The 57,671-nt window shown below is 43.6% G+C and carries 51 protein-coding genes (1 of these 51 cut by a window edge); 40 read left to right on the top strand and 11 right to left on the bottom strand.

Features of this window, described 5'->3' with window-relative positions; all coding sequences use genetic code 11:
- On the top strand, positions 1 to 506 hold a 506-nt coding region (locus AC3WTJ_RS17600), incomplete at its 5' end, for a BclA C-terminal domain-containing protein (RefSeq protein ID WP_492522886.1).
- Positions 507 to 701: 195 nt separating this feature from the next.
- Here AC3WTJ_RS17600 and AC3WTJ_RS17605 read toward each other — a convergent pair.
- Positions 702 to 1,181 (bottom strand): heme-degrading domain-containing protein, encoded by a 480-nt coding sequence (locus AC3WTJ_RS17605; protein WP_492522887.1) that lies wholly within the window; start codon positions 1,179 to 1,181, stop codon positions 702 to 704.
- Positions 1,182 to 1,357: 176 nt separating this feature from the next.
- On the opposite strand from AC3WTJ_RS17605, the gene AC3WTJ_RS17610 reads away from it, so the two are divergent.
- The 4 genes from AC3WTJ_RS17610 (at position 1,358) to AC3WTJ_RS17625 (ending at position 3,861) form a co-directional block, all read left to right on the top strand.
- Positions 1,358 to 1,993, top strand: a complete 636-nt coding sequence (locus tag AC3WTJ_RS17610) for a 2OG-Fe(II) oxygenase (RefSeq protein WP_492522888.1) — start codon at positions 1,358 to 1,360, stop codon at positions 1,991 to 1,993.
- Positions 1,994 to 2,181: 188 nt separating this feature from the next.
- Positions 2,182 to 2,736, top strand: a complete 555-nt coding sequence (locus tag AC3WTJ_RS17615) for a nucleoside/nucleotide kinase family protein (protein ID WP_492522889.1) — start codon at positions 2,182 to 2,184, stop codon at positions 2,734 to 2,736.
- Between the two features lie 64 nt (positions 2,737 to 2,800).
- A complete protein-coding gene (locus tag AC3WTJ_RS17620) occupies positions 2,801 to 3,256 on the top strand; it encodes a DinB family protein (protein ID WP_492522890.1) in 456 nt (151 codons plus the stop codon).
- Positions 3,257 to 3,273: 17 nt separating this feature from the next.
- A complete protein-coding gene (locus tag AC3WTJ_RS17625; protein WP_492522891.1) occupies positions 3,274 to 3,861 on the top strand; it encodes a GNAT family N-acetyltransferase in 588 nt (195 codons plus the stop codon).
- An 86-nt stretch (positions 3,862 to 3,947) separates the two neighbouring features.
- Here AC3WTJ_RS17625 and AC3WTJ_RS17630 read toward each other — a convergent pair whose 3' ends face one another.
- Together AC3WTJ_RS17630 and AC3WTJ_RS17635 are read right to left on the bottom strand one after the other, a co-directional pair.
- Positions 3,948 to 5,234, bottom strand: a complete 1,287-nt coding sequence (locus AC3WTJ_RS17630; protein ID WP_492522892.1) for a galactokinase — start codon at positions 5,232 to 5,234, stop codon at positions 3,948 to 3,950.
- Between the two features lie 123 nt (positions 5,235 to 5,357).
- A complete protein-coding gene (locus AC3WTJ_RS17635) occupies positions 5,358 to 6,815 on the bottom strand; it encodes a flagellar hook assembly protein FlgD (RefSeq protein ID WP_492522893.1) in 1,458 nt (485 codons plus the stop codon).
- A 260-nt stretch (positions 6,816 to 7,075) separates the two neighbouring features.
- Between AC3WTJ_RS17635 and AC3WTJ_RS17640 the strand changes: the two genes are divergently transcribed.
- From AC3WTJ_RS17640 to AC3WTJ_RS17650, 3 genes are all read left to right on the top strand, one after another.
- The gene (locus AC3WTJ_RS17640; RefSeq protein ID WP_492522894.1) at positions 7,076 to 8,146 is read left to right on the top strand and encodes an NPCBM/NEW2 domain-containing protein; all 1,071 of its coding nucleotides are present in this window, start codon (positions 7,076 to 7,078) and stop codon (positions 8,144 to 8,146) included.
- Positions 8,147 to 8,367: 221 nt separating this feature from the next.
- A complete protein-coding gene (locus AC3WTJ_RS17645; protein WP_492522895.1) occupies positions 8,368 to 8,820 on the top strand; it encodes a VOC family protein in 453 nt (150 codons plus the stop codon).
- Between the two features lie 116 nt (positions 8,821 to 8,936).
- Positions 8,937 to 10,790 carry an S-layer homology domain-containing protein gene (locus AC3WTJ_RS17650; protein ID WP_492522896.1) on the top strand — a complete coding sequence of 618 codons (1,854 nt, stop codon included), beginning with the start codon at positions 8,937 to 8,939 and terminating at the stop codon, positions 10,788 to 10,790.
- 50 nt (positions 10,791 to 10,840) lie between these two features.
- Here AC3WTJ_RS17650 and AC3WTJ_RS17655 read toward each other — a convergent pair whose 3' ends face one another.
- Complete coding sequence (locus AC3WTJ_RS17655; RefSeq protein ID WP_492522897.1) at positions 10,841 to 11,254, bottom strand: MerR family transcriptional regulator; 414 nt, start codon at positions 11,252 to 11,254, stop codon at positions 10,841 to 10,843.
- Positions 11,255 to 11,350: 96 nt separating this feature from the next.
- On the opposite strand from AC3WTJ_RS17655, the gene AC3WTJ_RS17660 reads away from it, so the two are divergent.
- From AC3WTJ_RS17660 to ilvD, 5 genes are all read left to right on the top strand, one after another.
- The gene (locus AC3WTJ_RS17660; protein WP_492522898.1) at positions 11,351 to 12,181 is read left to right on the top strand and encodes an SDR family oxidoreductase; all 831 of its coding nucleotides are present in this window, start codon (positions 11,351 to 11,353) and stop codon (positions 12,179 to 12,181) included.
- Positions 12,182 to 12,395: 214 nt separating this feature from the next.
- Positions 12,396 to 14,081: a hypothetical protein gene (locus tag AC3WTJ_RS17665; protein ID WP_492522899.1), complete on the top strand. Its 1,686-nt coding sequence runs from the start codon at positions 12,396 to 12,398 to the stop codon at positions 14,079 to 14,081.
- A gap of 350 nt (positions 14,082 to 14,431) precedes the next feature.
- Positions 14,432 to 16,060: a P-loop domain-containing protein gene (locus tag AC3WTJ_RS17670; RefSeq protein ID WP_492522900.1), complete on the top strand. Its 1,629-nt coding sequence runs from the start codon at positions 14,432 to 14,434 to the stop codon at positions 16,058 to 16,060.
- A gap of 156 nt (positions 16,061 to 16,216) precedes the next feature.
- Positions 16,217 to 16,888, top strand: a complete 672-nt coding sequence (locus tag AC3WTJ_RS17675) for a GntR family transcriptional regulator (RefSeq protein ID WP_492522901.1) — start codon at positions 16,217 to 16,219, stop codon at positions 16,886 to 16,888.
- Positions 16,889 to 16,902: 14 nt separating this feature from the next.
- Positions 16,903 to 18,585, top strand: coding sequence for a dihydroxy-acid dehydratase (ilvD, locus tag AC3WTJ_RS17680; RefSeq protein WP_492522902.1), 1,683 nt, complete (start codon positions 16,903 to 16,905; stop codon positions 18,583 to 18,585).
- A gap of 50 nt (positions 18,586 to 18,635) precedes the next feature.
- On the opposite strand, the gene AC3WTJ_RS17685 is transcribed toward ilvD, so the two are convergent.
- Both AC3WTJ_RS17685 and AC3WTJ_RS17690 read right to left on the bottom strand, forming a co-directional pair.
- A complete protein-coding gene (locus AC3WTJ_RS17685) occupies positions 18,636 to 19,112 on the bottom strand; it encodes a GyrI-like domain-containing protein (RefSeq protein WP_157320383.1) in 477 nt (158 codons plus the stop codon).
- A 77-nt stretch (positions 19,113 to 19,189) separates the two neighbouring features.
- Complete coding sequence (locus AC3WTJ_RS17690) at positions 19,190 to 19,669, bottom strand: hypothetical protein (protein WP_492522903.1); 480 nt, start codon at positions 19,667 to 19,669, stop codon at positions 19,190 to 19,192.
- A gap of 145 nt (positions 19,670 to 19,814) precedes the next feature.
- On the opposite strand from AC3WTJ_RS17690, the gene AC3WTJ_RS17695 reads away from it, so the two are divergent.
- Positions 19,815 to 20,783: a helix-turn-helix transcriptional regulator gene (locus tag AC3WTJ_RS17695; protein WP_492522904.1), complete on the top strand. Its 969-nt coding sequence runs from the start codon at positions 19,815 to 19,817 to the stop codon at positions 20,781 to 20,783.
- Between the two features lie 244 nt (positions 20,784 to 21,027).
- Positions 21,028 to 21,981 (top strand): phosphotransferase enzyme family protein, encoded by a 954-nt coding sequence (locus tag AC3WTJ_RS17700; protein WP_492522905.1) that lies wholly within the window; start codon positions 21,028 to 21,030, stop codon positions 21,979 to 21,981.
- A gap of 42 nt (positions 21,982 to 22,023) precedes the next feature.
- Here AC3WTJ_RS17700 and AC3WTJ_RS17705 read toward each other — a convergent pair whose 3' ends face one another.
- A complete protein-coding gene (locus AC3WTJ_RS17705; RefSeq protein WP_492522906.1) occupies positions 22,024 to 23,004 on the bottom strand; it encodes a hypothetical protein in 981 nt (326 codons plus the stop codon).
- Between the two features lie 178 nt (positions 23,005 to 23,182).
- Between AC3WTJ_RS17705 and AC3WTJ_RS17710 the strand changes: the two genes are divergently transcribed.
- The 18 genes from AC3WTJ_RS17710 (at position 23,183) to AC3WTJ_RS17795 (ending at position 44,159) form a co-directional block, all read left to right on the top strand.
- Positions 23,183 to 23,743, top strand: a complete 561-nt coding sequence (locus AC3WTJ_RS17710; RefSeq protein WP_492522907.1) for an SF0329 family protein — start codon at positions 23,183 to 23,185, stop codon at positions 23,741 to 23,743.
- Positions 23,744 to 23,973: 230 nt separating this feature from the next.
- Positions 23,974 to 25,734, top strand: coding sequence for an ABC transporter ATP-binding protein (locus tag AC3WTJ_RS17715; protein ID WP_492522908.1), 1,761 nt, complete (start codon positions 23,974 to 23,976; stop codon positions 25,732 to 25,734).
- The gene (locus AC3WTJ_RS17720) at positions 25,731 to 27,596 is read left to right on the top strand and encodes an ABC transporter ATP-binding protein (RefSeq protein ID WP_492522909.1); all 1,866 of its coding nucleotides are present in this window, start codon (positions 25,731 to 25,733) and stop codon (positions 27,594 to 27,596) included. The genes AC3WTJ_RS17715 and AC3WTJ_RS17720 overlap by 4 nt, the downstream gene beginning before the upstream one ends.
- 207 nt (positions 27,597 to 27,803) lie before the next feature.
- Positions 27,804 to 28,682 carry an NAD-dependent epimerase/dehydratase family protein gene (locus tag AC3WTJ_RS17725; protein ID WP_492522910.1) on the top strand — a complete coding sequence of 293 codons (879 nt, stop codon included), beginning with the start codon at positions 27,804 to 27,806 and terminating at the stop codon, positions 28,680 to 28,682.
- 159 nt (positions 28,683 to 28,841) lie between these two features.
- Entirely contained in the window at positions 28,842 to 29,186 is a 345-nt protein-coding gene (locus AC3WTJ_RS17730; RefSeq protein ID WP_492522911.1) for an NUDIX hydrolase, read from the top strand.
- Positions 29,187 to 29,641: 455 nt separating this feature from the next.
- On the top strand, positions 29,642 to 30,451 hold the full coding sequence (locus tag AC3WTJ_RS17735) for a hypothetical protein (RefSeq protein WP_492522912.1): 810 nt from the start codon (positions 29,642 to 29,644) through the stop codon (positions 30,449 to 30,451).
- Positions 30,452 to 30,521: 70 nt separating this feature from the next.
- Positions 30,522 to 31,646 (top strand): hypothetical protein, encoded by a 1,125-nt coding sequence (locus AC3WTJ_RS17740; protein WP_492522913.1) that lies wholly within the window; start codon positions 30,522 to 30,524, stop codon positions 31,644 to 31,646.
- A 142-nt stretch (positions 31,647 to 31,788) separates the two neighbouring features.
- Positions 31,789 to 32,499 carry an MOSC domain-containing protein gene (locus AC3WTJ_RS17745; protein ID WP_492522914.1) on the top strand — a complete coding sequence of 237 codons (711 nt, stop codon included), beginning with the start codon at positions 31,789 to 31,791 and terminating at the stop codon, positions 32,497 to 32,499.
- Positions 32,500 to 32,835: 336 nt separating this feature from the next.
- Complete coding sequence (locus AC3WTJ_RS17750) at positions 32,836 to 33,483, top strand: ParB N-terminal domain-containing protein (RefSeq protein ID WP_492522915.1); 648 nt, start codon at positions 32,836 to 32,838, stop codon at positions 33,481 to 33,483.
- Between the two features lie 190 nt (positions 33,484 to 33,673).
- A complete protein-coding gene (locus AC3WTJ_RS17755; RefSeq protein WP_492522916.1) occupies positions 33,674 to 35,605 on the top strand; it encodes a fructose-1,6-bisphosphatase in 1,932 nt (643 codons plus the stop codon).
- A 120-nt stretch (positions 35,606 to 35,725) separates the two neighbouring features.
- Positions 35,726 to 36,022, top strand: coding sequence for a phasin family protein (locus AC3WTJ_RS17760; protein WP_492522917.1), 297 nt, complete (start codon positions 35,726 to 35,728; stop codon positions 36,020 to 36,022).
- Positions 36,023 to 36,028: 6 nt separating this feature from the next.
- Positions 36,029 to 37,705, top strand: a complete 1,677-nt coding sequence (locus AC3WTJ_RS17765; RefSeq protein WP_492522918.1) for an ABC1 kinase family protein — start codon at positions 36,029 to 36,031, stop codon at positions 37,703 to 37,705.
- Between the two features lie 442 nt (positions 37,706 to 38,147).
- Positions 38,148 to 40,061: a threonine--tRNA ligase gene (thrS, locus tag AC3WTJ_RS17770; RefSeq protein WP_492522919.1), complete on the top strand. Its 1,914-nt coding sequence runs from the start codon at positions 38,148 to 38,150 to the stop codon at positions 40,059 to 40,061.
- A 128-nt stretch (positions 40,062 to 40,189) separates the two neighbouring features.
- On the top strand, positions 40,190 to 40,432 hold the full coding sequence (locus AC3WTJ_RS17775; protein ID WP_492522920.1) for a hypothetical protein: 243 nt from the start codon (positions 40,190 to 40,192) through the stop codon (positions 40,430 to 40,432).
- A 51-nt stretch (positions 40,433 to 40,483) separates the two neighbouring features.
- On the top strand, positions 40,484 to 40,948 hold the full coding sequence (locus AC3WTJ_RS17780; protein WP_157320328.1) for a DUF8821 family protein: 465 nt from the start codon (positions 40,484 to 40,486) through the stop codon (positions 40,946 to 40,948).
- A 128-nt stretch (positions 40,949 to 41,076) separates the two neighbouring features.
- On the top strand, positions 41,077 to 41,748 hold the full coding sequence (locus AC3WTJ_RS17785; protein ID WP_492522921.1) for a response regulator transcription factor: 672 nt from the start codon (positions 41,077 to 41,079) through the stop codon (positions 41,746 to 41,748).
- Positions 41,736 to 42,641 (top strand): sensor histidine kinase, encoded by a 906-nt coding sequence (locus AC3WTJ_RS17790; protein ID WP_492522922.1) that lies wholly within the window; start codon positions 41,736 to 41,738, stop codon positions 42,639 to 42,641. Before AC3WTJ_RS17785 ends, AC3WTJ_RS17790 begins: the two co-directional genes overlap by 13 nt.
- 57 nt (positions 42,642 to 42,698) lie before the next feature.
- The gene (locus AC3WTJ_RS17795; protein ID WP_492522923.1) at positions 42,699 to 44,159 is read left to right on the top strand and encodes a serine hydrolase domain-containing protein; all 1,461 of its coding nucleotides are present in this window, start codon (positions 42,699 to 42,701) and stop codon (positions 44,157 to 44,159) included.
- A 92-nt stretch (positions 44,160 to 44,251) separates the two neighbouring features.
- On the opposite strand, the gene AC3WTJ_RS17800 is transcribed toward AC3WTJ_RS17795, so the two are convergent.
- From AC3WTJ_RS17800 to AC3WTJ_RS17815, 4 genes are all read right to left on the bottom strand, one after another.
- Positions 44,252 to 45,625: a sulfatase family protein gene (locus AC3WTJ_RS17800; RefSeq protein WP_492522924.1), complete on the bottom strand. Its 1,374-nt coding sequence runs from the start codon at positions 45,623 to 45,625 to the stop codon at positions 44,252 to 44,254.
- 18 nt (positions 45,626 to 45,643) lie between these two features.
- The gene (locus AC3WTJ_RS17805) at positions 45,644 to 46,537 is read right to left on the bottom strand and encodes a carbohydrate ABC transporter permease (protein ID WP_492522925.1); all 894 of its coding nucleotides are present in this window, start codon (positions 46,535 to 46,537) and stop codon (positions 45,644 to 45,646) included.
- 1 nt (position 46,538) lies between these two features.
- Complete coding sequence (locus AC3WTJ_RS17810; RefSeq protein ID WP_492523270.1) at positions 46,539 to 47,420, bottom strand: carbohydrate ABC transporter permease; 882 nt, start codon at positions 47,418 to 47,420, stop codon at positions 46,539 to 46,541.
- Between the two features lie 88 nt (positions 47,421 to 47,508).
- Positions 47,509 to 48,867, bottom strand: a complete 1,359-nt coding sequence (locus AC3WTJ_RS17815; protein WP_492522926.1) for an ABC transporter substrate-binding protein — start codon at positions 48,865 to 48,867, stop codon at positions 47,509 to 47,511.
- A gap of 222 nt (positions 48,868 to 49,089) precedes the next feature.
- Between AC3WTJ_RS17815 and AC3WTJ_RS17820 the strand changes: the two genes are divergently transcribed.
- The 7 genes from AC3WTJ_RS17820 to AC3WTJ_RS17850 all read left to right on the top strand — a co-directional run.
- Positions 49,090 to 49,848, top strand: coding sequence for a response regulator transcription factor (locus tag AC3WTJ_RS17820; RefSeq protein ID WP_492522927.1), 759 nt, complete (start codon positions 49,090 to 49,092; stop codon positions 49,846 to 49,848).
- Positions 49,775 to 51,631: a sensor histidine kinase gene (locus AC3WTJ_RS17825; RefSeq protein WP_492522928.1), complete on the top strand. Its 1,857-nt coding sequence runs from the start codon at positions 49,775 to 49,777 to the stop codon at positions 51,629 to 51,631. The genes AC3WTJ_RS17820 and AC3WTJ_RS17825 overlap by 74 nt, the downstream gene beginning before the upstream one ends.
- A gap of 179 nt (positions 51,632 to 51,810) precedes the next feature.
- Positions 51,811 to 52,743, top strand: coding sequence for a carbohydrate ABC transporter permease (locus AC3WTJ_RS17830; protein ID WP_492522929.1), 933 nt, complete (start codon positions 51,811 to 51,813; stop codon positions 52,741 to 52,743).
- Positions 52,744 to 52,759: 16 nt separating this feature from the next.
- On the top strand, positions 52,760 to 53,596 hold the full coding sequence (locus tag AC3WTJ_RS17835) for a carbohydrate ABC transporter permease (protein WP_492522930.1): 837 nt from the start codon (positions 52,760 to 52,762) through the stop codon (positions 53,594 to 53,596).
- Between the two features lie 118 nt (positions 53,597 to 53,714).
- A complete protein-coding gene (locus tag AC3WTJ_RS17840; RefSeq protein WP_492522931.1) occupies positions 53,715 to 55,055 on the top strand; it encodes an ABC transporter substrate-binding protein in 1,341 nt (446 codons plus the stop codon).
- Positions 55,056 to 55,155: 100 nt separating this feature from the next.
- Positions 55,156 to 56,904 carry a sensor histidine kinase gene (locus tag AC3WTJ_RS17845; protein ID WP_492522932.1) on the top strand — a complete coding sequence of 583 codons (1,749 nt, stop codon included), beginning with the start codon at positions 55,156 to 55,158 and terminating at the stop codon, positions 56,902 to 56,904.
- Positions 56,905 to 56,908: 4 nt separating this feature from the next.
- A protein-coding gene (locus AC3WTJ_RS17850; RefSeq protein ID WP_492522933.1) for a response regulator transcription factor crosses the window boundary here: on the top strand, positions 56,909 to 57,671 show its 5' portion. It continues 821 nt past the right edge of the window; the window shows 763 of its 1,584 coding nt (coding positions 1-763); the start codon lies at positions 56,909 to 56,911; the stop codon falls past the right edge of the window.

The raw sequence follows: 57,671 nt of genomic DNA on the forward strand, positions 1-57,671 counted from the left end.
GTGCTACAGGAGCAACAGGAGTTGACGGTGTAACCGGAGCAACGGGCGCAGCAGGAACAAACGGTGCGACAGGAGCAACTGGTGCAACAGGTACGGCTTTCACGAACATTAACAGCTTTGCCGCCAATACGTCCGGCTCCGTAATTGCCGTTGTTCTCGGCGGAACTAACGTTCCACTCCCCAACAATCAACTGCTTAATGGCGGCATTACTGTCAACGGGTTAAACGATACGTTTACGGTGCCGTCAAACGGAGACTATATGATTTCGTATCAAGTAAATGTAACCGCCGCTTTGTTAGTCAGCACACGATTGCTTATTAATGGAACACCATCTACTCCTTCCATTATTTCACCAGTAATCTCTATATCAGAGTTTAATAACATGGTCATACTGAATCTAACTGCAGGTAGCACGATCACACTCCAATTATTCGGATTACTCGGTGCCGCGACGCTGCTTAGTGGAGCTGCCGGCGCTGCTCTAACCATCATTAAAGTCTCTTAATTTCGAGTCACTTAGATGCTTTCCAAACAATTATTAATTAGACTTAATGTAACTTTCAAGGCTCTTTCGGTTCCCTATGGGAAAACGGTAGAGCCATTTTTCATTTCGAAAAGGCCAATCTGCTATGGCAAATTGACCTTGTATTTTTTTAAACCTTTTAGCTGAAGCTTTTTCAAGTTCAACCTTTTCCTAGTATTATTTCCCCAAAAGAAATTCCTTTAATACAGAAGTAATCATGTTGTGATCTTCTTCACCAGGTAGCCCTGATACCGAAATTGTGCCTACAATGCCTTCATCCTTCAAAATTAATGGAAAAGCGCCGCCCTCAGCTTTGTAATCATTCGGATTGAGGCCGGAGGCTTCCACCGTTGAAGCGGTCGATTTCAATAATACGTGCATATAATAGGAACTATGCCCAAAATGATTAACGACGTTATTTTTCCATGTCACCCATTCGTCGTTATTAGAAGAAGTGCCGACCATTCTGCTATAAAATAACAGCTCATTGTTCTTACGAATATTGACGACAATTGCTTTATTCTCTTTCATTGCCTTTTCTATAATCCTGTTCCCAACCCTGTAAGCAGTCTCATTCGTAAAGACGGAAAACTGGAGATCTGTTTCTTCCTGTAGTAAAGTCCTTAATAAATCGTCGTATTTATCCAGAGTGAGCACATCCTTTTCAAATAAATTAGTATTTCCTGCTTGATATTATACACGCAAATGATGCTTTTAAACTAGAAGTAATACGGAATTTAAAAGAGTAATAGGAACTTCGTTTGTTCTAAAAAAAGGCGCAATAGAATAATTTTATAGAATAAGAGGAACTTCTGATAATGGAGGTTGCAGCGATGGCAATGATAGAACAGACGATTTTCAGTTCAATTGGAAACAAAATTATTACAAAGGATAAAGAGATTCCTATTGTCGCTAGAATGGATGAACCGCTTATTTTAATCTTGGATAATGTATTAAGCTACTCAGAGTGTGATGCTTTGATAGACTTAGCTAATAATCGAATGCAACGAGCTAAAATCGGCAAGTCTCACGTAGTAAGCAATTTTAGAACTAGCAGCAACATGTTTTTTGAGGAAAGCGAAAATGAAATGGTTCAAAAAATTGAGACCAGAATTTCTGAACTCATGCACATCCCGTTATCACATGCAGAACCGCTGCAAATTTTACATTATAAATTAGGGGAACAGTATCATCCTCATTTCGACTATTTTACATCCGAAAATGTTGCTAACAACCGGATCAGTACATTGGTGATATATTTAAACGACGTAGAAAAAGGCGGTGAAACGCACTTTCCTTCGCTTCGATTTTCAGTAACGCCGAAAAAAGGCAGTGCTGTCTATTTTGAATATTTTTATAACGATAATCTCTTAAATGAACTAACCTTACATGCAGGAAAACCCGTAGAAATCGGGGATAAATGGGTAGCGACCCAGTGGATGAGAAGACAAAGATATCGCAATATTTAAAAAAAGTGGAGTTTGCAGCGATGCAGCTCCTTTTTTAATTGTGGTACGTTACCTTGTGAAGAGTGGAATGCTTTTAATACAAACCTACTATTTATTGGGCAGTAGTTTAGCCTAGAAGTTTCTCACTTGTCATCATAAATTTTGGTATAATTTAGTAATGATAGCAGAATGCCTTTTGGAGGTCCATCTTGAGTGTAAAACCTTATGTCATTTCAATTGCTGCTGTATCAGGAGGTGGGAAAACCACCGTTACCAATCATTTGCTAGGCAAATTGAATAATTCAAAAGCATTGTATTTTGATGAATATGATTTTAAAGATTGCCCTGAAGACATTTGTGATTGGGTTAGTAGAGGTGCAAATTATAACGAATGGAATCTGGCCCCCTTAATTAAAGACATCCAAGAATATCTTAAGAATGAATCGCTTGCATATATCCTTTTGGATTATCCATTTGCATATTTGAATGATGCTACTGGTGGATACATTGATTTAACAGTATTTATTGATACACCATTAGATATTGCGATGGCGAGAAGGATTTTACGAGAACAAAGTGAGAACTTGGTTTATGATTTGAATAGTGACTTAAACAACTACCTAGTCCGTGGAAGAGATGCTTACTTAGAAATGCAAAAAAACGTAAAACCAAATTCTGACATTGAAATTAGCGGATTATTACCTGTCGATCTAATTGTTGATCAATTAATTAAAGAATTAAGACACAGAGGATTGCAAGTATAGGGCGTTGCACTAACGGAGACGAAATGGTTCAAATAATCAGTAAAACAAACAGGAGGAAACAAATATGAAGACTATTAGGTGCATGATGGATCATCTGTATTGGGCGGACGAACGTATTTTGAACGCTCTCGAGGAGAGTGAGGTGAAGAATAAGGAGTTGTTGAAGCTGGTTCGGCACGTCGCGGTCGCGGAACGCGTCTGGCTGTCTCGATTGCAAGGCAAGGGTACCGCGCAATATACGTTATGGGAGGAAGCAGAAGACCTGAATGCGATCCGCACGATGTTTGAAGAAAACGCCGAGCAATATCGTGTCTATTTGGAAGAACTAGAGGAGTCCATGTTGGATGAGATGATCGACTATGCGAACCAGAGCGGGGTTCCGTTCCGAACGTCCATCCGGGACATTTTGTTACAAGTCCTTTTACATGGACAATACCATCGGGGACAAATCAACCGGGCACTTCGGATCGAATCAGTAGATCCTGCCCAAGTCGATTACATCACGTTTGCAAGACTTTAACAGCTTCTAATACTGGGGTGAAGCCATTGAGCGAAAGCAATATCTTTACTATTAATTGTAAGGATGTCTATCTTAGAGAGTACACACTTGATGATCTCGATCAATTTCATTCTTTAACATGGCAACCTGAAATACATGAATATTTGCCTGGTTGGAACGTATCTAAAGAGCAACGGAAAAAATGGTTAATGGATTATGAAATACCCGGAAACAAACAGTTTCTAAATGCTGTATCTAAAGGTGAAGGGATCGGCGAACTTCGTCTTCGATTGGGGATCATATTGAAAGAATCAGGAGATTTTATAGGATGGTGTTGTACAGGAATTAAAGAGGAATTACCAGCACCAAACCGAGAAATTATGTTTGCAATCTCCAAAGAGCATAGAGGTAAAGGATACACGATGCAAGCTACAAATGGATTAGTCAAGTATTTATTTGAGAAGACGGACGTTGAGATGCTCAATGCAATAGCTCTTTTACGAAACGTAGCATCAAATAGATTGATACAAAAATGTGGATTTAATTTTCAAAGTGTTATTGAAATAGATTACGAGAGTTATAATTACTATAAGCTTGGTAAAAGTGAGTGGAAAGCTACGGTTTAATTCATTTAAGTAGTGCCGAACGATAATCATTGCAAGCTCCCCTTACTTATAAGGGAAGCTTGCAATTGACTATTTTGCCGTCAAACCTACAAAAGTGAATTCAAGCAAACCGCTCCGATTTCACGTACGCCGATTTTGAACAGTTCCGTCCCAGTCGTACGCCCGATTAGCTCCTTATATTCCGCTATCGCTGCATGTGGCAAAACGGCGAGAATGACTCCGGCGAAACCACCTCCGTGTACTCGGCAGGCACCATCGCCTAACCGGTCGATGAAACGCTCAGTAATGGCGAGTGTAAGGGCAATCCCTTGTTCACGTGATACGGATTCTTGGTAGATGTTCTGCAGCCATTTCCACGAAGAGTTACCTGAAGCAGTAATATACTTCAGCACATTCTGCCATTCGCCCGCCTTAATTGCCTCAACCTGCCGCCCGACACGGTCATTTTCATCCAGATAATGGAGGACTCGCAGCACCGCTCGATCTCCGGCAGTTTCGCGGAGTTCCGCGAGCCGGCCATAGATCATCTCTGCCGTCAAATCGCGGCATACCTCTACGCCAAAGGCTTGTGCCACCGCCCGCATCTCGTTGGGAATTGATGCATAATCCTTCGTTAGATCAGCATGATTACCGCCGGTGCTAACGATGACAAGGCTGTAACCTGCGGCTTCAAAGGTACCTGGAACACGCTCGATCTGAGGTTCTGCCGGATTTTTGAAGTCGATTGTGATCATGCCGCCGTGTGAACAGGCCATCTGATCTAACATGCCAGAGGGCTTGTTCCAATAAAGATTTTCAGCATACTTGCCAATTCGCGACATCATGACCGCATCCAGATCTCCGTTATTATAAAACGTACTTAAAATTTGGCAGATCAGAATTTCGAAAGAGGCAGAGGAGCTGAGTCCTGACGCTGGAAGCACATTGCTGCTGATGCTAGCATTAAACCCGCCAATTCGATACCCGTGCTGCTGGAAACCGTGTGCAATACCGCGGATCAAAGCAGCCGTCCCACCCTCGCCTGACTTAGGTTCTAGATCATCCAGATGGATGACGGACATGCCTGGATATCCTTCGGAAATGACCGAAATAATTCCGGTGTCTACGGCTGACGCAGCCGCAATCGTATCTAACTGGATACTAGCGGCCAGCACCTTTCCATTGTTATGATCTGTATGATTACCGCCTATCTCTGTACGACCCGGAGCACTGAAGTATTTCAACGACTCCGTTTCTCCATATTGCGCTTGGTATCCTTTGATACACTTCCGGTACCTGTCAATTTGTCTCTCTCGTTCTTCGCTCCCATACATTTGGTCCAAGAGCTGTTGTGTCTGAAGAGAATTAAAAAACTGCTCGAATTGATTGTTCATCTTGAAGGTTCCTCCTGGTTCTAACTGTTTAAGTAATAATTATCATACCCATTGTACCGAAAGACAGCGCTCTCAGATAGATATTTATGAAAGAAATCAAACATCTTATTAAAATTCTTCATCTCACTGGGCGCTGATTCTCAATGGAAAGCTTGTAAGCATCGCACTCTCGGCGTCTTCGCGCTGAAGCGTGCCCTTTTCGCCATCTTTTGTATAGCTGATGCTCATCGGCAATTTGATTTCAACGGAATATTCGCCAAAAGGAACTTGCTTCCCGGCGGAATCTTTCTGGTCCCAGAGAAAGTCTAGCGAATGTATTTCGCCACTTGCCAATCTTGCATCCAGAGAATCGATTTGACCGGACCAAACTAACGTCAACGATCCATCTATCGTGTTCCGGCGGGAGATATCGATTTTGAACGAAGTCGTAGGCTGCAGCGTAAGAGATTCCTCACTGACATTTCGAATTGTGAATTGAATACCGACATTTTTTCCATAAGGTTGAAAAGCTTCGCTAGAAATATTGCCGGCCTCATTCTTAACAAGAACCATCAAATCAAATGGATAATTTCGCACCCCGGACCCGAGTTCGGTCATCATTTTAGAGGAATTGACTACTGTAATCGGTGTTACCTCTACTTTGGTCGGGGGAACGTAAGCATCGGGATCCTGGTCCTGCTTGACAGCGTATACCCACGAATCGCCGAGCCAAGAGCTGTGAATATGATACCAGCCGCTACCATGTTCGAAAGAGTTAATCGTCTGAGGAGCAAGAGAGCCAAGTACGCGGGCCGCTTTATTCGGATGTTCGAAAACAAGCGCTGTTTCGTCTAATCTAAGGGTCGTTTCTTCGCTGCGCAAATCTGCAGGATACCCGATTTTCGGGTTTACCCAGTGAGGGCCATCCCAAGTATCCACATAGTACCAATCGTTCCATACGATTTTCGATGTGAACCACTGAGGGGCAAGCCAGCCTGCCACATGACTACCGGCGTCCGGCGAATCGAACATCGGTGAAATCGTCGTTAATTCAAACGACATGCCTGAGCTGTTCGCACCATACGTTTGCACGTCATCAATGATGGGGTGCTGTGGACGCATCCACCGATAACCCAACCAGGTTTGGATCAAATAATTGCCATCAACACCATATAGGACGCGCAGCAGTTGAGGAGAAACGGACCCCACGCTCCGAGAGCCAGGAGTTAGGTCATTATAGAAGCTCTCCTTCTCGGTTAGCAGGATATGTTGATAGAAGTCTTCCCGAAACTCGGGGTTTTGCAGGTGGACCCAGCGATCACCGTCGGATGTCTGAATTTCGAACCAGACAGCCTCATGATTTTGAATCAGTTTACGATCCCAGCCCGGCTCCGCTCCATCGACCTTCACAACTTGAGGTGAGGCGGAATATAGCTGCTGACCTTCGATTGAATCATACACAGGCGTAAGTTGTTCGTTTAAAACGAGTTCGATAGGTAAAGTAAGCAGTACGGAGTTCGAATCAGCGGCATGCACGCCTTTGTTGAAGATCATTCCGCTAAGCAGGATTGCGGATAGCAAGGTAAGTGTTTGTTTTCGCATACAAGGTTTCCTCCAATGCTCTTCAGAGTCGAATTACAGGATATATACATTAACGCATATAGGGATAAAATGTTTCGGCAATGTATTGCCATTGGTTGTATATAGTTATTACTCTTATTTGGTATACTGTGAATGGAAATATAGAGTGCGTAGCTATAGAACATGTACAATTTCTCATTATTTCAAAAGAGAGAGGGGGACGTAATTTGGAAAACAAACTAACTCCTAGACAACAAAAATGACAAGAAGAACGTGAAATTATGGACGAATATCACAAATTGGTAACTGAACAAGCATTGGAACCCTTGTACCAATCTTTTTTGGAACTGAAATTGGGCCGTTTAACAAATGATGATATTAGAGAAAATCAGCGACTAAAATGGGGGCTTATTAGAAACATGAAGAAAATTGCAATATCTGCATTGTTAATCTCGACGCTTGGACTTGGTGTCTGCATGGGAGGATATGCTGCAACGAACATTCAGCAAATTCAGGCATTTCTTAATCATGATATTAAATTCACCTTAAATGGAAATGCATGGTCACCAACAGATTCTGACGGTAAGGCCATAAGCCCGATTATTTACGAAGGCTCCACTTATGTTCCTTTGCGCGCAGTAGGTGAAGCGGCCGGGCTTTCGGTGGATTGGGAAAATGCTAGTAATACGATCATTTTACAAAATGGCAAGGCAGTAGCGAACTTACCGGATGGTAATCCTTATAAAAATACTCCTACTCTTCCACCTATTACAACAGGACCTACAATAGCTAATGATCTAGAGACAACCTATTCTACCTTTAATATACATACAAATACCAAAACGGCTGAATATAACGCTGAAATGGATGAGGCTGCACGAGAAGGTGCTATCTATCTAACAGAGTTAAAATATTTGAAAATCGTAGGTTCTAATGTTCTTAAGCGTGTTAGGATAGATGCAAGTTCTGTGGATAGTGAAGTCTACCCCTTGAAAAAGGAAGGAAAACAGTATGCTCATGGCATCGGTGCGACATTGGATGAACGACATCCACGCCAGTCCATTACTTATGATTTATCTGGCAATTATAAGACATTTGCCTTCAATTATACCTTTGATGATAGAAGTAGTACTTTGACCCGTCCTGCTAAAATTAATGTATATGGTGATGGCAAGTTGCTGGCATCCAAGACTGATTTTTTAGTGAATAATGGGAAATTGCCCTATGAAATCATGGATATTAGTGGAGTAAAGCAACTTCAAATCGATTTTGAACTAATCCTATATGAGGGAAAAGATAATAGTTACGTATCCACACTTGCGATCTATAAACCTAAGCTTTTCAAAAGTTAAGGTGCTAAAACTTGTAGATAGAAAAGCCAAAATGCAAAAAACGCATCACTCGATAAGGGAGGATGCGTTTTTTCTTTGTCGGTAAAAGAGGAGAATAGACTCCTCTAACGGGACAAGTTCAGTTGCTTCCTGAATCTGTTATTTGGAAGGAAATAGAAATTTTTGATAGAATAAATATGCAGTTGTTAAGCAAATAAATTTATACATACAAGGAGATAACCATGGCGAAAAGCAAATTACTAAGAATGGACAATGTCGGCATCGTTGTAGAATCACTTGATGACGCAATTTCTTTCTTCGAGGAGATTGGCTTGAAGCTCGAAGGCCGAGCTACAGTCGAAGGGGAATGGGCTGGTCGAGTGACAGGACTGGGTTCACAGTGTGTAGAGATTGCTATGATGATTACGCCAGATGGCCACAGCCGAATCGAACTTTCGCGATTTCTCACCCCACCTACGATTTCAGATCACCGAACTGCTCCAGTAAATGCCCTCGGTTATCTACGCGTTATGTTCGCCGTTGAAGACCTTGAGGAAGTTGTATCCAGACTAGTCACTAAACATGGTGCTCAGCTTGTTGGTGAAGTGGTTCAATACGGGAACTCGTATCGGCTCTGCTACATTCGTGGAAATGATGGACTTCTAATCGGTTTGGCGGAACAACTCAAAAATTAGAAAAAATCTCTCGGGAAATTCAAACGCACCCTCTCATAATTATCCACCCTGCCGAATTCATTTGATTGATCATTAGTTATCATGAATCATATCAATGATAAGGGAGAGGGAACGGGATGTTGCATTCGAAAAAGGTAGTCGCAGCAGGACTTGTACTCGTCATGATGCTAGGCAGTGGCACGGCAGCAATGGCAGAAGGCTATAACAATAACAAAAACAAAGGCAAACACGAAGATGACCGGAAAGGCAATAACAAGATTGAACTGCATTTGACGTTCAACGATTTGAAAAATTCGGAGTGGGCGATGCGTTATATTGCCAGCCTTGCTTCCAAGCGGGTGTTTGAAGGCTATGACGACGGCACATTTAAGCCGCAAAACACGGTATCCCGCATCGAGGCCATCACAGCAGCTGTTCGTTTAATGGGGCTGCGCGATCAGGCGGAATCGCCGGCTAAGATGAGTACGAAGCTGAATTTTAAGGATGCTAATCAAATTCCTGCATGGGCTGTCGGCTACGTTGCCGTCGCACTGGAGAATGACCTGTTCTCTGAAAGCGATGACATGGTCAACCCGCAAAAAGTCAGTGACCGGCTGTGGGCAACAACACTGCTTGTGAAAGCGTTGAAGCTGGACGCCGATGCCAAAGCCAAGATGAATACGGTGCTGCCGTTTACTGACGCTAAGCAAATCCCTGCAGGATCAGTTGGTTATGTCGCTGTCGCGCGGGAGCGGGGGCTTGTCGATGGCTTTGAAGACAATACCTTCAAACCGAACCAACCGGTAACACGTGCACAACTAGCCGCGCTATTGGATCGTGTTGGTGGGCAGCTGCCGGATCAGGACAATAACTCATTAACAGGCACAGTGAATGCAGCTGTAACTGGCAGCACACTGAACCTTACGCGTTCGGGCAGCACGTATTCGTATGCGCTGCATCCGGAAGTTTTTGTTTACCGTAACGGGGCTAAAGTCAACGTATCTGCGATTCAAGTAGGCGACCAAGTGAAACTCAGCCTTTTTAACAATCAGGTTGTGTTCATTGAAGTAACGACTCCGGTGAACTCGAACCCGAGCACAGTTCTATATAACGGTACAGTCAGTGTGCCCGTTACAAATAATACATTGACGATTACAAATGGCACACAATCTTCTTCGTTGGCGCTTGATCCGAACGTTGTTGTGTACAGAGCCGGCACTAGAATCACCGCCTACGACCTCAGGGTAGGGGATGTGGTCAGCCTGAGCATCGCGAACAACCAAGTGACTTACATTTCCGTAACGACAGCCGCGACACCTGTAACAAGCAGCGGTACTGTCAGCGCAATTGTGAACGATAACGTACTGCAGCTGATGAAAGCAGGAGTGAACACAACGTATACGCTGGATACCAATGCTGTCATTTACCGCAACGGCGTTCAAGCTAGCCGCTCAGCGCTGCAAATCGGGGACGTAGTGAACATCAGCACATCCAATAACTTGGTCACTTATGTTCAGGTAACACAGATGGCGCAAACGCTAAGCACTAGTGCCACACTGAACGCTGCGGTCTCCAACAATGTGCTGCAAGTGACTTCGACAAGCAGCAGCAGTCCTGCATACTACACGGTTCATCCTGATGTGGTTGTTTACCGCAACGGTGTGCGCGCTACATTGTCCGATCTTCGCGCCGGAGATGTCGTTAACCTGCGCACTTCCAACAATCAAGTGATTTACATTGAGGTTACGCGCAACGCAGGCGTTGACCAGTCATTTGATATTTACGGATATCTGAAAAGCACAACGGTTAACGCGCAAGGTGTGATTGCGACGATTACGATCTCCCAAAACGTTAACGGCACTGATCAAAACACGCTCTATAATGTATCGCCGAGTGTCAGCTTATCAGGGAATTTGGGCTTATTCAGTGAAGGCCATCTCGTTGAATTGATCGGCTCGAATAATCTCGTCACTTCGATCGTTGTGAAATAAAACAGAAGGGCTGCCAAGTGGCAGCCCTTTTCTTTATAAAATTTGCGATGCTAGAAATTCATCCGAAGACGTAATTCCGCCATCATAGCCTCGGCCTGCTGTGGATCATCATTCAGCAGCTTCCTGTATGTCAGCATCCAATTCAACGTTACAAGCATATGATCATATTCTTCCTTCTTGCGTTCGATTTCATTGATTTTCTGAAGAATCCATTCTATTACTTCTTGGTTCGTGCGTGTGTTCGTATCGTGATCCTGCAAAATCGTCTTCAGCTCAGCCAACGAACAGCCGATACCTTGAAATTTCTTAATCAACCTTAACCGTTCAATGGCTTCGTCCGAGTAGTTGCGGTAATTATTCTTTTCTCGCTGAATATGCCTACTGTCAAGCAAGCCTTCTTTCTCATAAAAACGAATGGTGTGGGGGGTTAAACCCATCAAGTCAGCTAATTCTTGAATTTTCACAAATAATTCTACCTCCAAACGCTTGCCTTAGAGTTCACTTCATAGTTTAGACTAGAGACATATCTTCGTCAATTACTTAAGGAGGCGTAAACGATTATGCGTATTTTTGTTACAGGTGCAGCAGGTTATATTGGTACAGCTGTTGTTCGCGAACTCATCGGTGCGGGACATCAGGTAGTTGGTCTGACCCGTTCAGAGAGTGGTGCTCAAGTATTAGAAAACATGGGAGCTGAGGTAGCTCACGGTGTTTTAGAGGATCTGGATATACTGCGCGGTTGTGCAGCAACTTCGGACGGAGTTATTCATCTGGCTTTTAACCACGATTTCACTAATTTCGCCGCATCACTGGCAACGGATCTTCACGCCATTGAAGCAATGGGAGAGGCTCTTGCAGGCTCTAATAAACCACTTATTATCACAGCTCATGCGAATGGTAAAGCATCGGAGGATGCAGCACTTTCGTTTATAGAAAAAGGCGTGAGAGCATCGATCGTTTCGCTTGCACCGTCCGTTCATGGAGAAGGAGATAAAGGCTTCGTGCCGCAATTAATTCGCATCGCCAATGAAAGAGGCTCTTCTTCTTACATTGGAGACGGTACAAACCGTTGGCCAGCGATTCATCGTTTGGATGCGGCAGTTTTGTTCCGCCTCGCGGTAGAATCTGCGCCTGCTGGCTCACGACTGGATGGCGTGGACGACGAAGGCATTCCGTTTCGTGACATTGCCGGCGTTATAGGCCGCCACCTGGGTGTGCCGGTAGCTAGCATCCCGCGGGAAGAGGCACAAGCGATCTTCGGTTTTTTAGGCATGGTCGCGTCGCTTGACTTGGCAAGATCAAGTGAAGAGACGAAGGGACTGCTTGGCTGGAAGCCAGTCCAACAGGGGCTTCTCGCAGATCTGGAGCAAGGACATTATTTCACAACATAACGAACCTGCAAAATCGTATTCATCTCATCAGGTAGTTGTGCAGGAAGAAATTTCAGCTTATTTTTAGCATGGACTTGCAGAAATTAAGCTGATTTTAACCGGGAAATTATTCCAGTTTAAGGATTGGTTCATGTAAAGTTCAGGAAACACGCCTATACTTCATTATGTCGAACGCAAGTGACATACCGAAATGATCGGAGAGGTGAAGAGTAGGATGAGAAAACAACTGATGGTATTGATGAGTGCTGCCATTTTGGCCGCATCCACAAGTGGAATCGTGCTTCCGCGGGGAGCATATGCGGATGAAGCGGTGATTGGTGTAAAATCAACGGCGCAGACGACTACTGAGACACCTGATGCGCAGGCGGCAACTATAGATTTTAGCACCATTTTCTTGAACAACTGGCTAAGCAAGCTCGATGTGCATACAGCAGAAGCTGCCAAGATAAATTACAGTGATTATAGCGATTTGTTACATAATGGATCTAACTTGGCGACCGCTTCAGGTCTTGCCTTATCGGACCTGATATCTTCGCTTATTGACCAATTTGGGCTTGATACAACGTATGAGGTTCAGCAAGGAACCCTTACGGAGCAAGAAGCTGACAATCTTCAGCAGCAGTTCAAAGCTGGCATTGCGAACTGGGTTCAGCAATCTTGGTCTGGAGCTAATTCGGTTTCGTACCTGCCTAAGGATGGAAAAAGCATAATTCAAAATCGCTTGAACCATATCATCTCAGATGCGGCTACGGCGTCGACTGTTGCGGAAACGGATATCCGGCAGGCGCTTCAATCCGGACATTCTATTGCTGAGGCAGTAGGCATGAATGCCCAAACGTTAAGCAGTGCTTTGAATGCCTTATTGGCTGGAGATTTGGATGCCGCTGTTAGTGCGGGAAGTCTGAAAGCTGATCAACGCGACCAATTAGTGATTTCCGGGGAGGATCAGATCTGGCAGGCCATTGAGAAGAAGGGCTACAATGAGCAAACAACGCCATGGATGGAGAAGTACGGCCAGGCACTGCTGAATAAGATGCTGGATCCTGACATGATGATTCAAGCTTCAGCTGCTTTTGCGGGCAAAGACTACCAGGATATCGTTGACGGATTAGCCGCAGGCCAAAGCTTGGTGACAGCTTCTGGTCTCGGCTCTGCAGATTTATCCGCGCAGCTTTTGAATGCAATAAGCCAAGACTTGGACAATGAATGGAATGCGGGGAACTTCTCCGCTCAATTGCGAGATCAGTTGAAGAAAAGTGCGGCTGAGGCGATTGACAAAGCCGTTGACCAAGACGGATACGGCCAAGCGAACAGTGGGAGCAGTAATCATGCGATTGCAGAGGAAAGTATTCAAGCTCTAGTCGAAGATAGTGCGAATTATGCGGAAGCTGCCGTAACCGATCTGCGCAAGTCCTTGGCCGATGGTCATACACTAGTGGAAGCAACAGGCAAGGACGAGAATGACTTGAATAGCTATTTGCAGCAGAATGCACATGTTTATATCGTGCAGGCGGTACAAAAAGGCTGGCTCAACGCTGCTGATCAAGCGGCAACTGAGTCGGAGGCCGATAGCCTCGTGCAGGATGCGATCAATCGCCGGGGCTACAAAGATCAAGTGGATGCGAAGCAATATTTGGCAGACCGCGCGGATCGGGTTATCGATGATGTGGCTTCAGTTTCCGGCATCGAGAGCGCTGACCTGCTTAAGAATCTGGACGGAGGGCAAAGATTAGCCCAAGCAGCTAATCAGGATCCGGATTCGCTCTTGTATAACCTGCTGAAAAAAGCTAACCAACAGATCAACAGTTTTGCCGCTGCTGGTGCTATCAGTCTGGAAGATGCAGCAAAGCTCAAATCCAATTATGGCGTTTGGGCTGTAAAATACCTTAGTGCAAACTAAGTTAAAATAGAAGTGACGGGCAATCCGCAATGACGGATTGCCCGTTTTTTTGTCATAAGTGCTTAAAAGATGCAGGCACTATAGTCGGAACAACTTCCGCGAATTATTATAATAAAACTTTCCCTATAATGTAGATGATCATAATGCTATGATTTTGTTATTGTAAAAGTAAATCATTTGGCTCTGAGGGTAGGATTTACTCTCAGGGCTTTTAGTTTTTAGGCAGAAGTGGTCGTTATACGAAAGGATGATGTTTTATTAAAAGACTCGCTCAATATTTTCGCTCCTTACAATCCGGACAGTCATCTTACAATCTGATTTATGAAGGATCCTACTATGATCAAGGGGGGATGATTTCTGACCCAACTTATTGGAATGATGATGTTGCTTATTGCATTGAACGGACACATAAACTCACACTCGATAAACCATGTATCACCATAAAAATACCTTTTGACCGTCTTGGCTTAGATGAAAATAGAGATCAAGTTGTTCTCTCCGATTTTGCATTAAGAGGTTGGATTAATCATATCGAGGCATTAAATGAATTGATCTATAACCGGTCACGTTCGGATAAAGAAAATGGCGCGTTTTATTGTTTTCGTCCAACCAATGTGGTGTTGCAGCGTAATGCATCTTTTGTCGAAGTCATCTCGGAAAAATGGTATCTATGCTTGATGATGACAGTTCAACTTCCATTCCAGAATCATGATAAAGCTATGCGTATGCTCTGCAAAATGCTCCCAAAAGAAGTGGAGGCGTTTATTGGCAATTGGGATCTCACTAAGTTGAAAGCTGCCTATACATTGTCCGAAAAACAAAATAGGATTCGCGAATGGCTGAAATCCAGTCCTTATTGTGCATTTATAGGGAATGGCAGCATGCTGCCAAGAAATAAAGAAAACAGCGGCCCATTGGAAGGTGCATTGCCTTTTACATCCCCGCAAGATCTTGAAATTGAAATCTGTGGTGTGCGAGGAATGGGTATAAAGCAAGGTGTGACGGTCATCACCGGTGGCGGTTATTCGGGTAAAAGTACTTTGCTGGATGCGCTGAATTCGGCGATTTACAATCACATCTCAGGCGATGGGCGAGAATTGGTAATTACAGATCAAAGTGCCATGGAAATATCTGCTGAAGAAGGCCGTTCCATAAAAAACATCAATATTACCCCCTTTATAAAATGGGTACCCAATGGTTCGGCTGAACAGTTTTCGACGGACTACGCCTCAGGTTCAACCTCGCAAGCCGCAAATATTATGGAAGCAATTAATGTCGGCTGTAAGCTTCTTCTAATAGATGAAGACAGAAGTGCGACGAATTTTATGATTCAAGACAACAAGATGCGTTCATTAATCAAATCTGAACCCATTACGCCTTTTACAGAACGAGTCAGAGAGCTTTATGAGGTTGCTCACGTATCTTCCGTTCTTGTGATTGGAGGTAGCGGTGAGTTTCTATCCGTTGCCGATCAAATTATTCTGATGGACAATTTTGTGCCGAAGAACGTCACTCAGGATGCAAAAAATTTATGCCAACACGAAAAACCTCGCGAACGAATTACCCCTACAAATTGGGATATAGAGAGAAAAATAACCACCGATCACTTTTCGAGCTATCCACAGGGTAGTGGAACAGAAAAGCTGATGGTTTCACCCATGGGTTACCTCATGATAGGTGAGGAACAAATTGATATCAGAGGGCTTTACAATATCACCACACAAGCCCAGCTAGCAGCTATTGCTTTTGTAATTCGAAAACTCGCTATAAGTAATCAGGATCACCTCATCCTTCTTCACGAAAAGATTAAAAAAGCCCTCCATGACATGGAAAGAGAAGGAGTGGATATTGTATTTTCTACCTTTTTCCCTGGTTTCGAAAGATGGCTTGAATTACCAAGATTTCATGAAGTTTTATCTGTCATTAACCGAATGAAACACTTAAACTTTGTTCAGCATGAACCTTCTGAGCAGAGCTAAGTAAGACATAAATATACGCTTATCCAGCAAGGAGAAGGGTTGAAGTAACTGGTGGACCGTTTTCTCCCACTCCTTCTGGAAAATGAATATCTCATTGCATTCAACTCCGAAATGCGATATATTGCATATACATATAGTATTTCTAAGGAGATTCTCATGCCAATACCCCACAATTTTTCTTCACCTAATCGAATATCAGCGAAAGAACGTGCTTTAACTCAAATCCAGAGATGGATCATTGAGGGGACACTCGTGCCTGGCGAGAAATTAATTGATGCTGAACTTGCAGAATCTTTAGCCGTTAGCAGAACTCCAGTCAGGGAGGCTTTTCAGCTTTTGGAAATGCAAGGTCTTGTCTCAATGTTTCCTGGCAAAGAGACAAGAGTAACGAATATAGAAAAAGATGATATTCTTAAGCTTTATCCAACACTCGCTGCGCTCTATTCTTTGGCTGCCGAATATGCAGCGAAGCTAATTACTCTTGAACAGATTGAGGTTTTAAAAGAAATAAATCAGCAATTCGCCCAAGCCATCCACAGTGGACAGACTTACCAAGCTATGGAACTTGATGAGCAGTTTCATAATTTAATTGTTGATGTAGGGGATAATGGATATATCGCGTCATTCAGTGCATCATTACAAATCCATATTAGAAGATTTAAGTATGTTTTTCTTAAACAGCCAATCACGGGAACACTTGCCTCAGTGGAAGAACATACGTCTATCATTTTAGCTTTGGAGCAGAAAGATGCTGAAACAGCTGCCGCACATATGAAACAAAACTTAATAAGACCTATGCATGAACTGTATGCCCTAATCGACTATTGAAAGGATTGATGAGGATGTCTGATCAAAAAGATTTAAGAATTCGAAGCAAAGTTATCAGTGAGGGAGTCAATCGTGTTCCTAATCGCGCTATGCTTAGGGCTGTAGGTTTTAAAGACGATGATTTTAAGAAGCCGATGATTGGGGTAGCCAGTACGTGGAGTGAAGTAACCCCCTGTAATATGCACATTGATTCATTAGCTCTTGCAGCGAAAAAGGGAGTTCAGCTTCATGGCGGCGCTCCTCTGATTTTTAACACCATCACGGTTTCAGACGGAATTTCGATGGGGCATGACGGGATGTTATATTCCTTACCAAGTCGTGAAGCAATAGCAGACTCTATTGAGATTGTTACGAATGCTGAGCGCTTCGATGCGCTTGTTGCTATAGGCGGATGCGATAAGAATACACCAGCATGTTTAATGGCCATTGGCCGACTGAATTTGCCTGCGGTTTATGTGTATGGGGGAACCATTCAACCTGGAAAGTTAGATGGGAAAGACGTAGATATTGTCAGTGCTTTTGAAGCAGTAGGATTATATCATGATGGAAAAATGACGGATGAAGAACTTCACAAAGTAGAGTGCAACGCTTGTCCTGGGGCTGGTGCTTGCGGAGGCATGTATACAGCTAACACAATGGCATCTGCTGCAGAAGCATTAGGGATGAGTCTTCCTGGCTCATCTTCCACCTCAGCGGTATCATCTCATAAAGCGTTGGAATGCGAAAAAGCCGGAGAGCAAGTACTCGAACTACTTGAGAAGGGGATTTATCCCCGTGATATTATGACAAAGAAAGCTTTTGAGAATGCGATAACGCTTGTAATGGCACTCGGCGGCTCTACAAATGCGTTCTTGCATCTTATTGCGATTGCGCACTCCGTACAAGTGGAGTTGACCTATGATGATTTCGAACGTATTCGCGTAAAAGTGCCGCACATCGCAGATCTTAAGCCGAGTGGAAAGTATGTCATGCAGGACCTAAGTGATGTTGGGGGGGTACCCGGGGTGATGAAGATTCTCCTTGAACAAGGCCTTCTCCATGGTGATTGTATGACAATTACCGGAAAAACGTTAGCAGAGAATCTGGCAGCGGCAGCACCTTTGCATGAAAATCAAGATATTATTCGACCCTTTCATAATCCTTTAAAGACTAGTGGACCGTTGGTCGTTCTTAAGGGAAATTTGGCGCCGGAAGGCGCAATTGCGAAAATGTCAGGAATGAAAAAGTCGCGGTTTACTGGTCCTGCACGCGTATATGATAGCGAGGCAGAGGCTACTGAAGCTATTATGCAAAACAAGATTCATAAGGGGGATGTGTTGGTTATACGGTATTGCGGGCCGAAAGGCGGGCCTGGCATGCCAGAGATGCTTTCCGTTACGGCATTAATTGTCGGGAAAGGGTTTGGCGGGGAAGTTGCACTGATTACGGATGGCAGATTTTCAGGCGGTTCACATGGTTTTGTAGTCGGTCATGTTGCGCCAGAAGCGCAGGTTGGCGGACCCATTGCACTTCTGCAAGAAGGTGACATCATTACCATCGATAGTGAAACGCAAGAAATTTCATTTGAAGTTTCAGAAGAAGACCTAGCGAAACGCGAGCGCGAATGGGTTCAACCGCAATTGAAATTTAGTCGAGGTGTTCTCAGTAAATACGCCAGATTAGTTTCATCTGCTGCCAAAGGGGCTGTTACGGATTAGTTGAATATAGCGTAAAAGGCAGCCAACGATGGCTGCCTTTGTCATGCTGATTATTTTTTAACCACAGGCACCCAAAATTCACCGTAAAAAGTACCGTCACGGTTATCTTTGCGATAAGTCGCGTTTGGACCACCGATGTAAGCATAATCCGTGATTTGGGACAAGACTTCGCCAAATGCACGGTAAGTCAGCTGATCAAATAAAGATTCCTTTTCGCCATTTCCTGCGACCACGATGTACTCGCTCTCTGGAAACTCGATGATGCGCGTGGCGTCAGTCACTGATTTGCCAGCTTCCACCGCGAAATAATTCCACGGTTTTCCTTGATAAACCTCATTGACAGACCATTCACGATCATCTTTTGCAGCGTCTTTAAGCTTTGTAAAACGCCCGTCAGCTTTGAGTTTGTCCCAAAACTCAGTTTTTTCTTTTTGCATAGCCGGCATATCTTGAAAATTCGACTGGATTGAAAAACCATAAGCGGTCAATGTGAATGATTTCTTGTGTTCAAGTGTGTATTCTGCCAAGTGAATGCTCCTTTTATCCAGTATAATTTTTGGGAGGTCAGGCTCCATTGTAGTGATTTTGAAAGATTTGACAAGGATTATTTTTCAACTTTCATTGCACGAAGCCACATTTCGCCGTAGAATTCACCAGTATCATCTGCTTTAACGAATGTTGAGTTACCTGGGCCAACGTATTTGTATTCTGTGATTTCCTGGAGCAAGCCGCCAAAAACTTTGCCTGTGATTTCGTCAGCAAGGCGGTCTTTGTCAGCACCTGTTCCTGGCACGACAAGGTAATCGCCAGCGAGGAAATCGAGGACAACAGCACCTTCCACGTTGAACTCACCCATGACACCGAATCCGCGCCAAGGCTTGCGATCGAAGTTGTAGTTGATTTGATATTCTTGCCCATCAGCGTGTGCGAGAAGTTCAGCAAACTTGCCGTTTTCCGTGATTTCAGCTTTTTTCGCTGCAGTTTTTGCTGCATTTCCTGCCCAGTCGTTGTAGTCATCAAATGTAACACCGAAAGCAGTCATTTTGTAGTTTTCTGAGATCGTTTTAATCAAATAGTTAGACATGTTTATTCTCTCCTTTGAGGGGGTTATTGTTTACAAGATTGATTCTATTGGTCAAATGTATCAAAAAATGATACTTTTAATTGGATCCGAAATGTTAATACGTTAGTGCTGACATTTAATGCTATATTTTTGATATAATACAATCATGAAGAAAACAGAACGAGTGAACCTGATCATGCGTTACATCAATAACCGCGCGCACTTTACAATTGCTGAAATTCAGCAAGAATTCAAGATTTCCCGCGCGACGGCGATCCGCGACATCAACGAGATACAGGCGATGGGGTTTCCGTTGACGTCCGAGCTTGGGCGCGGTGGCGGATACTTTGTGCTGCAAAATCAGTATCTGCCCGCCGCCCGCTTCACACCGGAAGAGCTGAAAGCAATTTTTATCAGCTTTATCGCCTCAAAAAATTCGCAGCTGCCTTATCTCCACAATCGCCGTTCAATCACTGAAAAACTGATCGGCATCGCGTCGCAAACTCAGCAAGATGAGCTGATCGAGCTCAATAATATCTTACTTTTCGAAAATACGAATCCTGCCAATCCGAATCTTTTGGAGCTTGATGATGCAGCGCCTCCAGAACTAAACCAATTGATTTCGCTTGCTGTGCAAGATAAACATTTACGCGTGACTTATGAACTGAATCTGGGCTGGCCGCAGTTGCTGGATGTTTTTTTACTACATATATTTAATTCGAACGCTAAGTGGCTGGTCGAGGTATATGATTTTGATACGGATGAGTTCCGTTATTTGCCTGTTGAGATGCTGCGGGATTCAGCCATTTCCAAGCAGGAGATGAAGTGGACTGAACAAGAGATTTTGGACAAGAAACGGCTTCGTGCACGTGAAGCCAATCTTGTTGTGAAACTTGATAACATTGGGATTCAACGTTATAAGCGTATGCACCCGCCTGGGATCATTTTGTCCTTAACCGGGATGTTTCAGTCGAGCGGGATTTTCAATGTTCAGTTGGATGTGGCAGATAGCGAGTCACTTGCGTATTATGCGGATTGGCTTTTGTTTTTGGGGAAAGGGGTCGAGTATGTGCGGATTCCTGATGAACTGCGTGTAATTTTGGAAGAGCGTTTAGCTGCTTTGAGATTTAACTAAGATTTTTCTATGAAAAGGACATTATCGCATTAACTGCCGCGAATATCGTGTACCGTCTGTTTTCCAAAAATATGGTGGCATATCCTTCAGATACCGATTACATGAGTAAATACACATGAGAGCTTGTCTTTTCGAGCAAGACTTACCAACAATAAGTTAGAAAGAGCTGAGGAAGGTGCTTCAGTAATGGATAACATTAAGTTACTTCAAATGGCTGTAAGACAATATGGAAGTAACCCTGAAGATGGTTTTCGAAAAAGAACTTCAGTCGAATTCTTGGCATGGGGATTTACATTTCAAAATTCTTTTAAAAGATAAGGCGTTCTCAGCAAGATTTATTAGTTATAAGCGATATGAAAATGATGTATTTGTTAAATTAACGGATGAAGTTCTTACAGAACAAATTAAATTTTGTAATTATTTACGTGAATCTGGAATTCCTTTTATGAAACACCAGCCATCTATACATGCTGAACCCTTTATTTTGATTCATGATGGAGAAAAGGAATGGAGATTCCTATTGTTCGAGTGGATTGAAGGTCAGCATATTACTCATTGCACTGAGCCTATATCCGAAAAATTTAGCAAACTAGCACGAAAGATTCACGACATATCAGCGAAATTTGAAAGTAATATCTTTACAAATGAATCTCATGTTTATGGTTCAGAGCAGTTTCTTGGAATGATTCGAAAAGAAGCAGACTCAATTACTTTAATACCAAGTACTAACGAAATGTTACGAAATTACCTATCACTTGCAGAATATCATATAGAAAAAGCTAAATCTGATTCATTGGAATTCATCGTTCAAAGTGACCTAAACAATCTAAACATATTGTGGGATACTAATGGTGAAATCTGTGGCATAGTTGATTTTGAATCTATCACTTACACAGATAGAGTAGAGGGCTTAGCGATGCTGATAAAATGGTATTCGCGAACTCATGGGATAGGTTCTCATGAAATGTCTCCTGCTCTGGCTAAGGCTGTATTACATGGTTATGGGGCAAAAGATATTCTAAATCAACATGATTTTGACAGACTTCCTTCATTGCTGTGGTTGTCAGGTTGCTTAAATTGGAATTTTACTGTTCATACAATAAAATTAATTAAGAATAATGAAGATATACTTCAAAAAGAACATCTAACCAAGTATTTAAAACGTGGAGAAATACTCTTGTCACTTATGGAGATATAAAAATCCTCGGTCAAGAAAGCAACCGAGGATTTCTCTCTTTTATTATAGCGGCTTATCCGGCTGCACCCACATATCTCCGGCCCAAGTATGAATATGATACCAAAGCTCGTTTTGCGGATCAGTCCATCGCTCGAATGCATTTACGGTCTGAGCGGATAGCACGCCAAAGGTTGGGAAAGGCATTGTAGGAAACATATAGAGCCTTACGTCCTTCAAAAGGTTTAGCCGTTCATTAATTTTCTCAACCCCTACAGGTTGTGCAAAATCCGGTTGAACCCAAAAAGTGTTGCCGTCTTGAGACCGAACATGGTAAATCCCATTCTGTGTTTTTTCCAAGGCAAACACTTTTTGCGGAGGAATGAACTTGGCATCCGAGGGACGTTGCAAGCGACTCGACGTATCGTAGTCCTCCATGTACAAGGTTTCTGTCGGCAGATCCATCTCTTGATTCAAAATCTCCATATCCAACAGCATACGAGGCTGAGAGACAACCCACATATCTCCTAGCCACGAGGTCTCAATTCGATAGGAATTGGATAAATACGATACTGGTGATTCGAATACGGCATTCGCATGAACCGTTTGCGGAGCGAGTACGATATCTGTCATCGTTGATGTAGATGGTTGCGTATAAAGTGAGGAGTCCCAGAGTAGTGCAATGTTCGTATCGATCGGTTTGACGATGCCAATTTTGTCATAGTCCAGATGCATCCAGAGATCACCTGCCCATGTGGTCTTAATTTTAATCCATACCTTTTCTCTGTGCTGTTTGTAGTACCACGCTTGTTCAGCATCAACTGTAGTAACATCTTGAGGTGTAAGTGCTGCAAATGGTTTGCGAGAATCGTCGGTTGTAGAATAAAGCGGTGTCTGCTCGAATAGGGTGATGACGGGTGGGATTTTGGGTGGGACAATTTCACTGTGCGGCGGCGCAGCACTTGCCTGCATAATGCCAAAAAAATTCCCCAGCATCATGGCAAAGACGAGAACAATGACGTTCCTGTTTATTACTTTGAAAAGCATATACGGTTATCACCTCAATTTCCTAATGTTGTAAATATAGACTCGATAAAAGGTAAAAGTGTTGCGCAGGAATTGAATTTTTTTTCACAGCCAGATTTTTAATTAATGTGTTGATTATTGTATGATGGGTAAAAGAACGAGTGCCTTAACTGGTGTTTTGTAATTTTAGGAGGATGAAATGGCCTGGAGTAAATTGAAACAACAATTGGAGAGCTTTCTCAGTCCTGCGCTGCATGGAAGGGTTGAATACCTTTCAACCAGCTACCGTTATTTACCGGATAAAGCAGGGCTTTGTTATATCGCAGTTGATAAAAAAAACGTACTCAACATGAGTGATACATTAATCAAATGGTATCAGACGGAATTGGAGATTAAAAATGATTCAAATATCCAGATTCCCATCAGCAATGATGAAATTGAAGCGATCAGAAAAGAAACCAAAGGGAATGTTCCGGAGGATCGTTTAAAAGTTATTGCAAGAAGTAGAAAAATATCGGAATTTGCAAAAGATCTATTGTCAGCACAATCAACTTTAAGTAAATCAAATTTTAACGTTATTGCGAATAAGTTTTTATCCACTTCGATAGAGGAAAGCTTAGAAAGCAACGATATCTTACTGAATATTTTAGCTTTAGTTGACCGAAGAGTAGGAAAAAAGCGAATAGTAAACATGACCGAGAAGATGAAGTTAAAACATCCAATTGTACAGTATTTTTTTGAACTTAGACTTGGTACATGATAATCCGAATTATACCCGCCGTAATGGCGGTTTTTTTTATGCTCCGATTGCAGACAAAACCTCCAAATATCTACTTTTGAGAAGCATGGTTGCACATAGCTAATTGGAATAATTCTATGATGGCTGCTACATAATATTGGTTATTGCCAGTAAACGGAACCAAACCGCAATAGAAACAATGACAACCGCTGAGTATTTCCATTATATACAACGGGGGGATTGCTTTACTTATGTTAAGAATCTTTACGAAACTAAGACTAAAAGAATGGATTCAAGTCGTGATCAGCCTAGTGTTTATTGTCGCACAAGTTTATCTTGACTTGAAGTTGCCGGATTATATGTCCGAAATTACCCGGCTGGTACAGACACCAGGCAGCGAAATGAGCAACATCTGGATTCATGGAGCGTATATGCTGCTCTGTGCGCTAGGTAGTTTGCTGTCTGCCGTCATTGTAGGATTTTTTGCCTCCCTTATCGCGGCTTCGTTCTCACGGCAACTTCGTACGTTGCTGTTTAACAAGGTGGATTCTTTTTCGATGGAAGAAATCAATCGGTTTTCTACCTCCAGCTTAATCACACGTTCTACAAACGATATCACGCAAATTCAATTGCTTGTAACTATGGGATTACAACTAATTATTAAAGCACCTATTATGGCGGTATGGGCGGTTACAAAAATCGCGGGCAAGGGTTACGAATGGTCACTGGCAACCGGATGCGCGGTGTTGATTCTGGTTATTGTCATCGCGTTTATTATGATTTTTGTATTACCGAAATTCCGAAAAATGCAGACCCTTACAGATAACATGAACAAGGTTACCCGAGAAAATCTCACTGGAATTCGTGTTGTTCGCGCCTATAATGCTGATGATTACCAAGAGGCAAAGTTTGAAAAAGCAAATAAGGAATTGACGGAGACTCAACTCTTCACGACTCGTGGTTTGGCTTTTATGCTGCCAGTGATGAGCATGATTATGAGCGGCTTATCTCTTTCGATTTATTGGATTGGCGCGTATCTGATCGATTCCGCACAAGTGGCGGACAAGCTGACCATATTTTCTAATATGGTGGTATTTTCAGCCTACGCCATGCAGGTTGTAATGTCATTTATGATGTTGGCCATGATGTTTGTCCTGCTGCCAAGAGCAGCCGTTTCAGCCAAGCGTATTAATGAGGTGTTGGATACAAGGCCGATCATTGCCGAAGGTTCACAAACCGAAGGAAAGCCAGGGGTGATCGGTGAGGTCGAGTTCAGAAATGTTAGCTTTAAATATCCCGGTGCGGGGGATTATGTTTTACATAATGTCAGTTTCTCCGTAAAGCAAGGTGAAACCGTTGCCTTTATCGGTTCCACTGGCAGCGGCAAATCAACGCTCGTCAATCTGGTTCCACGCTTTTTTGACGCCACGGAGGGTGAAGTGCTAATCGACGGTGTGAATGTAAAGGAGTATGTCGAGGAAGCGTTATACAATAAAATCGGTTATGTTCCGCAAAAGGCGGTACTGTTCAGAGGCACGGTCAGTTCAAATGTGGGTTATGGTGAAAATGGAAAAGATACCACTACGGCGGATCAAATAAAAAAAGCCATTTCCATTGCTCAGGGTACGGATTTTATTGAAGCCATGGAGGGGCAGTATGATGCGGCCATTTCTCAAGGCGGTACAAACTTGTCAGGAGGGCAGAAACAAAGGTTGTCTATTGCCCGCGCCGTCAGCCGAAACCCTGAAATATATATTTTTGACGATAGTTTCTCCGCACTGGATTACAAAACGGACCGTGTGCTGCGTAGCGCACTTAAGAAAGAAACGGCAGGAGTTACAAGCATGATTGTCGCGCAGCGTATTGGTACTATTATGGACGCTGACCAGATTATTGTACTCGACGATGGTAAAGTGGTCGGGAAAGGGACACATAAAGAGCTTCTCGAAACTTGCGACGTTTATAAAGAAATTGCCATGTCACAGCTTAGTGAGGAGGAGCTTGTATCATGAGTGAAAACACACACAAAAGACCCGCAGCAATGGGGGGCCCCGGCGGTATGGGAGGTCAAGGCAGGATGGGCGCCCCAGTAGAGAAATCGAAAAATTTCAAAGCGACTTGGATAAAATTGATTCGATATTGTAAGTCTTATCTTCCAGCTATCCTGATTGCACTTGTAATGGCTGCCGGCGGTACGGTACTGCAGATTATTGGACCCAACAAAATCAAGGACATGACGAACGAGATTGCCAAAGGGCTTCCGGCCGTGATTAAAGGTGAGACGGTGCAGGGCAGTATTGATATACCTGCGGTTGTAAACATTGCTTGGCTTCTTGTGTTTTTCTATGCAGGCTCAACGATCCTGAGTTTTGCGCAGAGTTATATCATGGCGACCGTAACACAGAGAATATCAAAATCAATGCGGACTGACATTTCGCAAAAAATCAACCGCTTGCCCCTCAAATATTTCGATAGGACGAGCAATGGTGACATCCTCAGCCGCGTCACAAACGACGTGGATGCCATTGGGCAAACCATGAATCAGAGCATCGGACAGTTGGTTACCGCAATTGCGATGTTTGTTGGCTCGCTCATTATGATGTTTTATAACAGTTGGATTCTAGCCTTGACCGCTGTAGGTTCCAGTCTAATAGGTTTTGCTTTGATGATGATCATCGCAAAAATATCACAAAAATTCTTTATCGCTCAGCAAGCGGGGCTCGGAAGCATCAATGGGCACATTGAGGAAATTTACTCCGGACACCATGTTGTAAAGGTCTATAACGGCGGGATAGAGGCTAAGAAAACCTTTGAAAAATTTAATGGAGATCTGTACCAAAGCGCATGGAAGTCACAGTTTTTATCAGGCTTGATGATGCCGCTGATGGGCTTTATCGGAAATATCGGGTATGTAGCCGTTTGCGTAGTAGGCGCAGTTTTAGCGATGAACGGCAGCATTTCTTTTGGCGTCATTGTCGCATTCATGTTGTATATCCGCCTCTTTACACAGCCGCTTTCACAGATGGCACAGGCAATGAACAACCTGCAACGGACAGCAGCGGCAGGAGAGCGCGTCTTTGAATTTTTGGACGAGCAAGAGCTTACTGACGAGAGCCAAAAGGTAAAAACCTTGCAAAACGTGAAAGGCAATGTTGAGTTTAAGAACGTTAAATTTGGCTATGAGCCTGAAAAAATAATTATCCATGATTTTTCAATTCAGATAAAGGCAGGGCAAAAGGTAGCTATTGTCGGCCCGACTGGCGCAGGGAAGACCACGATCATCAATCTGCTCATGCGGTTTTATGAGTTGGACGGCGGTGAAATCCTGCTGGATGGCACGCCGACTAATCAGGTGACGAGGGAAAATGTCCATCAGCAATTTGGAATTGTATTGCAGGATTCTTGGCTGTTTGAAGGCACAATCAAAGAAAATATCGTTTACAGCAAGCAAGGCGTTACGGATGAGCAAGTTGTCGATGCCTGTAAGACCGTTGGCTTACATCATTTCATTAAAGCTTTACCAGATACATACAATACCGTTTTAAATGACAAAGCAAGTCTGTCTGAAGGGCAAAAGCAGCTTATTACCATTGCGCGCGCTATGATTCAAAATGCTCCGCTGCTCATCTTGGACGAAGCAACCAGCTCGGTAGATACCCGAACCGAACGCATCGTGCAAACAGCAATGGAAAAATTAACGGAAGGTAGAACCTCATTCGTGATCGCTCATAGGCTTTCGACCATCAAAAACTCCGATCTGATTCTTGTCATGAAAGGCGGCGACATCATCGAAAGCGGCAATCATGAGGACTTGTTGTCGAAAGGTGGAGTCTACGCCGAACTCTATAACAGCCAATTTGAACAGTTGGCTTAGTTAAACTGGTTGAATAAAAGAAAACACGGCAGCCGAAAGTTCGGCTGCTTTTTCGTTGTTGAACTAATCAGCAGGATCGTTCATGCATTTCGCGAATACATTTAAATGAAGTCTTGCTAAATGGTATTGCCTTTTTATGGGATTACCATGAATTATTCAAATGAAAATGAAAACTGGGTTACGCACATTTATTGGGAGGGGACATTTATGAAAATTTTTGTTGCCGGAGCTACTGGAGCTGTCGGACGTATCTTGCTTCCGAAGTTGATTCATGCAGGTCATGAAGTCATTGGACTCACGCAAAGTGAGAGTAAGAAAGCTATCATTGAGAATACGGGAGCAAAAGCATTAATTGCTGATGTCTTTGATCGTGAGTCAATACGGTCCGCATTAGAAGAATCTCAACCCGAGGTTGTCATTCATCAATTGACTTCTTTGAGTAATCGTAATTTTTCTGATAATACAAGGATACGTAAAGAGGGTACAGAAAATTTGGTAGATGCCGCTATTTCAATTGGTATCAAACGTATCATCGCTCAAAGCATCTCTTGGGCATATGAACCGGGAGAGAAACCGGCAAGCGAAGAAGAATCCTTACATGTAGTGGCCGAGGAACCCCGAAAATCAACGATTGATGGCATATTAGCTTTGGAAAATGCTGTTTCAAAAATAACGCAAAATGTAATCTTACGCTATGGAATGTTCTACGGCCCGGGCACTTGGTACGAGCGTAATGGATTTATGGCAAAGCAAATACAACAAAGACAGGTTCCTGCTACTGAAGGGGTCACTTCATTTCTTCATGTGGAAGATGCCGCTGAGGCAGCACTTTTGGCCTTGCAATGGCCTTCAGGACCAGTAAACATTGTGGACGACGAACCAGCAAGAGGAACTGACTGGCTTCCGGTTTTGGCACAAGCTTTAGGAGCACCAACCCCTGAAACTATTTCAAATAGCAACGCTTGGGAGCGAGGGGCATCGAATAGGAAGGCCCGGCAGGAATACGGTTGGAAACCGCTATACCCGACTTGGCGGACAGGCTTTAGCACTAGTCTGGCTGACGAAAACAATTCATTGTTAGATTAATGAGGAGTGTTAATTTAATTAACGAGGGAGCAGAGCGCCACATGGCAGCTGCTCCTTTGTTTCGTTGATGATAAGGGAGATTAGTGTAGTTAATTTAAAACTATTTCCACTTTTTTCCGTCTATAATTTAGTAGTAACTATTCATAAGGGGGCATCACTTTGCCAAAATTAATTGGCGCAGCAGCAGTTATTTTAAATTCTGAGGGGAATGTATTATTGGTAAAACATAGCTATGGCAAAAATAATTGGGATTTGCCTGGAGGAAAAGCTGAGGAGAATGAATCAGCGCAGGAAACTGCCAAAAGAGAAGTTCACGAAGAAGTAGGGATAGAAGTCGGCATTGGGCAATTAACTGGTATATACTACGACCCAAACTATGACATGCATCATTTTGTTTTTCTTGCGAATAACGATGCTAACCAAATACCTCAGCCAAGCTCGCCTGAAATATTAGAATGCAGGTTCTTCTCAAGAGATGAACTTCCTAAACCGATTAGTGATTGAGGAGAGTGTGAAAATGAGATTTTTGAATAACGGATATTTAAATGGATTATATGCTGTATTATTAGCCGTAGTATCTATTTTCACAGGGGAAATCGTAACTTTTATTATGCTCGGATTCATATTCATGGCTTTATTGAACATTAACTCAACTTTGAAAAAGATACTTGATAAAAAAGATTAAGACTACTAGTCTATTGAAATTGTTTCTTAGCTAAGGAGGTTTTTATCATCGAGATTATTACTATTATGTTTATGTTTATTGTTGTAATTAGCCTAATTAGCATTGACAGAAGCTTAAGACTCAAATTAAAGAATGATGAAATTATAATTAGTAAGCTAAACGAAATAACAAAAAAGACAAATTAGTGGGTATGATTTTTAAATGTTTTTGGGCAGTTTGATGAAAATGTTACAATAGAAACAAAAGATTGTCGTTTACTTATGGAGGTCAATAAATGGATCTATATAAAATTGCAGATAACCTAAATTTAATAAGTGACTTTCTTGGAAAAAGAGATATAGATACATTAACCAGTGATGCTCTAGAAGAAAAATATAAATTTTCAGAAGCGGATTTACTCATATTATTCGGTGCTAGTATAGCCTATGGTTGTGACGTAGTAGGTAAAGGCATTTCTAACAATATTGCCAAAAATTTTATGATTGTTGGTGGAGAAGGACACACCACAGAAAGTTTACGTAGAGCTGTCCATAGTGTTTTACCCGAAATAGTAACTGCGGGAAAAATGGAAGCAGATATTATGAGCGAGTATATGAAACGAAAGTACGATCTTGACAACATACTGATCGAGCGTAATTCAACAAATTGTGGAAATAATATTACTTACGCATTAGATATTATCAAACAAAATAATCTTTCCCTAAACAATATGATTATTGTTCAAGACGCAACGATGCAGTGTAGAATGGATGCTGGTTTTCGTAAATATCTCCACGATTCAGAAGTTGAAGTAATAAATTTTGCTTCGTATAAGGTTAGGGTTGTCATCAAAAATGAAAATTTGGTAATTGAGCCGTCAGATATTTGGGGTATGTGGGAAATAGAAAGATATATTTCATTATTGATGGGAGAAATTCCGAGATTGTTAGATGATAGTAATGGATATGGACCTAATGGGAAAAATTATATTGCACACGTCGATATTCCTAACGATGTATTGAAAGCATTTGAAGAGTTAAAAGTAGAATATGGAGATTTAGTGAGAGTTGCAAATCCTCTGTATGCTTCAAAAACGCTTGAATAAGGGAAACATTGGGGAATAGCGTTCAATGGAAAGTAAATGGGGAAGAGGTATAGAAGGAGTAAAATAAAAGATGATGAAGCAGCTTATTTGTTTGGAGGTTATAGCAGTACTGCTGAGTTCTTGTGTGACTGAAAAATCGCTGGTTTCGACTAAGTACGAATTGGAAGAAAACGCAAGTATTGTCTTGGATTCATCGAATAGCTGGACTACCAGTCGATTGGAGGGAATCCATGGTGTCGGTTGGATCTCCGATCATGAGATTGAGTTTGTACAATCGGTGAAAATCGGGGCAGACGAACATCATGAGCCCATATACAAAAATACCATGGGGATTAAGGATATCATTTCTGGAGAAGTAAGAGGAGAAAAACCTGACATTTCCTACGATATATTTTCGGTATCTCCCGACGATAAGCATGTCTACGTGAAGCTAAATCATATGGAAGGCGAGAATTTGGTTGCTGAGCACCGGATGCTCAGCCGAGATGGTGGAGAGACGAAAGAAATAGCCAATCAGGCGATTGCTGGCAGCGCCATATGGCTGGATAATGAGCATGTATTATATAGGGGGGGAATTGGTGATGGGGGTGTCCTGCAGATTGATTTGCAGGGGAAGATTACGCCGATGCCTGCATTAAATCAATTGATGGAACATAACGATACGGATACCAGAAACATAGAGCAAGTAGCGAAAATAGGTGAACGTTTGTATTTTATAGAAGGTAGTGGATTTAGTTATATCGAGATGTCACAACTGGGTAATCCTGTAATTCATAGGATATATGATAAAAGTGTAAATCGATTTTATCCCGCACCAGACGAACATCAGATTGCTATTGTAACGACAGAGGGTAGCCAATTCGGCAGAACGAAAAAAGAGCTTCTGCTACTTGATCCCAATGGTAATTCTATAGGCAATCATTTGGAGTCGGGGGAATATTTCAACAGTGTATCTTGGTCATTAGATCAATCGAAATTGACTTATGTAGTCACGAAACAATACCCAAATCAATATGAGGTCCATGTGATCGATACGAAGAGTGGGGAAAATAAGATGATCTACAAAAGCACTAACCGAATGGTGAGCAGCGAAATGTACTGGAGTCCAAACAGTAAACGAATGATGTTCACAGCGGACCGATCCCATTCAACTTTGGAATCGAAGCCGGAAACGATTATTTATGAATTTAAATGATCCTCTGGATGTTGATGTTACTCGAACCAAGATAAGAGAATATGTAATGAATACTAAGTCATATGGTTTTAACTCAGAGGCAGATTCAAGATAAAAATGTACTATAAAATCAGTATTATTAAGTTATGGAGGCGAATAACTTTTGCTTGTTGGTGAAATCAGTGAAATAACACGATATCCTGTAAAATCATTTGCGGGAGAAAGCTTGGACACTTGTAGAGTAGATACATATGGGTTGTTTGGTGATCGTTTTTGCGCTTTTTTGGATGAATCAAAAGAGGGGTGGAATCGTTTTATTACGGCTAGGGATATCCCTAAAATGCTCGGTTATTCGGCTGGATTAATTAATAACGAAATAAGTGTGACTTCTCCAAACGGAGAAACTTTTAGCTGGAATGAAGATCTTTTAAAAGAAATTCAAAGATACACCAATAGAGAAATATCTAAGGGGGACTATAGAGCACCAAATCCTGAAGACCCCAAACTTATGTCTGTTGATACGGCTAACATTCTTATCGTTACAGATGCTTCGTTGCGCAGACTTGAATCGATATGGGGGAAGCCATTAGATAAACGTCGGTTTAGAGCTAACATTATCTTGTCTTTAGATGAAAACACTTTGGATGAAACTGCTTGGATAGGAAAACAATTATCATTTGGCGATGTAAAATTAAAAGTAGAATCAAATTGTGAGCGGTGCTCAATCATTACGCTTGATCCCGGTACCCTAGAAAGGGATGTCACTCTGCTGAAGAAAGTAAATGAGCAAATGAATTTATGCTTTGGTTTATATGCATCTGTTATTAACCCAGGAAAAATTCGTATTGGTCAGAAAGTTTATTTATCTGATTGAAAGCTAGGATTACTAATTTTATAGAGTGAATAGCTAGTGTTCATTCTGTGAAACCATTTTTGATAACTGAAAGGATTAGATTATGGATGTTCTTGTGGGATTCTTAATTTTAGGCGCGTTATTTGGCATATTTGTTGCTATTCAAAAGCTCAACTCAAATATCATTACACAAATTGACCAAAACGAAAGAATTATTCAATTAATGGAAGAAAAATGCCATCACCAATCCACGAAGAACGATAGCTGAACTAAGTAGAAACCGTAGAGAGGAATAGGGTCAACTTCACGACAAAATGTTGGTGTAAAGGTATAATTTACCATGTGGGGAGGTCAGCCATGTTCCACCATACTAAAAAAGCGTCTAATAATCACAGTGCTAATGAAAGTGTAAGCATTCAAAGAAACAAACTTCCTACAAATGCAATTTTACAAATGCAAAGAACGATAGGCAATAAAGCAACAATGAATCTCTTAAAAAGTTACACTCCGCAAATTCAGCGATTTCCTGAGAAGAAAGGGGACTCTAATGATGAGTATATAGACAAACAATATCCGGGCGTGACTTTTATAAAAACATCTGGAAAATGGAATGAATATATGTTGAATGATGGTACGATTGTCTATTATGACGAAGGTAAATATTGGAAAGATGCAAATACATCTCAAATTATGGATTTATCCGGGTATATGAATCAGCAACAAATTGAGAATGCCGGCGGTAAGTCGTACAATTATTTGGCAAGTAATTTAACAGGTCGATTAATGAATATTATGGATTTATATAGAGCAATAACAAATCACAGAGAGAAGTTAGATATTCCTAGATATGATGCTGCAAAAGCCGAGATGGAACGCGGTGAAATCGTATATCCCATAGAGGTCTACAACATTGGTGATGGAAAGCTTCGGTTGAGTCAGGGCAATCATCGTCTTTGGGCCGCAAGAGAAATGGGGTATGAGGTGGTTCCAGTTAATTTTCTCTAAACGAAAGAGAATGGAGAGTCTGTATCTATTGTTTGCCTCTTCTTAGATTTTTACGTGGAATATTTGATTTTATCATATAGAAACTTATTGTTCCACTCATTTCAGGGAAATCTAATACCAAATGATTTCCCACTTCTGTCTACAGTAAACAGAATACATAACCATATTTCCTTGAAAGGGGATATCTGTTTTGGATGCACAGTTTCTAGATTTATTGGCCCTGGAATATGATACGGAAGAAAAAGTTGTAACAGAAATCATCAACCTTGAAGCAATATCCAATCTTCCCAAGGGAACTGAGCACTTTGTCAGTGATTTGCATGGGGAGTTCCAGGCTTTTCAGCATGTATTAAGAAATGGTTCGGGTACCGTAAAAGAAAAAATAAAAGCCTTATTCCGTGAGGTTTGGACGGAGCAAGAAATCAATGAGTTTACGGTGTTAGTTTATTATCCGGAAGAAAAAATACAGTTGGTCAAAGGTGATCTGTGCAATCATCAAGCCTTGAACCGATGGTACAGGCAAACGATTGAACAAATGCTGATGCTCATTTCTAATTCCTCTTCCAAGTATACTCGCTCAAAATTGCGCAGAGCTTTGCCGGAGCAGTTTGTATATATCGTAGAAGAGCTTTTGTACAAGACGGATTCCACCAATAATAAGGACCCTTATTATGAGGAAATATACCGGCAAATTATATCTTTGGGCCAGGCGGACAAGCTTATTATCGGGCTTGCTTATACGACACAGCGCTTGGTGGTTGACCATCTTCATGTGGTCGGAGATATATATGACCGCGGGCCGGACCCCGATAAAATTATGGACACGCTGATCAACTACCATTCTGTCGATATTCAGTGGGGGAACCATGATGTCCTATGGATTGGCGCTTATGCGGGCTCACTGGTCTGCCTTGCGAACATTATCCGGATCTGTGCCCGATATGACAATCTGGACATCATCGAAGATGTCTATGGCATCAATCTTCGCCCACTGCTGAACTTGGCGGAGACATACTATGATGACAATCCGGCCTTTCGACCGAAGCTGCAGACTGACCATAACGGCTCGGAGCAGGAAATCCTGCAGATTACCAAAATTCATCAAGCCATTGCCATGATTCAGTTTAAACTTGAGATCCCTATTATCAAGCGACGTCCCTTCTTTAATATGTCGGAAAGGCTTTTGCTCGAACAAATCGATTACGACAAAAATGAAATCAAAATCGGTGATAAAACGTACCCGCTGGAAAATACCTGTTTCGCAACTGTAAATCCACAGCAGCCTGAAAAATTGCTGGAGGAAGAACAACTGGTGCTGGAAAAGCTGCTCTTCTCCGTTCAGCATTCCGAAAAACTGGCCCGGCATATGAATTTTTTTATGAAACAGGGCAGCCTTTATCTGAAATATAACGGGAATTTGTTATTTCACGGCTGTATTCCTTTGGATGAAGAAGGAAACATGGAAGAAATGCAGATTGAAAACAAGACGTATTCGGGCCGTAAGCTGCTCGATGTTTTTGAATATTATTTACGTTACGCCTTCGCGCATCCGGAAGAGACGGATGATTTGGCAACGGATATGGTATGGTACATCTGGACAGGGGAATGTTCCTCGCTCTTTGGAAAGAGAGAAATGACCACCTTTGAACGATACTTTATCCAAGATAAAGAAAGCTATAAAGAGAGAAAAAATCCTTATTACCATTTGCGTGAAAATGAGGAGATCTGCCGGAAAATCCTGTTGGAGTTTGATTTGAATCCGGATCATGGACATATCATTAACGGCCATACGCCAGTTAAAGAAATTCGTGGAGAGAGCCCCGTTAAAGCAAACGGAAAAATGATGGTCATTGACGGCGGTTTTTCCAAAGCCTATCAATCCACAACGGGCATCGCCGGATACACCTTGTTGTACAATTCCTTTGGCATGCAGCTCGTTGCCCATCAGAAATTTAAATCAAAAGAAGATGTGTTATGTAACGGAGCGGACGTATTGTCTGTAAAAAGGCTGGTGGACAAAGAACTGGAGCGGAAGCTGGTGAGGGAAACCAACGTCGGGGAGAAGCTGCTGCAGAGGATCTCGAATTTGAAAAATCTACTGGAATATCGTTATATGAAATGAAACAATGATTTTTTTGCGTTTGAAAAAAGAGCTTATCTTCGATTTCTGCTCTGCATACATATCATTGGCATCTAATGGAAATCATAGTGCTTAATTATTGTTTGTAGAGGAGTGCTTGAGATGAATGATCTAATCAAGAATGCTGTTTCGCTTGGTCTGGGAATCACGATTGTAACCAAAGAAAAGCTGGAAACCTACGTTAAAGAGCTTGTGGTAAAAGGAGAAGTTGCCCCTGAAGAGTCGAAGGCGCTAGTGGCAAAGTTAATCAAGAAAGGTGAGGAGCAGCAGGACGCTCTTAAAGAAATCGTACGCGTACAGCTTCAGAAGATGCTGGTTGACCTGCACCTGGCGACTGAGGAAGATATCAAGCGGCTAGAACAACGCATCGACCAAATGGAACACAAGTTACAGGCATAGCCCATTATGAGGAAAAGGATACGGCAGTTACAACGATACCGGGATATTGTAATAGCTTTGGTTCGCCATGGTTTCGGCTTCTTGGTAGAAGAGTCAGATCTGCTGCAGCGTCTTCGTATTCCAATTAGAAGATTTCAAGTGCATGACGATGCAGACCGTAAATCGCTGGGACTACGAATCAGGGATGTCGTTGAAGAGCTCGGACCCACCTTTATCAAACTGGGGCAGATTGCCAGCACCCGTATGGATCTCCTTCCGGAAGACATTGTAAAGGAGTTGGAGAAACTTCAGGACGATGTGAAACCCATCCCTTACAAACAGGTGCAAGAAATCATTGAGGCTGAACTAGGTCAAAGCATCGAGGCGATTTATGACCACTTCGAAGAGCAGTCACTTGCAGCGGCTTCCATTGGGCAAGTGCACCTTGGCGTGCTCCACACCGGAGAACGTGTGGCTATCAAAATCCAACGGCCTCATGCCGGAGAATCCATTCGGATTGATCTCGAAATTCTAGCGGATTTGGCTGCGATGGCGGAGCGACGCTTTGCATGGGCTCGCCGGATTCAAATGGAGGTCCTCATTGCGGAATTCGGCAAATCGCTCTTAAATGAGCTGGATTATACCAAAGAGGCTAGGAATGCGGAGAAAATAGCTGATCAATTCAAAAATGTCGCTCATATCAATGTACCGCTGATTTATAGTGACTACTGCTCGAAAAAGGTCATGACGATGCAGTATATCGAAGGTGTTCGGCTGTATCAAGAGGATCAACTCGACGCACATGGGTATAACCGAGCGCGAATTGCCAATCGGCTCATTCAAACATTGTTTCATCAGATATTCATTGAAGGTTTGTTTCATGCTGATCCTCATCCTGGGAACATCGTCATACAGCCGGGCGAAGTGATCGCTTTACTTGACTTTGGCATGGTGGGCAGGCTAACTTCGGAGTCAAAATTCCATTTTTCCTCCCTGATTATTGCTCTCATGCGCCAAAACACCGATGGGGTGATTAAGGCGATCTACCGGATTGGACTTATTGACGAGGAACTCGATATGGAGGAACTTCGGTTTGATATTGAGGAACTTAGAGAACGATATTTCGGAGTCCCTCTTAGTCGTGTAAGCCTGGGGGGAATTGTAAACGATCTGTTTGAGGTGGCGTACAAGTACCATATTCGTGTTCCGGCGGATTTTATCTTATTAGGGAAAACGCTGTTAACGATTGAAGGGGTTGTTACAAAACTAGATCCTACGATCAGTATCGTAAAGATAGCGGAGCCATTCGGTCTCCAACTGCTGTTGGAACGACTACGCCCGAAAAACCTGACATCAAGTTTACTTAGAGACGTCACGGATTATGGGTCCCTGCTGATTGATTTTCCAAGACAGTCCCGAGAGTTCTTTTCACAGATAAAAAAAGGGAAACTGCATGTGAATATTAGTGTCACTGATGCCTACGATTTCCTGCGCAAGCTGGATCGCATTGGCAATAGGATCACATTCGGCATCGTTCTCTTGTCTTTCAGTCTCATTATGATGGGACTCATCATCGGTTCATCCATTGTTGGTCGGAAGCATTATTTTTTGCTGAACGTGCCAACGATTGAAGTTGGATTTGTACTGGCATCCTTAATGAGTCTCTGGCTGCTATTTTCGATTTTTAAATCGGGCAGATTCTAGATGAAGTACTTCTTCAGAGTTTGAAACTTTTATATAATCATTCTTTCCCTTGACCTTCTAGAGCGCGACTAAGTAATATGATATAAGTAAACACAACAATAATAAGGCATTGACCAAAGACATGATTTCCTTCACGAACTGTCCAGAGAGAGAGGTTTAGGCTGAAAGCTTCTCCTGTTACCGGATGTGAAATTACCCCTTTGTAGCCGTGTCGTTGAACCCGTCGATCTGTTCGTCGCGGCAGTAAGCGTCACCGTTTTATCCCCGATACTGGATACCAATAAGGACCTTGCATCTGCTACTTTGGAGAACAGCCAAAGAATGACACGCTGCAGGTCAAATTAGGGTGGAACCACGAGCTGAACGCACTCGTCCCTTTGTGGGAGAGATGCGTTTTTTTGCGTTCAAAAATAATGAAAAAACTAGAAATGGAGGCTAAATCATGGAGATCAATGTAAAATTGCCAGATGGAACAATTAGGAGGTACCCCCAAGGAACGATAATCGGACAAGTGGCGGAATCTATAAGTACAGGTTTGAAGAAAGGTGCTGTAGCTGGAAAAATGAATGGCAAACTCGTTGACCTTGATCAACTGATCGAGCCTGATAGCCTTATAGAAATCGTTACTCTTGACAGTAAAGAGGGCCTAGAGATATACAGGCACACTACGGCACATGTAATGGCTCAATCCATTAAACGCATATATGGAGATAAGGCAGTCAAGCTTGGAATTGGACCGGTCATTGAAGATGGATTTTATTATGATATGGATATAGAAAAACCTCTTTCTATTGATGATCTTGCAGCTATTGAAAAAGAGATGGAGAAAATTATCCAAGAAAACCTGCCCATTGTTCGCCGGGTTGTCAGCCGCAGAGAAGCGATACTGACATTCGAGGAGCTCGAAGAACCGTTAAAATTAGAACTCATTCGCGACCTGCCGGAAGATGCCCTCATTACCATTTATGATCAGGGTGAATTTTTTGATCTATGTCGAGGGCCGCACCTTCCATCTACTGGCCGGATAAAAGCTTTTAAGCTGATGAACGTGGCGGGAGCCTACTGGCGTGGAGATTCCAATAATAAGATGCTGCAGCGCATTTATGGGACTTCATTTCCGAAGAAGGCACAGCTTGAAGAGCACTTGCATGTTCTTGAAGAAGCCAAAAAACGTGACCACCGCAAGCTTGGTAAAGAGTTAGAGTTGTTTATGTTCTCTGAAGAAGCACCTGGCATGCCATTCTTTCTTCCGAAAGGGATGAGCATTCGTAATGAACTTGAGAACTTTGCGCGTGAATTACAGCGGCAGCGCGACTACGCTGAAGTACGTACACCGCTTATGATGAACAATCGAGTTTGGGAGCAATCGGGACACTGGGATCATTACAAAGATAACATGTACTTCACGAATGTTGATGAAACAAAATTTGCGCTTAAACCGATGAACTGCCCGGGACACATGCTTATTTTTAAAAACAGCTTACATTCTTACCGGGAATTGCCTATACGTCTTTCCGAATTTGGCCAAGTTCACCGCCATGAACTTTCCGGGGCGCTTAACGGGATGATGCGGGTCCGTACATTCTGTCAGGATGACGCACACCTATTCGTTTTGCCAGAACAAATTGAAGATGAAATCAGCCGTGTCATTGCCCTAATTGATCATGTTTATCAAGTTCTCGGTTTTGAGTACAAGGTCGAGCTATCTACCCGGCCTGAAGATTCAATGGGTTCAGATGAACTATGGCAGCAGGCTGAACAATCTTTACAAAATGTCCTGGACAAACTTGGTATCGACTATCATGTCAATGCAGGCGATGGGGCATTCTATGGACCAAAGATCGACTTTCACATTTTAGATGCGCTTAAAAGGAGCTGGCAGTGCGGGACCATCCAACTGGATTTCCAGATGCCCGAGAAATTCGATCTATCTTACATCGGAGAGGATAACCAGAAACACCGGCCTGTCGTTATACATCGTGCTATCTATGGATCTATTGAGCGATTTATCGGCATGTTAACCGAACATTTCGCCGGTGCTTTCCCGCTATGGCTTGCGCCCGTCCAGGTGAAGTTATTACCAGTTTCGGAGAACTATATCGATTATGCCTTGAAAGTGAAGAAAGCACTAGAAGAGACAGGTATTCGGGTTGAAGTAGATGTGAGGAATGAAAAACTCGGGTATAAGATTCGTGAAGCCCAACTCGAAAAAGTACCGTATATGCTCATTATTGGTGAGAACGAGAAGAATTCCGATAGTGTTTCTGTGAGAAAACGGGGGGGAGATGACCTTGGAATAAAAAACATCCTTGAAGTTATTGGGCAGATCAATGAAGATATTCGAGCCAAAAAATAAGTAGGAATTGGTATTTGGGGGCTGTTTTAATTGAACAGCCTCTGATCATCTAAACAGTATCACTTTTTGATACATTTTATAGTTAGTATAAATATATCAAGAGAAAACAAATGATTGGAGGATTGAAAATGAGTACAGTTATCGGAAATGAAAATATCGCGAATGCTGTACCCCGTCCTATTGGAAGGATGGACGCTTATTGGACTGTGACAATTATACTCACATTCTCAATTGCATTAAGTGGGATTGGACAACTGATGCGATATGGGGGGAATGTCGATCTAGTGACCTCTATTGGTTTCCCGCTGTATATCACGTATATTCCTTGGCGCTTCGTCCAAAAAGCCGTAAGCTCTAATGGTATTTATTAGACACAATTGAAAATAAATGATTTGATCTATTCATAAAAAGGAGTGTTGAAAATGTCTTATATCGTTGATTTCAAAAATCTATCTTCAGTTGGTTTAGAGTCTTCACCTGTAGCAGAAGCGCTCACTGGTTTACGTGCTAATGAAGCTCGGTATTTTATGAACAAATACAAACATGAATTTACGGTCGTACCCGCTAGCGAAAGTCAGGAGAACATTGATTATGTGAACCGCGTTTTGAAAGAACGTGATATTTCATTTGCGGCCAAACCTTTAGAAACGTCGCGTTTTCAAGTAGAAAATATCCAGTTTACCTACGTCTTTTATGAGGATGGTCTTGGGATCAATGTCATGTATACGGTTGATGACCCTAAGAAGCGGGCTGTTGGGTTTAAGCTCTCTGAGGGGATGGAGGTGCCAAAGGAGCTAGAAGAGAAGAAGTTTAAGTTTGCCAGACAGAAGTCTAAACTAGCTGGAACAATTCGGGGCTCGTTTTTTGTAATTAAAGGACAATATTAATAGGCGTCAATCATAATTGAATACGAGCACAGCGGCAGCCGGCCACAATGATCGGCTGCTTTTTCGTTGAACGCTGACCTTGGTAGTATAATGATGGGAGTAAATATAGGGGAAGAAGGAAATGGCAAATGAAAAAGATATTGATCATAGATGATGAAGCTGATCTTCGAAAACTGCTAAGGGATTATTTTGAAGTAAACGGATATTTGGTTTTGACGGCAAAAGAAGGCAATGAGGCGTTGCGGCAAGTTGAAAAGCAGCCGGACATTATTTTGTTGGATATCAATATGCCTGAAATAAACGGTTTTGACGTATGCAAGAAGATCCGGGGGTTTGTATCCTGCCCCATTTTATTTCTGACCGCACGTATAGAAGATGCAGATAAATTATTCGGCTTTCAGGCTGGAGGAGATGATTATATTCAAAAACCGTTCAGCATCCGTGAATTAGGCGCGAGAGTGGAAGCTCATTTACGAAGAGAAATCCGCAATCAAAAGAAATCTTCGGTTAAATTTAGCGACGACGTGGTCATAGATTATTCAGAGCAAGCGCTTTACTGTAACGACATACCCATATCTTTGGCAAAAAAAGAGTTTGCTATCATAGCGCTTTTATCCACACACCCTGGCATGGTTTTTGATAAAGAGCGCATTTATGAACGAGTATGGGGAGCGGGTGAAGAAGGTGATAGCTCCGTAATCGCTGAGCATGTCAGGCGCATTCGAGCCAAAATGAAAGAGCATGGTTGCGAAAACAAGGTAGAAACCGTCTGGGGTGTAGGATATAAATGGCGAAAATAATATACTATCTTCGACTGAAGAATATGACCATACTGCAATCCTTCATCACGTTAAATTGCGTGTATTTAGTCGCTGTTTTAACAGCCACTGTAATTGAATTCGAATGGGCCGATCGGATGCGACGACGCTTTGCCGATCATCCTTCCGGAAACGATTGGGTTCTATCTTTTCAGATTATCGCGATGTTATTGACGATTGGAGTCGGATTAGTCTTGATGGCCAGCCTCTTTTATAAGCTGAAATTGAAAAAACCTTTGGAAATCTTAATGAGCGCATCAGAGAAAATCTCGGCGAACGATTTGGGATTTAAAGTTTCCTATGACAGCAGGGATGAAATGAGCGACCTATGCCGCGCATTTGAAAAGATGCGCAGCCAATTGGAACGTTATGTAGAGGCAATGAGCTCGATTCAGAAGCTGGATGAAATACCGATTCATAAAAAGGAGATTGAAATCAACACACTCATTGCCTTACTGGATGAGGGTGCCAGCCGGATTGCAGAATTAAGAGGTACAACCTACGATTCTTACAGGAATACGGATTCGACGATTTTGTATGTTGATCTGGATCTCGTTATGCAGGTTTTTGAAAATATAATAGCAAATGGAGTTCGATATGCCTTCAGTCAAGTGAAAGTCGATTACCTTACTCAGAACGGCTTTTTTTCCATAACGGTCACCGATGATGGCCCTGGTTTTACCAACGAAGGGGTGCAGAAAGCCGTTCTCCCTTTTTATCGGGGAGAGGCACCGGAAGCCAATGAACACCACGGGTTAGGGCTTTACACTTGTAAAACACTGTGCGAAAAGCATCAGGGAGGCTTAGAGATTGCAAACAGTTCAACGGGTGGCGGAAAAATAACCGTAAGCTTTTTATGCCGAGTTGATAAATAGTTGATATTTAAGAGTTAGCATTTCCTTATCTTAATATAAGGAGTGCTGATTAATAAAATGAGTATCGTGTATAAAAGTATCTTCGCTAGTTTCATTTGTGTGCTTCTTGCGGCGATTATTTCAATTATGCCAGCAGCCGCTGTTGAATCTCGAGGTAAAACAGAAATCGTGGCTGAAATTGATAATTATGTAAAGGAATCCATGAAAGTTAACCATATATCTGGAGCATCACTTTCAATTGCGTATCGGGAAGAAGTGTTTTACGCACAAGGCTACGGTGAATCTTCTGATGGAAGAAAAATAACCAATAAGACGATTTTTCCAATTGCCTCATTAAGTAAATCTATAACAGCTTTAGCTGTATTGCAGCTTGCGGATAAAGGACTTATTGACCTGGACGCTCCGTATGTCTCCTACTTTTCAAACATCTCTCCCATGGACGAACGTGTCAACCGTATCACGGTCCGGTTCTTACTCAATCAGACAAGTGGCCTTAACGATAAAGTGAATCCCGATATGACAAAGTCCACTCAATTCCATGCGTTACAAGAGATTAATGCTTCTATGAATACGGTAAAGCTTGCCGCCGATCCTGGATCGTCATTCTATTATCATAATCCAAACTACCAATTCTTGGCGCTTCTTGTTGAGCAGATAAGCGGGCAACGTTTTTCTGACTATCTCCATGATCATATCTTTGAACCACTTGGGATGAATGACACTTTTGACATCAGTACCACGCAGCAAATTATTGAAAACAATGCCATTCCTCAAGGGCACTATCTGTTGTTAGGAAAGCCGATACGAAAAGTAGAGCCCTTATGGTTTATTGACGGTCCTGCCGGTATTATTTCAACTGCTGAAGACATGGCAAAGTGGATGAAAGCTCAAAATAAAAGCGATCTTCTTGCCCCAGAGTTAATGGAACAATACCATACAGCAGGACAGAGATCCCCATATGGAATGGGGTGGCTTGTAGAAGAGGATGAAAATGAAGGCCGTATAATTTCTCATAGTGGAATATTCTGGACGTATAAGTCGGAAGAAACGATATATTTGGATCAGCAGCTAGGCATCACGATGATGTTTGACTCCGGTATAAACACTTTTGTCAATTATTCAGCTTTTATCGATGGAATTGCAGGGATAATTAAGGGTGAAAAAGTGGAAACTTCTATCTTTAACAGCAGAAACATGGAGGCGTTTATTATTCTGTTGGTGATTGTAACGATTCTAAAAGGGGTATTCACACATTTTCGCATCAGTAGGAGTAGAAAGGGCATCACGACCGGAAAATTAATTCTTTCGTCTTTCGGGACATTATTCCCTATCTTGATTCTTCTGTTTTTGTCACCACTAACGACTTTTATTGGCGGTGGACGAGTTGTGCCTTGGTTCGGATTATGGACCACCATGCCATCACTGCTGATGTGGCTTGCTGTAATAATACTGGTGAATATAACGAATTGGGTTTGCCGCTTCAGATTGTATTACCATGCTTCGAAGAGGACTGCATGAGCTACCTCCATGGCAACCAGGGAACAGAACGCCGCTGCTGGCAGACTGTTCCCAAAGTGGTTGTCCTTTTGGACTTGCCAATGCATCCCTAATTACTCATAAATCTCAGCTTTTGATACATTCAACTGCCCCGAAGCCTTAGCAGGGAGGGAATGAATCGTGGAGGCTGCTTCTCCAGCTGACACCATCCGTTTGATGAGAAGCTCGCGCAAATGCACACGCACTTCCTCGTGCGATTGTTTATCGACAAGGTTGTTCAACTCATAAGGATCCGCCTCCAGGTCATACAGGCTGGACTCGACATATTCGGAAGCTCCGCTGTCGCGAATCGGATCCCCTGACGGTGCTGTCACGGCATATTTCCAGCGACGGGTACGAATAGCCCGCCCAACCTCAGATTCGCTGATCTGCACAAATATCTCCTGTTGCCATGCGACACCCATACGGTTGCCACCAATCAACGGCATTAAGGAGCGTCCCTGCATGTGATCCGGAACTTCGATTCCGGCAGCATCAAGCAATGTTGGCGGCAGATCGATCAGGCTGATCAACTCGCGCACGGCACCGCCACCGTTAAAGCCGGGGCCGCTGAATGCAAGCGGTACCCGGATGGAGCTTTCGTGGCAGGAACGTTTATATTCTTCGTTGCGAGTTTTAAAATGGCAGCCATGGTCGGAAGTAAACGCAATAACCGTGTTGTCCGTCAGATTAAGACTCTTGAGTGCGTCGTTTAACCTCCCTAGCGCCTCGTCGAGCCTTTTGACCATGCCGTAGTATCCGTCCAAATGTTGATTCGCGGTACCGTTCAGCGCAGCGAGATCCGGCGGTATATAACGGGATGAGTACCTTCCACGGTATACATCTGGTGAAGGATAATCGTCACGATGATTTTGATGGTGCGGCTCCAGATACGAGAGAAACAGATAAAACGGCTTCTCGGCGTTCCGTCGGTCCGCAATATAACGGATGGCGGCATCTGTCAAAGCGTCGACGCGATAGCCGGGCAGTTCGACAGGCTCGTTGTCGCCATTATAGAGCATGGTCCGGTAGGCATCGGACGTATGCTCAAGGGAATCTGCGGCAAGCCAGTAGTCGTAGCCGCCTCTTTTTTCGACAGGCACCGGGTTGGTGCGGGTCCCGGCCAGGTGCCATTTGCCGATATAACCCGTATCGTATCCGGCTTCTTTGAAATAGTGCGCAACCGTCCGAGTCCCTTCCGGAAGCGGGATGCTGTTCTTGAAACAGCCGGACACGGTCGGATAAAGTCCGGTTTGCAAAGTGGAGCGGGAGGGGCCGCAAACCGGCTGACAGGTAAAAGTATTGACGGCATGTGTGCCGAAAGCAGCCATCCGATCAAAATTCAGGGTTAACTCCAGCGGGTTGCCATGAGCTCCGGTTGTATCCCATCGCTGCTGATCGGTGAAAAAAACGATTATATTCGGCCGCTTTTCTGCGGATTGTTTCATGGGCTCGGTCCTCCTTAATTATCCTTTGATGCCTGTCGTAGCAATGCCTTCTACAAAATATTTTTGCGAGAAGAAGAACACCAATACAGGTGGCAAAATAGCCAGCACAGCCATCGCCATAATCTGGTTCCACTCGATCGTACCGCCTGTCGAATCAATGGTCATGCGCAGCGCGAGGGAGATTGGAAACTTTTTCACACTATTAATGAAAATAAGCGGATTGAAGAAATCGTTCCAGGTCCAGATAAATTGAAAGATAGCAGCTGAAATCATAGCAGGCATACATAACGGCAGGAGGATGCGGAATAGAATGGTCGGTGGATTGCAACCGTCCATAACCGCAGATTCATCAAGCTCTTTGGGAAGTCCCCGGATAAATTGGACCATCATAAAGATGAAGAATGGAAAGCAGCCGAAGGCAGCGGGAACGATGAACGGGAAGAAACTGTCCAACCATCCCATATTGCGAAAAATGAGATAGCGCGGAATGATAATGACGGTATGCGGCAGCATCAAGGTGGAGATCATCAAAACAAACATCAGGTTGCGAAGTGGAAATTTGAATCGTGCAAAGCCGTAGGCGACCAATACACTGGATAGCACGGTGAGAACTACCGTAGGAACCACTAACAAGAAGGTATTGTAGAAAAACGTTGTATAGGTATACTGGCCTGTGCCTGCCCACCCTTTAACGTAAGAATCCCATACAAATTTACTGGGCCAAAGGTTGAGCGTACCGAATAAGTCGGCGTTCGTCTTAAAGGAGCTCATAAACAGCCAAATGAGAGGATAGATCATCAGCCAGCCAAGAAGCAGCAAAGCGATATGTTTGATGGCTTGGCGCAGCTTGGCGCTTTGCGCTCTGGAGGCTGCGCTTCGCGGTTGAGCCACGGATGTTGTTGGATGCGGCATATTATTTACCTCCGTCTTCATAGTGGACCCATGATCTAGCCGATCGGAAGATGAAGAGGGTCAAGATGAGAATCATGGCGAACAAAAACCAGGAAAGGGAAGAGGCATATCCCATTTTCATATTCTGAAAGGCTTCATCATAGATTTTCAAACCAAATAAGTACGTCGATTTCACCGGTCCGCCGTTGGTGACGACAAACGCAGCTGTAAACTCCTGTAGAGCATTGATAGTCTGCATGACCAGATTAAAGAAAATGATTGGTGTAAGCAATGGGATGGTAATCGTCCTGAGCATACGCAGACGGCCGGCACCATCAACCATGGCAGCTTCGTACAGCTCAGATGGAATTTGCTTGAGCCCTGCAAGGAAAAGCACCATGGATGAGCCGAATTGCCACACCACGAGCATACTGATTGTCCCTAAAGCCACATGCGGGCTTCCCAACCAGTTAACCGGCGGAATATGCAAAAAGGACAAGGTTTGATTCACAACACCTTCCTTCATAAACAGGAATCTCCATAGAATGGAGATCGCGACGCTACCGCCCAGGATGGAAGGCAGATAGTAGACCGTGCGGTACCAATTGACCGCTTTTCCTTTGATATTCAGGATCAAAGCAATGAGCAGGGCAAAAGCGAGCTTCGCAGGTACCGCAATCAGCGCATATATGATCGTGACTTTAATGGAGGGGAAGAAATCTTTATCGACCGTCAACATTTTCACGTAATTATCCAATCCAATGAACTTGCCCGGCTTTACAAGCGTGGAATCTGTGAATGAGTAATAAAACGATAAGAGCAGCGGATAAAGCTGAAACCAGAAAAATCCGATAACCCAAGGCGATACGAATAACAGGCCCCAGAGGACGTTGCGCATGCGCATGCTTTTCAAGTCAGATGTTCCTTTCCATATACGGGCTAAGTGTTAAGAAGGGTGCTGTCCGAACGGACAGCACGCCATCGAGCTTCCCTTATTTTGCTTTCATCTCTTTAAGTTTGGAGGTAAAACCACTGTAAATTTCGTCAGCTGCTTGTTCCGGTGTGAGCTTATTGTAGATCAACTTTTGGATCGAATCTTTTACGACTTGCGCAAGCTCTGCATTCGTACTGATTACGTTTGGTGAAATCGTCTTCTTGGCAGAAGCGAGTTCCAAGCCTTTGGAAATGCTAGCATCCAGTTTGCCGGATTCCTCAAGCGCTTTGCGTGCCACTGTGGAAGCAGGAATTCCGCGCTGTGTGGTCAGAAGCAGGGCAGCTTCTTTGTCATTGGTCAAGTAATTAATAAATTTGGCTGCTTCTTCTTTGTTAACTGAGTCCTGCGAGATGGCAAAACCTGTGCCTGCAACTGTAGGGTTGCCCGATTGAACGGCACCTGAATTCTCTGGGAATGCACTGACACCGATTTTCGCAGTAGGAACAGCTTGCTTGTACTTATCGATGGCTTGAACGTAGTCAAGCAGCAGACCGATTTCGCCTTTTACCCATTTCGGATTTTGCTCCATCTTACCGACGAACGCGGTGCTGTCACCGAATGGTTCAATCGCTCCGCTTTGATATAGGTTGGACAAGTAGGTAAGACCGTCCGTCAACTGAGCCTTATCGAAGCCAGGGGTGAAGTCATCATTCACCCAGCCCTTGCCTGTTTTTTGCATGATATACGGCTGCAAGATTAGCTTGTTGACCACGTCGATATCAGCAGTTAACAGATAGGCGTTTTTATCTTGTTCATGAACCTTTTTACCTTCTTCGACCAATTTATCCCAGGTCCATACGGTGTCGGCAGGAATTCCGTGCTTCTGCATAAAATCTTCGTTTATAACGGTTGTCGCTGCGAACATGCCAGACGGAATCATAATTTGCTTGCCCTTGTAGGCACCGTAATCCTTAAGAGCGGCATCCGGAATTTGTTTCATATCAATCAGGTTGCTGAGGGGGTTCAGGTCCAACATGAAGTCGCTCATCTCCACGGACCATTCATAAGTAAACTGGAAGATGTCCGGGGCCGTTTTGCCGGCGAATTGAGTTGCGAGTTTTTTGTTAAAACCGTCAAAGCCCATATATTCAGCTTCGATTTTTACATTTGGGTGCTGCTTCGTATAAGCGTCGATGGCAGCGAGCGTTGCTTTATGTCTGGCGTCGTTGCCCCACCAAGCAAAGCGCAGCGTAACGGGTTTGTTATCACTTGCTGCCGTACCTGTCCCGGTTCCTGCGGAATTGTTGGAAGCCGTAGAGGCTTGGTTGGAGCCAAAGCTGCATGCGGATAAAATGCAAAGGATGCTAAGCATTAGGACAAACATTTTGGATAGTTGATAAAGGTTTCGATAAAACAAAGTACTTCCCCCTGTCTTAAAATGAATTTCGGGCCCAATTTCAAGTTAACATGAATCCGTTTTCACAGAAAGGGGTTTCATTTTGGAATATGTTTGTTTCATTGCCCGTTTATTTTGGATTAGGTATCATATCTTTAGATTGTTCGCTTGAATTGTGCCAATTCCTATACGCATTCCTTTTACTATTCATGAAAGGATATAATAAATAAGGGGGGATCGATCATGTACAAATTAGCATTTGTTGACGATGAAACGACGACTCGGGACACGCTTTGCAGCTGTTTTCCATGGGAGAAGGCAGGATTTGAGATTGTGGCACAGTTTGGGAATGGCATGGAAGCGCTTAAATACATGCTCCAGCATAATCTGGACGCCATACTTTGCGACATTAAGATGCCTGTCATGAACGGGATCGAATTATCAAGGGAAATTCATGAACGTAAATTGCCCATACAGGTCATCCTGCTGAGCGGATTGAGGGATTTTGAGTTGGCACGGCAGGCTATCAGCTACGGAGTGAGGCACTACATGATGAAGCCGGCTAAATTCCAGAATTTGCATGATGTTCTCATGCACCTTAAGCAGGAATTAGATGAAAAAAAGGGAACCGCAGGGGAATCAGACTCCAACGGGTCAATACAGGTAGTAGCGAACGCAACGTTCTCGGATCATCCTGTGATTCAACGCATTCATCACTATGTCGAAGCCGAGTACCGCAATGTAACGCTGGAGGATGTCGCCCGGATTGTGCATATGAATCCCAGCTATGTGAGCTCATATTTTCGTAAGCTTACCGGTCATAAATTTTCGGATTATGTGCTCGCAGTGCGAATGAAAAAAGCGGCCCAGCTTTTGCGGGAGCATCGTTGGAAAGCGCTTGAGGTCAGCGAAATGGTGGGATATGCAAATGCGAAAAATTTTATACGCGCTTTTAAGCAGTATTACGGGAAAACGCCCGGGCAATTCAAACACGAGCATTAAATATGTCAAACAGAGCGATGCGGCGCTGGCGCGAAAATTTTTCTCCGAAAATTTGCGAAGAGTTATCGTACTGTCACTCATCCCTCTGACCATATTAGGTTCCTTGTCCATCTTTATTACAGTTCGGTACATCCGGGGCTCTATTGAGCAGAATAGCGAAAACCGGCTAAATCAGATCAATCAGCTCACAGAGGTCATTCCGGCTGAGCTTGATTCCTTAAGCCTCTCCTTCGATAAGGACCCGAAGATTAAAATCCGGCTGATGAACATCTTGAATGCGACCTCCTTTTCCTTTGAAGATGTGGAAGCGTTGTTCTATTTACGCAATGTCATTGATGTTCCGGCCAATTCCAAGTCCTATATTCATTCCATTTATATTTATTATGAAAATTCGCAAGGACGATTTCTTAGCTCGCGTGACGGTATTGCGCAGGTGAGTTCGACGCTGGATACAAGCTGGTACTCTTTTTATCAATCGGAAGCATTCAGGGGAGATGATGGTTTGATAACTCAGCCACGCGAGCTGGTGACCTCTTCCGATCCTAACGGCACTACACAGGTGCTGACAGTGTATCAGCCGTTCGGTGATTTGGATGTGAAGGGGCATCCCCGTGGTCTCATTGTCATGAATGTCATGCCTTCCTATTTCGCCAAATCGCTGAATTTATTTAACGATTGGCAGGGCAGTTATTCGTATATCGCAGATGAAAAAGGAGATCCGATAATCACCTCTGACAGCTTCGCAGGCAGTATCCCGCTTCCGTCGTCTGAGCAGTTATCAAACGGCCAATCACTTCGCTCTTCTCTTGACGGCGCTTTGGTCACGATGAAACAATCTCGGCGCTTGGCTTGGATTGCCGTATCCGTTATTCCAACGAAAGCGTTGTACAGTCTTCCTCGTATGATCGTTTATATCGCCCTGGCCCTATCCGTGTTCTCCTTGCTGCTGAGCATGTTATATGCGTTATGGATCACAAGGAAAAATTACCGTCAGGTCTCACAAATCGTACATGTGCTGGAGCATGCTGACCGTCATGAGGATGCCATTCCTGCCATGCCCGAGAGGATTCAGGACGTGTACGAGCTGATCGTTAAGAACATTCTCGATACGTTTCTAAAGCAAAAGTATTTGCGGATCCAACTTTCCGAACGGCAGGCGAAGATGGAGTTACTGGAGCTTAAAGCACTTCAGTCCCAGATGAATCCACATTTTATGTCCAACACGCTGCATTCGATTTATTGGAAGGCCTTCCAGTTGACTCGTTCACCGAATGATGCCTGTGTCATGATCGGACAGTTGAGTGATTTATTGGAATACGCTCTGCGTGGAACGGATGATGCGGTAACGCTGCAGGATGAGCTTGCCAACGTACGAGGCTATATACAACTGCAAAAAACGCGGTTTTCAGATCGCTTGAAGGTGATTTGGGATGCAAAGGCAGAGTTGGAGAACTGCCGTGTCGTGAAAATCAGCATGCAGCCGCTAATCGAGAACAGTATCCATATCGGTCTCGCTGCTCAAGATCAGATGGCCGTTAAAGTCAAGTGCCGTATGAATGGTTCAAGCCTGCATGTTACCATTATTGATAACGGACCGGGGATATCGCGCGATCGGCTTGAGCAAATCCGCGCGTCATTCGACTCCGATACGATGCAAGGCAAGCATCTTGGACTTTTTAATACAAGCAAAAGGCTTGTGCTTCATTACGGCGTAGGGAAATGGATGCGTATTCTCAGCAAAGAGGGGAAGGGTACGGCTATTACGTTGATTTTTCCGCAATAATTTATAAAAATGGAAGATGTATGAGGGGACTTCTTCACGGAGGCTCCTTTTTTGCGATCGGATTTTTGGACTAGGTAAAAATATTACACGGAAACGAGTCTAAATCCTGAACCGCGATTTTTGTCGAATCCCTCTATAATGATGAAGACGATTAGGATAATCATCAGGAGGTAGAACATATGGAATTGGGGATGGAAACCGCAAACCGGAAAGTGAGAGGAAAATGGTGGAGCCAGCAAAGGAAGGAGGCTGTTATCGGGTGGATATTTCTAGCGCCTGAAGCGGTAGGGATCATTACCCTTGCCATATTCCCTTTGATTTTCTCGTTGTTTCTGAGTTTTACGAATTGGAACCTTGCAGGCGGCTTTGAGGAGATGAATTGGGTAGGGCTCGCTAATTTCGAGAAAATGGTGGACGACACCAAGTTCTGGAAGGCCTTGGAGCATAATCTGTTTTTCACAGCAGTGACTGTGCCTATGGGGCTCTTGATCGCAATGGTCATGGCAGTTCTCATTCACACAAAGGTTTATGCCAAAGATCTGTTCAAAATTTTATTTTTTATTCCTTACATTTGTTCCACAGTCGCTATCGCCGCAGTCTGGGCAGCTCTTTATCATCCGTCGAGTGGTCCGATCAATCAATTTTTGATGGCGATTGGCATGGATCACCCGCCCAAGTGGCTTGTCGATTCTCAGTACGCTCTTGTCGCTATTATGATTATCGCGATTTGGCAGGCGCTCGGTTATCAGATGATTATCTTCCTTGCAGGGTTGACACAAATATCGGAGGATATCTACGAATCCGCCAGGATCGACGGTGCATCAGGTACGCAGCAATTCTGGTTCATCACGGCTCCCTTATTGGCGCCGACGACGTTGTTCCTTACGATTACGACGATCATCGGTTCTTTTAAAGTGTTCGACCTCATTAAGTTCTTGACAGACGGAGGGCCGAACGACGCTTCGACGGTACTTGTATACCGGATCTATGAAGAAGGCTTCATTAATTTTAATATGGGCTATGCTTCTGCGCTTTCTTGGGTGTTGTTTCTGCTGGTCATTGCCGTCACGTCGGTGACATGGATTCTACAGGCTCGGGAGAAACGTTCATAAGGAGGGGGAAACCATAGTGAAAGCTAAAAAACTACAGCTCGATAGAATGATATTAACTGCTATTTTCGGAGCTTGCTCCATCTTGTTCATTATTCCGCTCATTTGGATGCTGTCGGCATCTGCCAAATTAGAGCGGGACGTGATGACGTACCCGATCCAATGGATTCCAACAACTTGGAATTGGACTGTCAATTTTCAAAAGGTGTGGATGGAGAAAGTACCCTTCTCCATGTTCTACTGGAATTCGTTGAAGCTCGCAATCATTGCGACGCTGGCAACGCTGCTCTTTTCATCGATGGCAGCCTTTGCCTTCTCTAAGCTGCAGACTCCCGGTAAAGGTATCATGTTCGGCTTGATGATGTCATTCATGATCATTCCGGAACAGGCGACGCTCGTCCCGCGATTCATTATGATCAAATGGCTCGGGTTATATAACTCGCATGAGGGCTTGATTCTGATGTTGGCCTTCTCCATGTACTTCACATTTCTCATGAGGCAATTTATGATGGGTGTTCATAACGATTTTATCGAAGCGGCCAAGATTGATGGAGCGGGTTACTTCAGAGTGTATGCACAAATCATGTTGCCGCTGTGTAAACCGATCTTGGCAACAGCCGGTATCATAAAGTTTATTTGGACATGGAATGATTATCAGAACCCGTTAATTTTCTTGTTTAAGAAGGAGTTATTTCCGCTGCCGCTAGGCATTCAATTTTTCCGTCAGGAGTATTCCAACAACGTTTCTCTGATGATGATGGCTGCTGTGTCTGCCATTATACCTCTGATTATCGTCTTCGTCATATTACAGAAGCAGGTCATTAACGGGATAACGGTTGGTGGGGTAAAAGGATAATCGTCAGCATGTCAAAAAAATGCACGTTAAACAGTTATACAAAGTACACGGTCTTTCGCTTGCGAATTGGTTAAGCTTAGGAGGCAAAACGACAGTTGAGTAGAGGGGATCCGATGAGATGAAGAAAATAGCGACAACAATGGTGTTAAGTATGAGTCTATTCTTGGCAGCTTGCAGTGGGGGCACACAATCGCCTGCAGCAGGAGAGAATAGCGCAACGACGAAAGGTGCCACAACGACGATTAAGGTGTACACGGCTTACAAAGGCGAGCCCGGTGAGCCGCTGATGAAGATTATCGAAGCTTATAATGCGCAGGCGAAGAACGTGAAGGTAGAGCATGTGGCACTTGTCCAAAATAATGATAGCCGCGAAATGCTTCAAAAGTTCGATGTGCTTGCCGCTTCTGGTGAACAGGTGGATGTTCTTTTCCTGAACAACGAAGGCTTTGTGACGGAACGCGCTGGCAACGGGGTACTGTATCCGCTGGATGAATTCTATCAGGCAAATCAAATTAATCCGGAGAAAGACTTTTACAGGGATCCGGTTTATAACGGGAAGCACTACGGCATGATGGCTAACGCAAGCTTCTGGTATGTCGCGATGAATGAAACCCACTTAAAGGAAGCTGGACTCAAGCTGCCGTCTCCCGACTGGACGTGGGATGATTTCAGGGAATATGCCAAGAAGCTGAAGATGAGCAAGGAAGGGAGATACGGCGCCTATTTCCACACATTCGGGGAATATGCGAATATTATCGCTTACACTGATTTCAAGAATCCACAGCTAAAAGAAGACGGTACTCTGCAATTCGATGATCCAAGCTTCGAGTACTGGTTTAAACTTCGGAGAGCGATGGAGGTTGAAGACAAATCAGTACGTCCGCATGCAGATGTGCTGTCAGCCAAACAGCATTGGGCAACGGATTTCATGAACGGAACGACGAGCATGCTGCCAATACCGATGTATTCACTGGATGAAGCGTTTCTGAATAAAGAAAGCTACCCTCGTGATTTCAAAATTACGTTCGCTCCGCTTCCGCGTTCTTCCAACAATGTGGAGCCGGGTTTGACCAACATTGCAGGTTCTTTTTTCACGATTCATAAAAATTCCAAAAATAAAGAAGCGGCGTTTGATTTTATAAAATTTGCAACAACGGATGGTGCTTCATTAGCGGGATGGATTCCGGGTTGGACGAAAGCGGACGGCAAAGCCGTGCTTGATAAAACGATCCAGGGTAAAACGGATCTTGTCGACAGCGAAGCTTTGAATAAGGCTATTTTCAATGATCAAGTAAGGACTGTCGGCACTTCCGTCATCAGTGTTCCCTATCAGCAGCAATTGAAGAAGGTAGCGGAAGCTGGATTGAACAAGTATATGTTGGACAACACCTCGTATGAGGATGCACGTAAGTTCATGATGGAGGAAGGCCAGAAGATCATTAACCAGAATAAAAAGTAATTAGCAGTGCGGGGAATCGGCGAATTCGCCGATTCCTTGTTTTAATTTGCAGCGAATGATGTATGATAGTTGAAAAGTGTTTATATTGGAGGAATTGAGATTGGCTTTGAGCTGGTTGTACCGCGTATCGTTTTACCGTAGGATCCAAATATCATTGCTGCTGTTCCTTATTATTCCACTGCTGCTGATTACCGGGTTGTCTTATGTCGCGAACAAGCAGGCGAATGAAGAGAACGTTCGGATGAATATGAAAGGAATTATCGGGATTCTGGCCAACGATTTGTCAAAAACGGCTAACGACGTTACGTATACGGTTAATCAGTATGCCCCATCCCAATCAAACGGGTTATTTGATAGTTTGAGAGAGTTAAGCGATTTGAAGGTATTCAATAGTTTTGAGAATTATCGCACATATACCCGTCTGAATGAAAGCGCTGCTCTACAGGCAGGCAAATTATCACTGGCCCATGTTAATGTGTTTTTCGTGAATCGTGCCTATTATCCAATCATCGGCACCATCAATGATCAAGATGTAGCTGATCTACGGAAAGATAGTCGTTTCGAGCATCTAACGGAAGAGGAAGCTTCAACTGGTATTGTCCGCTGGTTCCGGGCGGAACAGAGCAGCAATTACGGGAGTGTATTCAGTGCGTCTTACTATCTGTTTGTGAAAAAAACAGTGTATGATCCCTTCCGTAGCCTAGTGCTAGGTACGCTCTTCATCGGGATTCCTGACGTGTATTTTGAGGGGCTGTTCAGCAACGCAGGAGAGGGCGTATTCACCTTGTACGAAGCGGATGGATCGGCAATCGCAGGCATGGGAGGAAGCCCGAAATCATTATCCGAAGGTCCCGCCGAGGGATGGATGAGGGAGAAAACAGAAGTTCCGGGTACGTCTTGGATTTTGACCTACGATATGAATGCCGATTTGGCGACCGGGGACGCGACACAGCGATTCTGGTATTTAATTATGGCGGTCTGTATCGTCATGTTCGTTTTCTTATTCATGTCCGGCGTAATTGCGAAGGGACTCAATAGGCCGATTCAGAAGTTGATGCGTATCGCTTCCCAATACGGCGAGGGCAATAGCTCCATCAGGTACCATGCCGAGGGTCAGGACGAAATCTCGAATCTTGGCCAATCAATTAACAGCATGCTGGATAATATCAATGCACTGATTCGCAAAGTGGAAGCCGAGCAGGAAGAGAAGCGGACCATTGAGCTCTATGCGTTGTTTTCGCAAATTCAGCCGCATTTTTTACTGAATACGCTTAATTCCATCAAGTGTAATTTGGCAATCGAAGGCGATAAGGTGCACAGTGAAACGATCGACTCCTTAATGGCATTGCTTCGTGCCCATCTGCGTGTGCATGAACCGCTAACATTGGCCGACGAGTGCAAGCTGCTAAACCAGTACGTGTCTATCATGCGAATGCGTAACCGACTGTCGATCGAGCTCGTCATCGAGCTGCCTGACCGGGTCCGCAAGTTGCTTGTCCCGCGACTGCTGCTTCAGCCTTTGGTCGAAAATAGCATCATCCACGGGTTCAATCATGCGAGTGTCTCCCCGAGAATTGTGGTGGCGGTTCAGGAAGTGGAGAGCGGCGTCTTGATTCAGGTTGCCGATAACGGGAAGGGGATCGCTCCAGATCAGGCAGAGGCACTGAATCGAAAGCTGGAGAATGAGGTGGAGCAGGTTGGCGAGCGTGGAATCGGAATGTATAACGTGATGCGCCGCTTAAAGCTGACATTTGGCGATAACGCCAACTTGTTTGTCAGGCAGAGGGCAGGTGGAGGCTTTACTGCTGACTTGTTTATTCCACGGAACGAATTCGAAGGAAGGGATTAGGCCGATGTTTAAGGTGATGCTAATCGATGATGACGTACCTGTCGTTGAATATATACGCAAGCTGGTGAACTGGGAAGCATTGGGACTTCTCGTATGCGCCGAAGCCTATTCGGCAGCTGAGGCGAAAGTGCAATATGAAGCAGCGCTCCCGGACATTTTGATAACGGATATCGGTCTACCGGATGGCAACGGGATTGAGGTAGCCCGGCAATTTCGCAGTATGAACAACCAACTGCGCGTGATTTTTCTTACCTGTCATGAAGATTTCCAATACGTCAAGGAAGCGCTGCGGATCGATGCGGACGATTATGTGGTGAAGGACGAGCTTAGCCTTGAGAAAATTACGGAAAGTCTGGACAAGGCGATATCCCGGCTCTCGAACGAGCAGGAACAGCTGGAGCAAATGGCGTACAAGAGTGAATTGGCACGGAATAAAGACATTCTGCTGCAGCAATTTTTCCATGAATTGTCCCATACCTCGGATCCTGAGGGACTGCTTGAACATGGTCGTCGGCTCGGCATCGATTGGACGGATGTTTGGTTCAGTGCAGCATCGTTTCATCTGGATCATGGAGATCTCTTGGAGAAATACGAGAGGAAGAACCTCGAGTTGGTTCATTATGCCGCTTATAATATTGCTTTGGAATTGGCATCCGGGACCCGCAACACGTTGTTTTTGGCCAAAGATCAACGATTGTGGGCGGTTTCCTGCGAACAGCAGCCGGATGAGGCAAGAGCATCATTGGAACAATTCGTGCCGCTTCTTA

The organism is Paenibacillus sp. FW101-FHT12H11 (assembly GCF_058790355.1).

Bases quoted from the DNA above. Each gene is read 5' to 3' on its own strand.
- AC3WTJ_RS17610 (WP_492522888.1), top strand. From the start codon at position 1,358: ATGGCAATGATAGAACAGACGATTTTCAGTTCAATTGGAAACAAAATT.
- AC3WTJ_RS17620 (WP_492522890.1), top strand. From the start codon at position 2,801: ATGAAGACTATTAGGTGCATGATGGATCATCTGTATTGGGCGGACGAA.
- AC3WTJ_RS17630 (WP_492522892.1), bottom strand. From the start codon at position 5,234: ATGAACAATCAATTCGAGCAGTTTTTTAATTCTCTTCAGACACAACAG.
- AC3WTJ_RS17635 (WP_492522893.1), bottom strand. From the start codon at position 6,815: ATGCGAAAACAAACACTTACCTTGCTATCCGCAATCCTGCTTAGCGGA.
- AC3WTJ_RS17640 (WP_492522894.1), top strand. From the start codon at position 7,076: ATGGACGAATATCACAAATTGGTAACTGAACAAGCATTGGAACCCTTG.
- AC3WTJ_RS17645 (WP_492522895.1), top strand. From the start codon at position 8,368: ATGGCGAAAAGCAAATTACTAAGAATGGACAATGTCGGCATCGTTGTA.
- AC3WTJ_RS17650 (WP_492522896.1), top strand. From the start codon at position 8,937: ATGTTGCATTCGAAAAAGGTAGTCGCAGCAGGACTTGTACTCGTCATG.
- AC3WTJ_RS17660 (WP_492522898.1), top strand. From the start codon at position 11,351: ATGCGTATTTTTGTTACAGGTGCAGCAGGTTATATTGGTACAGCTGTT.
- AC3WTJ_RS17665 (WP_492522899.1), top strand. From the start codon at position 12,396: ATGAGAAAACAACTGATGGTATTGATGAGTGCTGCCATTTTGGCCGCA.
- AC3WTJ_RS17670 (WP_492522900.1), top strand. From the start codon at position 14,432: ATGATTTCTGACCCAACTTATTGGAATGATGATGTTGCTTATTGCATT.
- AC3WTJ_RS17675 (WP_492522901.1), top strand. From the start codon at position 16,217: ATGCCAATACCCCACAATTTTTCTTCACCTAATCGAATATCAGCGAAA.
- ilvD (WP_492522902.1), top strand. From the start codon at position 16,903: ATGTCTGATCAAAAAGATTTAAGAATTCGAAGCAAAGTTATCAGTGAG.
- AC3WTJ_RS17690 (WP_492522903.1), bottom strand. From the start codon at position 19,669: ATGTCTAACTATTTGATTAAAACGATCTCAGAAAACTACAAAATGACT.
- AC3WTJ_RS17695 (WP_492522904.1), top strand. From the start codon at position 19,815: ATGAAGAAAACAGAACGAGTGAACCTGATCATGCGTTACATCAATAAC.
- AC3WTJ_RS17700 (WP_492522905.1), top strand. From the start codon at position 21,028: ATGGTTTTCGAAAAAGAACTTCAGTCGAATTCTTGGCATGGGGATTTA.
- AC3WTJ_RS17705 (WP_492522906.1), bottom strand. From the start codon at position 23,004: ATGCTTTTCAAAGTAATAAACAGGAACGTCATTGTTCTCGTCTTTGCC.
- AC3WTJ_RS17710 (WP_492522907.1), top strand. From the start codon at position 23,183: ATGGCCTGGAGTAAATTGAAACAACAATTGGAGAGCTTTCTCAGTCCT.
- AC3WTJ_RS17715 (WP_492522908.1), top strand. From the start codon at position 23,974: ATGTTAAGAATCTTTACGAAACTAAGACTAAAAGAATGGATTCAAGTC.
- AC3WTJ_RS17720 (WP_492522909.1), top strand. From the start codon at position 25,731: ATGAGTGAAAACACACACAAAAGACCCGCAGCAATGGGGGGCCCCGGC.
- AC3WTJ_RS17725 (WP_492522910.1), top strand. From the start codon at position 27,804: ATGAAAATTTTTGTTGCCGGAGCTACTGGAGCTGTCGGACGTATCTTG.
- AC3WTJ_RS17735 (WP_492522912.1), top strand. From the start codon at position 29,642: ATGGATCTATATAAAATTGCAGATAACCTAAATTTAATAAGTGACTTT.
- AC3WTJ_RS17740 (WP_492522913.1), top strand. From the start codon at position 30,522: ATGATGAAGCAGCTTATTTGTTTGGAGGTTATAGCAGTACTGCTGAGT.
- AC3WTJ_RS17750 (WP_492522915.1), top strand. From the start codon at position 32,836: ATGTTCCACCATACTAAAAAAGCGTCTAATAATCACAGTGCTAATGAA.
- AC3WTJ_RS17760 (WP_492522917.1), top strand. From the start codon at position 35,726: ATGAATGATCTAATCAAGAATGCTGTTTCGCTTGGTCTGGGAATCACG.
- AC3WTJ_RS17765 (WP_492522918.1), top strand. From the start codon at position 36,029: ATGAGGAAAAGGATACGGCAGTTACAACGATACCGGGATATTGTAATA.
- thrS (WP_492522919.1), top strand. From the start codon at position 38,148: ATGGAGATCAATGTAAAATTGCCAGATGGAACAATTAGGAGGTACCCC.
- AC3WTJ_RS17775 (WP_492522920.1), top strand. From the start codon at position 40,190: ATGAGTACAGTTATCGGAAATGAAAATATCGCGAATGCTGTACCCCGT.
- AC3WTJ_RS17780 (WP_157320328.1), top strand. From the start codon at position 40,484: ATGTCTTATATCGTTGATTTCAAAAATCTATCTTCAGTTGGTTTAGAG.
- AC3WTJ_RS17785 (WP_492522921.1), top strand. From the start codon at position 41,077: ATGAAAAAGATATTGATCATAGATGATGAAGCTGATCTTCGAAAACTG.
- AC3WTJ_RS17790 (WP_492522922.1), top strand. From the start codon at position 41,736: ATGGCGAAAATAATATACTATCTTCGACTGAAGAATATGACCATACTG.
- AC3WTJ_RS17795 (WP_492522923.1), top strand. From the start codon at position 42,699: ATGAGTATCGTGTATAAAAGTATCTTCGCTAGTTTCATTTGTGTGCTT.
- AC3WTJ_RS17800 (WP_492522924.1), bottom strand. From the start codon at position 45,625: ATGAAACAATCCGCAGAAAAGCGGCCGAATATAATCGTTTTTTTCACC.
- AC3WTJ_RS17805 (WP_492522925.1), bottom strand. From the start codon at position 46,537: ATGCCGCATCCAACAACATCCGTGGCTCAACCGCGAAGCGCAGCCTCC.
- AC3WTJ_RS17810 (WP_492523270.1), bottom strand. From the start codon at position 47,420: ATGCGCATGCGCAACGTCCTCTGGGGCCTGTTATTCGTATCGCCTTGG.
- AC3WTJ_RS17820 (WP_492522927.1), top strand. From the start codon at position 49,090: ATGTACAAATTAGCATTTGTTGACGATGAAACGACGACTCGGGACACG.
- AC3WTJ_RS17825 (WP_492522928.1), top strand. From the start codon at position 49,775: ATGCGAAAAATTTTATACGCGCTTTTAAGCAGTATTACGGGAAAACGC.
- AC3WTJ_RS17830 (WP_492522929.1), top strand. From the start codon at position 51,811: ATGGAATTGGGGATGGAAACCGCAAACCGGAAAGTGAGAGGAAAATGG.
- AC3WTJ_RS17840 (WP_492522931.1), top strand. From the start codon at position 53,715: ATGAAGAAAATAGCGACAACAATGGTGTTAAGTATGAGTCTATTCTTG.